This is a genomic window from Paraburkholderia sp. SIMBA_027, from assembly GCF_046535315.1.
In the GTDB taxonomy this organism is placed as follows: domain Bacteria; phylum Pseudomonadota; class Gammaproteobacteria; order Burkholderiales; family Burkholderiaceae; genus Paraburkholderia; species Paraburkholderia tropica.
In genome coordinates this window covers 343602-401272 of record NZ_JAWRWY010000004.1, presented here as the reverse complement: position 1 = coordinate 401272, position 57671 = coordinate 343602, and the positions used below count along the sequence as shown (strand labels likewise).

The 57671-nt window shown below is 62.4% G+C and carries 49 protein-coding genes (2 of these 49 cut by a window edge); 31 read left to right on the top strand and 18 right to left on the bottom strand.

Going from position 1 to position 57671, the window contains the following annotated elements:
* A protein-coding gene (locus SB764_RS09830) for a LysR family transcriptional regulator (RefSeq protein WP_065058635.1) crosses the window boundary here: on the bottom strand, positions 1-809 show its 5' portion. It extends 115 nt beyond the left edge of the window; only the first 809 of its 924 coding nucleotides appear in the window; the start codon lies at positions 807-809; the stop codon falls past the left edge of the window.
* A 242-nt stretch (positions 810-1051) separates the two neighbouring features.
* On the opposite strand from SB764_RS09830, the gene SB764_RS09825 reads away from it, so the two are divergent.
* From SB764_RS09825 to SB764_RS09795, 7 genes are all read left to right on the top strand, one after another.
* On the top strand, positions 1052-1723 hold the full coding sequence (locus SB764_RS09825) for a DUF1028 domain-containing protein (RefSeq protein ID WP_410863412.1): 672 nt from the start codon (positions 1052-1054) through the stop codon (positions 1721-1723).
* Positions 1724-1812: 89 nt separating this feature from the next.
* The gene (locus SB764_RS09820; protein WP_410863410.1) at positions 1813-3327 is read left to right on the top strand and encodes an aldehyde dehydrogenase; all 1515 of its coding nucleotides are present in this window, start codon (positions 1813-1815) and stop codon (positions 3325-3327) included.
* 52 nt (positions 3328-3379) lie between these two features.
* On the top strand, positions 3380-5053 hold the full coding sequence (locus SB764_RS09815) for a GMC family oxidoreductase (RefSeq protein WP_410863408.1): 1674 nt from the start codon (positions 3380-3382) through the stop codon (positions 5051-5053).
* Positions 5054-5243: 190 nt separating this feature from the next.
* Entirely contained in the window at positions 5244-5666 is a 423-nt protein-coding gene (locus tag SB764_RS09810; RefSeq protein WP_065058639.1) for a RidA family protein, read from the top strand.
* Between the two features lie 82 nt (positions 5667-5748).
* Positions 5749-6942, top strand: coding sequence for an acetylornithine deacetylase (argE, locus tag SB764_RS09805; protein WP_410863406.1), 1194 nt, complete (start codon positions 5749-5751; stop codon positions 6940-6942).
* 113 nt (positions 6943-7055) lie between these two features.
* Positions 7056-8459 (top strand): purine-cytosine permease family protein, encoded by a 1404-nt coding sequence (locus SB764_RS09800; protein WP_074986956.1) that lies wholly within the window; start codon positions 7056-7058, stop codon positions 8457-8459.
* A 29-nt stretch (positions 8460-8488) separates the two neighbouring features.
* Positions 8489-9823 carry an NAD(P)/FAD-dependent oxidoreductase gene (locus SB764_RS09795; protein WP_321944317.1) on the top strand — a complete coding sequence of 445 codons (1335 nt, stop codon included), beginning with the start codon at positions 8489-8491 and terminating at the stop codon, positions 9821-9823.
* A 73-nt stretch (positions 9824-9896) separates the two neighbouring features.
* On the opposite strand, the gene SB764_RS09790 is transcribed toward SB764_RS09795, so the two are convergent.
* The 5 genes from SB764_RS09790 to frmR all read right to left on the bottom strand — a co-directional run bounded on the left by SB764_RS09790 (position 9897) and on the right by frmR (position 12924).
* Positions 9897-10391: a lytic transglycosylase domain-containing protein gene (locus SB764_RS09790; protein ID WP_082991777.1), complete on the bottom strand. Its 495-nt coding sequence runs from the start codon at positions 10389-10391 to the stop codon at positions 9897-9899.
* 22 nt (positions 10392-10413) lie between these two features.
* Positions 10414-10755 (bottom strand): hypothetical protein, encoded by a 342-nt coding sequence (locus SB764_RS09785; RefSeq protein WP_410863404.1) that lies wholly within the window; start codon positions 10753-10755, stop codon positions 10414-10416.
* Positions 10756-10759: 4 nt separating this feature from the next.
* A complete protein-coding gene (locus tag SB764_RS09780; RefSeq protein ID WP_065058858.1) occupies positions 10760-11137 on the bottom strand; it encodes a hypothetical protein in 378 nt (125 codons plus the stop codon).
* Between the two features lie 295 nt (positions 11138-11432).
* Positions 11433-12545 carry an S-(hydroxymethyl)glutathione dehydrogenase/class III alcohol dehydrogenase gene (locus tag SB764_RS09775; RefSeq protein ID WP_065058647.1) on the bottom strand — a complete coding sequence of 371 codons (1113 nt, stop codon included), beginning with the start codon at positions 12543-12545 and terminating at the stop codon, positions 11433-11435.
* 103 nt (positions 12546-12648) lie between these two features.
* A complete protein-coding gene (gene frmR, locus SB764_RS09770) occupies positions 12649-12924 on the bottom strand; it encodes a formaldehyde-responsive transcriptional repressor FrmR (protein ID WP_065058649.1) in 276 nt (91 codons plus the stop codon).
* A 257-nt stretch (positions 12925-13181) separates the two neighbouring features.
* Here frmR and SB764_RS09765 point away from each other — a divergent pair, with 257 nt between their 5' ends.
* The 10 genes from SB764_RS09765 to SB764_RS09720 all read left to right on the top strand — a co-directional run bounded on the left by SB764_RS09765 (position 13182) and on the right by SB764_RS09720 (position 27227).
* Entirely contained in the window at positions 13182-16148 is a 2967-nt protein-coding gene (locus SB764_RS09765) for a type VI secretion system Vgr family protein (protein WP_410863401.1), read from the top strand.
* The gene (locus tag SB764_RS09760; RefSeq protein WP_410863399.1) at positions 16148-18607 is read left to right on the top strand and encodes a phospholipase D-like domain-containing protein; all 2460 of its coding nucleotides are present in this window, start codon (positions 16148-16150) and stop codon (positions 18605-18607) included. Before SB764_RS09765 ends, SB764_RS09760 begins: the two co-directional genes overlap by 1 nt.
* Before the next feature lie 7 nt (positions 18608-18614).
* Complete coding sequence (locus tag SB764_RS09755; protein ID WP_110328795.1) at positions 18615-19619, top strand: T6SS immunity protein Tli4 family protein; 1005 nt, start codon at positions 18615-18617, stop codon at positions 19617-19619.
* Between the two features lie 140 nt (positions 19620-19759).
* Positions 19760-20914 (top strand): T6SS immunity protein Tli4 family protein, encoded by a 1155-nt coding sequence (locus SB764_RS09750; protein ID WP_176081770.1) that lies wholly within the window; start codon positions 19760-19762, stop codon positions 20912-20914.
* Between the two features lie 2 nt (positions 20915-20916).
* Positions 20917-21960, top strand: a complete 1044-nt coding sequence (locus SB764_RS09745; RefSeq protein ID WP_410863397.1) for a T6SS immunity protein Tli4 family protein — start codon at positions 20917-20919, stop codon at positions 21958-21960.
* A gap of 185 nt (positions 21961-22145) precedes the next feature.
* Positions 22146-23009 carry a T6SS immunity protein Tli4 family protein gene (locus SB764_RS09740; protein WP_321893772.1) on the top strand — a complete coding sequence of 288 codons (864 nt, stop codon included), beginning with the start codon at positions 22146-22148 and terminating at the stop codon, positions 23007-23009.
* A gap of 155 nt (positions 23010-23164) precedes the next feature.
* Positions 23165-24070: a T6SS immunity protein Tli4 family protein gene (locus SB764_RS09735; protein WP_146230066.1), complete on the top strand. Its 906-nt coding sequence runs from the start codon at positions 23165-23167 to the stop codon at positions 24068-24070.
* A 185-nt stretch (positions 24071-24255) separates the two neighbouring features.
* Entirely contained in the window at positions 24256-25119 is an 864-nt protein-coding gene (locus tag SB764_RS09730) for a T6SS immunity protein Tli4 family protein (protein WP_110328791.1), read from the top strand.
* 179 nt (positions 25120-25298) lie between these two features.
* On the top strand, positions 25299-26177 hold the full coding sequence (locus SB764_RS09725; protein WP_183716866.1) for a T6SS immunity protein Tli4 family protein: 879 nt from the start codon (positions 25299-25301) through the stop codon (positions 26175-26177).
* 186 nt (positions 26178-26363) lie between these two features.
* Positions 26364-27227 (top strand): T6SS immunity protein Tli4 family protein, encoded by an 864-nt coding sequence (locus SB764_RS09720; protein WP_146230065.1) that lies wholly within the window; start codon positions 26364-26366, stop codon positions 27225-27227.
* Between the two features lie 37 nt (positions 27228-27264).
* Here SB764_RS09720 and SB764_RS09715 read toward each other — a convergent pair whose 3' ends face one another.
* Positions 27265-27858 (bottom strand): molybdopterin-dependent oxidoreductase, encoded by a 594-nt coding sequence (locus SB764_RS09715; protein WP_065058655.1) that lies wholly within the window; start codon positions 27856-27858, stop codon positions 27265-27267.
* 317 nt (positions 27859-28175) lie between these two features.
* On the opposite strand from SB764_RS09715, the gene SB764_RS09710 reads away from it, so the two are divergent.
* A complete protein-coding gene (locus SB764_RS09710) occupies positions 28176-28688 on the top strand; it encodes a cytochrome P460 family protein (RefSeq protein WP_176081775.1) in 513 nt (170 codons plus the stop codon).
* Positions 28689-28757: 69 nt separating this feature from the next.
* On the opposite strand, the gene SB764_RS09705 is transcribed toward SB764_RS09710, so the two are convergent.
* The 3 genes from SB764_RS09705 to SB764_RS09695 form a co-directional block, all read right to left on the bottom strand.
* Positions 28758-29963, bottom strand: a complete 1206-nt coding sequence (locus SB764_RS09705) for a cytochrome P450 (RefSeq protein ID WP_321857730.1) — start codon at positions 29961-29963, stop codon at positions 28758-28760.
* Positions 29964-30026: 63 nt separating this feature from the next.
* The gene (locus SB764_RS09700; protein ID WP_074986945.1) at positions 30027-30920 is read right to left on the bottom strand and encodes a ketopantoate reductase family protein; all 894 of its coding nucleotides are present in this window, start codon (positions 30918-30920) and stop codon (positions 30027-30029) included.
* An 88-nt stretch (positions 30921-31008) separates the two neighbouring features.
* Positions 31009-31926 (bottom strand): LysR family transcriptional regulator, encoded by a 918-nt coding sequence (locus SB764_RS09695; RefSeq protein WP_410863392.1) that lies wholly within the window; start codon positions 31924-31926, stop codon positions 31009-31011.
* 169 nt (positions 31927-32095) lie between these two features.
* On the opposite strand from SB764_RS09695, the gene SB764_RS09690 reads away from it, so the two are divergent.
* The gene (locus SB764_RS09690) at positions 32096-32878 is read left to right on the top strand and encodes a response regulator (protein ID WP_410863390.1); all 783 of its coding nucleotides are present in this window, start codon (positions 32096-32098) and stop codon (positions 32876-32878) included.
* 18 nt (positions 32879-32896) lie between these two features.
* Here the strand turns inward: SB764_RS09690 and SB764_RS09685 are convergent, their stop codons facing one another.
* The gene (locus SB764_RS09685) at positions 32897-33865 is read right to left on the bottom strand and encodes a quinone oxidoreductase family protein (RefSeq protein ID WP_183716871.1); all 969 of its coding nucleotides are present in this window, start codon (positions 33863-33865) and stop codon (positions 32897-32899) included.
* A 201-nt stretch (positions 33866-34066) separates the two neighbouring features.
* Entirely contained in the window at positions 34067-34882 is an 816-nt protein-coding gene (locus SB764_RS09680) for a response regulator (protein ID WP_080180902.1), read from the bottom strand.
* 420 nt (positions 34883-35302) lie between these two features.
* Here SB764_RS09680 and SB764_RS09675 point away from each other — a divergent pair, with 420 nt between their 5' ends.
* The 3 genes from SB764_RS09675 (at position 35303) to SB764_RS09665 (ending at position 38736) form a co-directional block, all read left to right on the top strand.
* The gene (locus tag SB764_RS09675) at positions 35303-36583 is read left to right on the top strand and encodes an epoxide hydrolase family protein (protein ID WP_410863388.1); all 1281 of its coding nucleotides are present in this window, start codon (positions 35303-35305) and stop codon (positions 36581-36583) included.
* 259 nt (positions 36584-36842) lie between these two features.
* Positions 36843-37502 carry a response regulator transcription factor gene (locus tag SB764_RS09670; protein ID WP_065058664.1) on the top strand — a complete coding sequence of 220 codons (660 nt, stop codon included), beginning with the start codon at positions 36843-36845 and terminating at the stop codon, positions 37500-37502.
* A 268-nt stretch (positions 37503-37770) separates the two neighbouring features.
* Positions 37771-38736: a sensor histidine kinase gene (locus SB764_RS09665; RefSeq protein WP_110328785.1), complete on the top strand. Its 966-nt coding sequence runs from the start codon at positions 37771-37773 to the stop codon at positions 38734-38736.
* A 36-nt stretch (positions 38737-38772) separates the two neighbouring features.
* On the opposite strand, the gene SB764_RS09660 is transcribed toward SB764_RS09665, so the two are convergent.
* Positions 38773-39222: a universal stress protein gene (locus SB764_RS09660; protein ID WP_234775300.1), complete on the bottom strand. Its 450-nt coding sequence runs from the start codon at positions 39220-39222 to the stop codon at positions 38773-38775.
* Between the two features lie 353 nt (positions 39223-39575).
* Here SB764_RS09660 and SB764_RS09655 point away from each other — a divergent pair, with 353 nt between their 5' ends.
* Both SB764_RS09655 and SB764_RS09650 read left to right on the top strand, forming a co-directional pair.
* Positions 39576-41045 carry an aldehyde dehydrogenase gene (locus SB764_RS09655; protein WP_410863385.1) on the top strand — a complete coding sequence of 490 codons (1470 nt, stop codon included), beginning with the start codon at positions 39576-39578 and terminating at the stop codon, positions 41043-41045.
* 36 nt (positions 41046-41081) lie between these two features.
* Positions 41082-42035, top strand: coding sequence for an AraC family transcriptional regulator (locus SB764_RS09650; protein ID WP_065058668.1), 954 nt, complete (start codon positions 41082-41084; stop codon positions 42033-42035).
* 8 nt (positions 42036-42043) lie between these two features.
* On the opposite strand, the gene SB764_RS09645 is transcribed toward SB764_RS09650, so the two are convergent.
* The 3 genes from SB764_RS09645 to SB764_RS09635 form a co-directional block, all read right to left on the bottom strand.
* Positions 42044-43042 carry an anti-sigma factor family protein gene (locus SB764_RS09645; protein WP_410863383.1) on the bottom strand — a complete coding sequence of 333 codons (999 nt, stop codon included), beginning with the start codon at positions 43040-43042 and terminating at the stop codon, positions 42044-42046.
* 31 nt (positions 43043-43073) lie between these two features.
* On the bottom strand, positions 43074-43589 hold the full coding sequence (locus SB764_RS09640) for an RNA polymerase sigma factor (RefSeq protein WP_074986938.1): 516 nt from the start codon (positions 43587-43589) through the stop codon (positions 43074-43076).
* A 250-nt stretch (positions 43590-43839) separates the two neighbouring features.
* Positions 43840-44256 carry an organic hydroperoxide resistance protein gene (locus tag SB764_RS09635; protein ID WP_410863381.1) on the bottom strand — a complete coding sequence of 139 codons (417 nt, stop codon included), beginning with the start codon at positions 44254-44256 and terminating at the stop codon, positions 43840-43842.
* Positions 44257-44454: 198 nt separating this feature from the next.
* Between SB764_RS09635 and SB764_RS09630 the strand changes: the two genes are divergently transcribed.
* The gene (locus SB764_RS09630; protein WP_074986937.1) at positions 44455-44655 is read left to right on the top strand and encodes a hypothetical protein; all 201 of its coding nucleotides are present in this window, start codon (positions 44455-44457) and stop codon (positions 44653-44655) included.
* Complete coding sequence (locus SB764_RS09625) at positions 44652-44855, top strand: hypothetical protein (protein WP_065058678.1); 204 nt, start codon at positions 44652-44654, stop codon at positions 44853-44855. Before SB764_RS09630 ends, SB764_RS09625 begins: the two co-directional genes overlap by 4 nt.
* Positions 44856-45025: 170 nt before the next feature.
* Here SB764_RS09625 and SB764_RS09620 read toward each other — a convergent pair whose 3' ends face one another.
* Both SB764_RS09620 and SB764_RS09615 read right to left on the bottom strand, forming a co-directional pair.
* Positions 45026-45388, bottom strand: coding sequence for a BON domain-containing protein (locus SB764_RS09620; protein WP_110328781.1), 363 nt, complete (start codon positions 45386-45388; stop codon positions 45026-45028).
* Between the two features lie 320 nt (positions 45389-45708).
* Positions 45709-46077, bottom strand: a complete 369-nt coding sequence (locus SB764_RS09615) for a response regulator (protein ID WP_231957468.1) — start codon at positions 46075-46077, stop codon at positions 45709-45711.
* A 357-nt stretch (positions 46078-46434) separates the two neighbouring features.
* Between SB764_RS09615 and SB764_RS09610 the strand changes: the two genes are divergently transcribed.
* From SB764_RS09610 to SB764_RS09590, 5 genes are all read left to right on the top strand, one after another.
* Positions 46435-47130 carry a helix-turn-helix domain-containing protein gene (locus tag SB764_RS09610; protein WP_183716878.1) on the top strand — a complete coding sequence of 232 codons (696 nt, stop codon included), beginning with the start codon at positions 46435-46437 and terminating at the stop codon, positions 47128-47130.
* Positions 47127-47780: a response regulator transcription factor gene (locus SB764_RS09605; RefSeq protein ID WP_321869870.1), complete on the top strand. Its 654-nt coding sequence runs from the start codon at positions 47127-47129 to the stop codon at positions 47778-47780. Before SB764_RS09610 ends, SB764_RS09605 begins: the two co-directional genes overlap by 4 nt.
* A 197-nt stretch (positions 47781-47977) precedes the next feature.
* Positions 47978-48634 (top strand): response regulator transcription factor, encoded by a 657-nt coding sequence (locus SB764_RS09600; RefSeq protein ID WP_065058684.1) that lies wholly within the window; start codon positions 47978-47980, stop codon positions 48632-48634.
* 11 nt (positions 48635-48645) lie between these two features.
* Positions 48646-54687, top strand: coding sequence for an AAA family ATPase (locus SB764_RS09595; protein ID WP_410863378.1), 6042 nt, complete (start codon positions 48646-48648; stop codon positions 54685-54687).
* Positions 54684-57671, top strand: partial view of an AAA family ATPase gene (locus SB764_RS09590; RefSeq protein ID WP_410863376.1) — the 5' portion only. Its footprint extends 2301 nt past the window's final position; the window shows 2988 of its 5289 coding nt (coding positions 1-2988); its start codon is at positions 54684-54686; its stop codon lies beyond the right edge, outside the window. Before SB764_RS09595 ends, SB764_RS09590 begins: the two co-directional genes overlap by 4 nt.

Genomic DNA, 57671 nt, shown 5'->3' with positions numbered 1-57671 from the left:
TTCTCCTTGATGGCGCGCGCGACGAAGCGGCCGCCGTCCACCGTCTGCGAATTGCGCAGCGGAAAATTATGAATGCTGTAGCCGAGTCCGTTGGCGACCATGCCGCGCACGACTTCCGGCTGCGAAGAACTGAACGCCGCCACCGGACGATTGCCATAGCGATCGAACAGCGACGCGAAATATTCCTTGCTGTGCGCGAGATCGAGCATCACGTAAGGCTCGTCGAGCAGATCCTTGAGGCTCACCTGTTCGCCGGCGGCGAGGCGATGCTTCGCGGGCAGCAGCACATAAGGTGGAAATTCGACGATGGGCGTGAAGTCGATCGTGTCGTCGATATCGATATCGTAAGTGAGCGCCACGTCGAGCGTGCCGTCGCGCAGGCCCACGAACAGCGTTTCCTGATCGCCTTCGCGCGTCTGGAATTCCACACCCGTGCGCGCATTCAGAAAGCGGCTCATGAGCCACGGCATCAGCGGCGGCGCGACCGACGTCAGGCAGCCGAGCGAGATTGTTCCTGCGATGCCGGTATCGGAATGGCGCGCGGCGATCTGCAATTCCTCCGCGCTTTTCAGCAGGTCGCGCGCGCGCCCGAGCAGATCGCGGCCCGCCTGTGTCAGCGAAAGTCCGTGTGCGTGATGGCGGATGAACAGCTGCAGCCCGAACGCGTTCTCCAGCTCCGACAAGGCCGACGAAATCGACGGCTGTGAAACGTGCAGACGCTTGGCCGCCGCGGTAAACGACAGTGCTTCCGCCGTGGCGACGAAGTATCTCAACTGGCGCAGCGAATAGTGAAGAGGCGTGTTTTCCATGGCCAACCGAAGGGTCAGAGGCAAGAGTCGAATGCGACCGGGCGGGGAGTGCAAGCGCCTGCGCGAGCAACGATGAACAGCGGCGAGGCGCGTCGCTTGCATAGTCTAAGCCTTTTCAATACATAGACAAACAATGTTTTTCGAATGAATTTTGGCTCGATAGATTTTAGGCTCGACGCGCTGGCGGCCCATTTTGGCGCGCCGCGCGAGCATGAAAGCATTGAATCTACAGGAGTCCGTTCATGACCTTTTCGATTGCAGGCCGTTGCGCGCGTACCGGTGCCGTGGGCGGCATCGTGACGAGTTCGAGCATCGCCGTGCCGAGCCGCTGCCTCTGGGCGAGCCGCGACGGCGTGGTGCTGAGCCAGAACGTGACCGATCCGCGCCTGGGCCAGATCGGTCTGGGCGAACTCGCGCAAGGCTATGGCGCGCAGGCGGTGCTCGAACGCATCGCGGGCGCGCGTCCGTATGCGGAGTGGCGTCAGCTGGCGGTGCTCGACGCGGCGGGTTTCTCCGCGTGGCGCACGGGCGAGCGCGGGCTCGGGCTGCATGCGGGCGCGAGCGGCACCGATTGCGTGGCGGTCGGCAATCTGCTCGCAAACGACAGCGTGCCCGCCGCGATGATCGAAGCCTTCGCGGAGCACGCCGCGCGCGCGTTGCCGGACCGCCTGTTGCGCGCGCTCGAAGCGGGACTCGCGGCGGGCGGCGAAGCCGGGCCGGTGCATTCGGCGGGGCTGTGCGTGTTCGACGGCGCGAGCTGGCCCGTGGCCGAATTGCGGGTGGACTGGAGCGATCGGCCGATTGCCGATCTGCGCGCGCTGTGGGAGCGCTACGAACCGCAAATGAAGGACTACGTGCTGCGCGCGACCGATCCCACGCGCGCGCCGTCGTACGGCGTGCCCGGCGACGAATAAGGCGGCGCGCCGCCATCGAGGCAAGACGAATCGCATTCACCCGAATCGACGCGAATTTATCCGAAACCACGCGAACCCAGGAGCCCACCTTGAGTGCCACCGACGCGAACCACGCGCAGCAACCCGATTACTCGCAATGGCGCGATCTGGCCGCGCGCGTGACGCCGCGCGCCCAGGCGTTCATCGACGGCCGCTTCGTGCCCGCGCGCAGCGGCAAGACGTTCACGGCGACCAATCCGGCGACGGAAGCCGCGATCGCTGAGGTCGCCGCCTGCGATGCGCAAGACGTCGACCTCGCCGTGCGTGCCGCGCGCGCCGCCTTCGAAGCCGGGACGTGGTCGCGCTGCGCGCCCGGCGAGCGCAAGAAAGTGCTGCAGCGTCTCGGCGCACTGATCGCCGCGCATCGCGAGGAATTCGCGCTGCTCGATTCGCTGAACATGGGCAAGCGCGTCGCCGACGCGTGGCAGTTCGACGTGCCCGCATCGGCGGAATTGTTCGCGTGGTACGGCGAGGCGATCGACAAGCTCTACGGCGAAGTCGCGCCCACGGGACCGGGCAATCTCTCGTTCGTGACGCGCGAAGCGCTGGGCGTGGTGGGCGCGGTCGTGCCGTGGAATTTCCCGCTCGACATGGTCGCGTGGAAAGTCGCGCCTGCGCTCGCGGCGGGCAACAGCGTCGTGCTCAAACCGGCCGAGCAGTCGCCGCTTTCGGCGCTGCGTCTCGCGGAACTCGCGCGCGAAGCGGGCGTGCCCGACGGCGTGTTCAACGTGGTGCCGGGTTATGGCGAAACGGCGGGCGCGGCGCTCGGCCTGCACGCTGACGTGGACGTGCTCGCGTTCACCGGATCGACGGCGATCGGCAAGCGCTTCATGGAATACGCCGCGCGCTCGAACATGAAGCAGGTGTGGCTCGAATGCGGCGGCAAGAGTCCGAACCTCGTGTTCGACGATGCCGACGATCTCGATCTGGCCGCGCAAAAAGCCTGCTTCGGCATCTTCTTCAACCAGGGCGAAGTGTGCTCGGCGAACTCGCGTCTGCTCGTGCAGCGCTCGATTTACGACACCTTCGTCGAAAAGCTCGCCGAACACGCGCGCGGCTGGTATCCGGGCGATCCGCTCGATCCCGCGAGCGGCATGGGCGCGATGGTCGATGTCACGCAGCACGCGCGCGTGATGGCGTTTATCGAACGCAGCCGCCGCAGCGCGTCGCTCGTCAGCGGCGGTCAAGCGGCGCGCGTGAACGGCAAAGGCTGGTTCATCGAGCCGACGATTTTCGCGGGCGTGCGTCCCGATGCGGAACTCGCGCGCGACGAAGTATTCGGCCCCGTGCTGGCGGTGATGCCGTTCGACACCGAAGACGAAGCCGTTCGCATCGCCAACGATTCGATCTATGGACTCGCGGCTTCGGTCTGGAGCGGCAGCCTCAAGCGCGCGCATCGCGTGGCAGCGAATCTGCGTGCGGGCACGGTCTCGGTGAACACGGTGGACGCGCTGAGTATGCAGACGCCGTTCGGCGGCTTCCGCCAATCGGGCTTTGGCCGTGATCTGTCGCTGCACGCGCTCGACAAATTCACGGGTCTGAAAACGACCTGGATTCAATACTGAGCGCCTTGAATCAGCGTTCCACAGTGTGCTTCAGAAGCACGGGGATACGAATATGCCGACTGCAACACAAGTGCTCGATTTCGATTATGTGATTGTCGGGGCGGGTTCGGCGGGCTGTGTGATGGCGAACCGCCTGAGCGCGGATCCGGCTGTGCGCGTCTGTCTCGTCGAAGGCGGCGGCGATGATCGCTCGGCGCGCATTCAGGTGCCGGCCGGCACGATCACGCTCTACAAAAGCCCTAAATACAGCTACAACTTCGAGTCGGCGCCGCAGACGCGCCTGAACGGCCGGCGGCTGCATTGTCCGCGCGGCAAGATGCTGGGCGGCTCCAGTTCGATGAACAGCATGATCTATATTCGCGGCATGCCCGCGGATTACGATCGCTGGGCCGAACTGGGCTGCGAGGGCTGGTCGTACGCGGACGTGCTGCCGTTCTTCCGCCGCTCCGAGCGCAATCTGCTCGGTCACGACACGCGCGTGCACGGCGAATCGGGCGAATTGTGCGTGGATCAGCCGCGCGACCCGAATCCGCTTTCGCATAGTTTCATCGACGCGGCGAAACGCATCGGTCTGCCGCACAACACCGACTTCAATAGCGGCGACGCCTTCGGCGCGGGCATTTACGACGTCACGCAGAAAGACGCGCATCGGCTTTCGAGTTATCGCGCATTCGTGCATCCGGTGTTGTCGCGGCCGAATCTCACCTTGTTTACGGACACGCGCGCACTGTCGCTCGATATCGCGGATCAAACGGCGAGCGGTGTGTTTGTCGAGCGCGAAGGTCAGGTCGTGCTGTTGCGCGCGCATCGCGAGGTGGTGCTCAGTGCGGGCGCGATCGGCTCGCCGCATCTGCTGATGGTGTCCGGTATCGGCGACGAAGCCCAATTGCGCGCGGCGGGGATCGCGCTGCGTCATCACTTGCCAGGCGTCGGGCGCAATTTGCAGGATCATCTGGACGGTCTCGTCACGGTCCGTTCTTCGAGCGCGCAAACGCTGGGCTTTTCGCTGCGTTCCTTGCCGAGCGTGCTCGGTGCACCCGGCGCGTACTGGCTGAAAAAGAAAGGCTGGCTGACGACGAACTACGTGGAAGCGGGCGGATTCGCGCGCACGCGTTACGCGGGCGACGGCGACCCCGACGTGCAGTTTCATTTCGTGCCCGGCTATCGCAGCCATCGCGGCCGCCTGTTCGAATTCGGTCACGGTTATGCGATTCACACCTGCGTGCTGCGGCCCAAAAGCATCGGCCGCATTCTGCTCACCGACGACGGCCAGCGTGCGCCGCTCATCGACTACAACTTTCTCGAACGCGAAGAAGATGCACGCGTGCTGATCGAAGGCATCAAGCTCGCGCGCGCGATTCTCGCCGGGCCGGAATTCGAAGCGATTCGCGGCAAGGAGATGCTGCCAGGCGCGCAGGTGCAATCGGACGACGCGCTGTTCGATTACGTGCGCGCCTACGCGGCAACCGTGTTCCATCCGTCCGGCACCTGCAAGATGGGCGTGGACGACGCCAGCGTGGTGGACCCGCGTTTGCGCGTGCGCGGCCTACGCGGATTGCGCGTGGCCGACGCTTCGATCATGCCTTTGCTCGTAAGCGGAAACACCAACGCGCCCTCAATCATGATCGGCGAAAAAGCGGCGCAGATGATGCTCGAAGACGCCGCGCAAACGCATTCGAATCGCGCAACGAAGCACGAAACGAATCGCGCAACACTGGCAGCCTGAAAGCGTAGCGAAGGCCGTGCTTCCTTGCCGCTCATGGCATAAGAAAAAACTATGCAATGAATATGAAAACGATGTTTCGCAAATAATTCGAGCGAAGGTAAATTCGATTTCAGGCGATGCGCTAACACCTTTTCGCATCGATTTTCGCCGACCCCATTCAGTCATCACGCACACGCAAGCAGAGGCAACCATGAGCCACAAACGCATCCGCAAATTCAATACTCGCGAAACCTATCCCGAGCAGAAACTCGATAACGATCTGTGCCAGGCCGTGGTCGCCAACGACACGGTGTACGTGCGCGGCCAGATCGGTCAGGACCTCGACACGCGCGAATCGGTCGGTATCGGCGACGTGACGGCGCAGGCCGAAAAGGCGATGTCGAACATCGCGATGCTGCTGGAAGAATCGGGCAGCCGTCTTGAAGACATCTGCAAGATCACGATTTTCCTCGTGGACGTGCGCTATCGCGAAGCGGTCTACAACGTGGTCGGCAAATGGCTCAAGGGCGTGTTTCCGGTTTCGACGGGCCTCGTGGTGTCCGCGCTCGCGCGTCCCGAATGGCTGGTGGAAATCGACGTGATCGCCGTGATTCCGCGCGATCGCCAGCAATAAGACGGGGCATCCGCCTCAGCCACAAGCCGCCATGCGCGGCGCGCAACAACGCATGCGCCGCGCCGCTTCACAAGGAGACGCCATGTCCCACACACGACTCGATTCGACACTGTCGCTGCTGCAAACGCTGGTCGAATTCGACACGCGCAGCGCGCGCTCGAATCTGGAATTGATCACGTTCGTGCGCGAGTATCTCGCGGGCTTCGGCGTCGAGGCTTCGTTGAATTACAACGCGAGCGGCGACAAGGCGAATCTCTACGCGACGATTGGGCCGCGCGATCGCGCGGGACTGTGTCTGTCCGGTCACACGGACGTCGTGCCGGCAGACGGCCAACCGTGGACCGTGCCGCCGTTCGCGCTCACGCGCGAAAACGCTCGCGTGCTCGGTCGCGGCACCGCCGACATGAAGGGATTTCTCGCCTGCGTGCTCGCGAGCGTGCCGTACTTCGTCGAACATTGCCGCACGCTGCCGATCCATCTCGCGTTCAGCTACGACGAGGAAGTGGGGTGCCGTGGCGTGCGCGGCTTGCTCGACGAACTGGCGCGCGCGCCGTTCAAACCGCTCGCGTGCATCATCGGCGAGCCGACCAGTATGCAGGTGGCGATCGCGCATAAGGGCAAGCGCGCGTATCGCTGCTGTTTCAAGGGCCTCGCGGGCCATTCGGCGCTCACACATCTCGGCGTGAACGCGGTGGATTTCGCGGCGGAATTCGCGGTGCATCTGCGCCGCGCGAGCCGCGCGCTGCGCGAATCGGGCCAGCACGATGCGCGTTTCGAGCCGCCTTATACGACCGTGCACACGGGCAAACTCAATGGCGGCATTGCACTGAATGTGATTCCCGATCGCGCGGAACTCGAATTCGAAGTGCGCAATCTGCCGGGCGATTCGATCGATGCGATCGTGCAGGCGGCGCGCCGTTTCGCCGAAGACGAACTCGAAGGCGAGATGCAGGCAACGCACGCGGACACCGGCATCGAATGGCAGGAACTCGTCGATTACCCGGCGCTCGCTGCCGATCCCGACGCGAACTGGCTGCGCGAAATGGCCTGTGAACTCACGGGCGACGAAACGCTGCGCACGCTGTCGTTCGGCACCGAAGGCGGTCTGTTTCAGCGCATCGGCATTCCGACCGTGGTGTGCGGGCCGGGTTCGATCGAGCAAGGTCACAAGGCGGATGAATACGTGGAAATCGCACAGCTCGAACGCTGCCTTGGCTTCCTCGAAAGGCTAGCGATGAATCTGCCCACGCGCGTGCCCGGTTACGCGAACGCATAACGCGATAAACGCCGCACGCACAACACACACGCTTTTTCACAACAGACGGACGCCGCGAATCGCGAGCGCCCACGCACGATACGCGCGCACGCGCGCGGGATGGGAGAGTTGTCATGTCAGCAGAGCGCGGGACCGTCCCGCTTATCGAAAAGCACACGATCGGCTATGTGCCGCCCGAGGACCGCCACGGCAAGGTGCGCGATCTGTTCACGCTGTGGTTCGGCGGCAATATCGCGCCGCTGCCCATCGTCACGGGCGCGTTGGGCGTGCAGATCTATCACCTCAATCTGTTCTGGGGCATCGTCGCCATCGTGATCGGCCAGGCGGTGGGCGGCGTGCTGATGGCGCTGCATTCCGCGCAAGGTCCGCAGATGGGCATTCCGCAAATGATTCAGAGCCGCGCCCAGTTCGGTTCGTGGGGCGCGCTGCTCGTGACCGTGATCGCGGGCGTCATGTACGTGGGCTTCTTCGCCTCGAACATCGTGCTCGCGGGCAAGTCGCTGCACGGTATCGCGCCGACCGTGCCGGTGCCGGTCGGCATCGTGATCGGCGCGGTGGGCTCGGGTTGTATCGGCATCATCGGATATCGCTTCATACACGTGCTCAATCGCATCGGCACGTGGGTGCTCGGCATCGGCATCGTGGTGGGTTTCTGGATGATCCTCTCGCACGTGCAGAGCGCAGACTTTCTCACGCGCGGCGGCTTCAATCTCGCGGGCTGGCTCGCAACGGTGTCGCTTTCGGCGTTGTGGCAAATCGCGTTCGCGCCGTACGTTTCCGACTATTCGCGCTATCTGCCCGAGGACGTGGGCGTGGCGTCGACATTCTGGGCCACGTATCTGGGTTGCGCGCTCGGTTCGACGCTCGCATTCGTGTTCGGCGCGGTCGCGGCGCTCGCCGTGCCGCCAGGCGTGGACACGATGGACGCCGTGAAGCAGGCCACCGGCGTGCTCGGCCCCGTGATGCTCGTGCTGTTCCTGCTGAGCGTGATCAGTCACAACGCGCTCAATCTCTACGGCGCGGTGCTCTCGGTGATCACCTCGCTGCAAACCTTCGCGTATCGCTGGATTCCCACCTCGAAAGCGCGCGCCGTGCTCTCCGTCGTGATTCTCGTGGCGTGCTGCTTCGCGGCGATTGGCGCGTCGAGCGATTTCGTCGGTCACTTCGTCGACCTGGTGCTCGCGCTGCTCGTGGTGCTGGTGCCGTGGACGGCCATCAACCTGATCGACTTCTATGTGATTCACGCAGGCCGTTACGACATCGATTCGATCTTTCGCGTGGATGGCGGCATTTACGGCCGCTTCAATCCGCAGGCGCTGATTGCGTACGCGGTGGGCATTGCGGTGCAGATTCCGTTCATGAATACGCCGATGTACGCGGGCCCGGTGGCGGCGCATATCGACGGTGCGGATCTGTCCTGGCTCGTCGGCCTCGTGGTGACGTCGCCGCTCTATTACTGGCTGGCTTCGCGCGACAGCGCGTACCGGCGTCGCCAGCACGCAGGCGTGCCGGTGTGAATGCAAACTTTTCGCAGAAGGAAACCGCAATGACTCTCGAAACGACAACCATCGATACGCTCGTGGTGGGCGCGGGCCAGGCCGGCGTGGCCATGAGCGAACATCTCGGCAAGCTCGGCGTGCCGCATCTCGTGCTGGAGCGCGACCGCATTGCCGAACGCTGGCGCACAGGCCGCTGGGACTCGCTGGTCGCGAACGGTCCCGTCTGGCACGACCGTTTTCCGGGCATGGCCTTCGACGATCTCGATCCCGATGCCTTCGCTTCGAAAGAACGCGTCGCCGACTATTTCGTCGATTACGCGAAGCAGATCAACGCGCCCATTCGCACCGGCGTGGAAGTGAAGAGCGTCGAGCGCAAAAGCGGCGAGGCGGGTTTCGTCATCGAAACGAGCGAAGGCACGATCGAAGCGCGCCGCGTGGTGGTGGCGACGGGACCGTTTCAGCGTCCGGTGATTCCGCCGATCGCGCCGCAAACAGAAGGGCTCCATCAAATCCATTCCGCCGATTACAAGAACCCGCAGCAGCTTCCCGCAGGCGCGGTGCTGGTGGTGGGCGCGGGCTCGTCGGGCGTGCAGATTGCCGACGAACTACAGCGCTCGGGCCGCCAGGTGTATCTCTCGGTGGGCGCACACGATCGTCCGCCGCGTGCGTACCGGAATCGCGATTTCTGCTGGTGGCTGGGCGTGCTGGGCGAGTGGGACGCGGAGGTCGCGCGCCCCGGCCGCGAACACGTGACGATCGCGGTGAGCGGCGCGCGCGGCGGCCAGACGGTGGACTTCCGTCTGCTCGCGCAACAGGGCGTGACGCTGGTCGGTCTGACGAAGGCCTTCGATAACGGCGTGGCGACGTTCCAGGCGGATCTCGTGGAAAACATCGCGCGCGGCGACGAAAACTATCTCTCGCTGCTCGATGCCGCCGATGCGTATATCGAACGCAACGGGCTCGATCTGCCGGAAGAGCCGGAAGCGCGCCGCGTGTATCCGGACCCGGTGTGCATGACGCAACCGATTCTCGAACTCGATCTTGCGCAGGCAGGCGTCACGTCGATTATCTGGGCAACGGGCTATGCGGTCGATTACAACTGGCTGCACGTGAATGCGTTCGACGAGAAAGGCAAGCCGAAGCATCAGCGCGGCGTGTCGAGCGAGCCGGGCATTTATTTCCTGGGTTTGCCGTGGCTGTCGCGACGTGGATCGAGTTTTATCTGGGGCGTGTGGCACGACGCGAAACACGTCGCGGATCACATCGTCACGCAGCGCAAGTATCTGGCGTATCAGGACGCCACGCAGCGCGAAGCGCAAGTTCTGCGCGATGAAGCGACGCAACGCGAAGCGCGCGCGCTCAGCGGCGTGGGCGTGAATTGATGAAGTGATTTGTCAATGCGCCGGTGTTCGCACTCAATTGATAACGCGAACACCGGCGCGTTGTATCGCGCATTCAATGCCCGCGCTGTAATTGACCCCAGCTGACCAGAATCGCCTGAATGCTGCGCGCGTAGGCATCGCGTTCGTGCGGCGATTCCGAGTGATAGGCGCCAATCGCGCGCCACGTATTGCCGTATCGCACCATCTTCTGTTTGAGCAGCCACGCGGCCACGAAGATATTCACGCACGGATCGATGAGCGCGCGATGCGGAATGCCCTGACGCGCCAGTTCCGAAAAATGTATGGAATTGATCTGCAATTGGCCGACGTCGATCGAGCCATTGGTGTTGTGATTGATGGCGGCGGCGTCGCCTTTCGATTCGCGCCATGCAACGGCGCGCAGCACCAGCGGATTGACGCCTTGATAGGCGCCGGCCTTTTCGAAACATTCATCGGCGGTTTCGGCCGCGCGCGCGACGCCCGGATTGCCGAGCGCGGTGCACAGCGCGAATGCGCACGCCAGCACGCATCGCACGCGACTGACCAATGAAGCGGGTGGCGTCTGCATTGTTTGTTCTCCGCTGACGCGCTTAATGCGCAAGGGCGACATCGAGTTGCCGCTCGACATCCTTCAAATACGCGCGCGATGCGTCCGAGACCACCAGCCGCGGCGGGGGCATCGTGCAATGACAATCGCGCACGCGCGATGCTTTTTTCTTGCGCGCGCTGTGCGTCGGCGCGGGCGAATCGTCGTCGTCATTGCTCGAAGGCGGCAGCATCGCGAGTGACGGCAACGGCGGATAAACGGCGGACGGCGAGGCCGAAGGCGCAGCCGATGCGAGCACGGTGGCGCCAGCCGATTCGGCACACGCCTCGGAGGCGAAGTGCGCGCAGAGCGCGAGCATGGCCGCCGCGAAAATCGTCGTACGCATGCGTTCAGCTCCCCGTCTTCGGCGGCTCGATCGCCACGCTGTACGTCTGGTTCGCGCCCGCGGTGAGATTCTCCAGCACCGGCTTTTGCGCCTGGCGTGCAGGCACGCCCTTCCAGATCGCTTCGTTGATATAGCGGAGATCCTGACCGAGCGCGGTCACGCGAATCACCGTGGGTTGCTTCTGCGCGGCGGCGAGTGCGCCCGCTTTCGCGAGCACGGCGCTCAATTGCGGATCGCGCGCGCCGAGTGCATCGGCGGGAATGTCAAAGCGCAGGACCGAAGCCGACGCCGGCGCGTTGCCGCTTTGAGCGGTATTGCCCTGGGGCAGTTGTGCGCAGCCAGTCACGGCAAGTACGGCGAGAAGGAAAGCGAAGCGCAACACGTCCAGCTCCAAAGTTTCGTGGCTATGTGCGCGTTGTCGGCCAATGGCGGACCGACTTGAGAGTCGGGCGGCAAACGTTTGGCAAAAAGAAAGAGTTCGCTCGCGAAAGGCGGCTTGCCGGAATGCGGCTGCGAAGTCGTGCGCGTTCGCGCACGGAATTGCTTCGGCGATTTCGCGCGTTTACATCTGAAGAATAGGGTAATTCGCGCGATTCGTATGATGGATGCGTTTAAATGAAAATGCCCGCGCGCCGTGTTCCGGCGCGCGGGCGTTCGCGTGATTACATCACCTCACATCATCCAAAGTGAACGACGGTGCGGATCGACTTGCCTTCGTGCATCAGATCGAAAGCCTCGTTGATGCCCGCGAGATCCTTCGTATGCGTGACAAACGGCGCGAGCTGGATCTTGCCTGCCATCGCGTCCTGCACCATGCCAGGCAGTTCCGAGCGGCCCTTCACGCCGCCGAACGCGGTGCCGAGCCAGCGGCGGCCCGTGACGAGCTGGAACGGACGCGTGGAGATTTCCTGACCCGCGCCCGCCACGCCGATGACCACCGACTGACCCCAGCCGCGATGCGCGCACTCGAGCGCCGCGCGCATGACGTTGACGTTGCCGATGCACTCGAAGCTGTGGTCCACGCCCCAGCCCGTCATCTCGACGATCACTTGCTGGATGGGCTTTTCATGATCCTTGGGATTCACGCAGTCGGTTGCGCCGAACGCCTTCGCGAGCTCGAACTTGCCCGGATTCGTGTCGATGGCGATGATGCGGCCCGCCTTCGCGAGCTTCGCGCCTTGAATGACCGCGAGGCCGATGCCGCCGAGACCGAACACGGCGACCGTATCGCCTTCCTGCACCTTGGCCGTGTTCTTCACCGCGCCGAGGCCGGTGGTCACGCCGCAACCGAGCAGGCAGACCTGTTCCGGATTGGCTTGCGGATCGATCTTCGCGAGCGAGACTTCGGCCACGACCGTGTATTCGCTGAACGTCGAGCAGCCCATGTAGTGATAGACCGGCTGGCCGTTGTAACTGAAGCGCGTGGTGCCGTCGGGCATCACGCCCTTGCCCTGGGTGGCGCGCACGGCCACGCACAAATTGGTCTTGCCGCTCTTGCAGAACAGACATTCGCCGCATTCGGCCGTGTAAAGCGGAATGACGTGATCGCCGGGCTTCACGCTCGTCACGCCTTCGCCCACTTCCACGACGATGCCCGCGCCTTCATGGCCCAGCACGGCGGGGAACAGGCCTTCCGGATCGTCGCCGGACAACGTGAAGGCGTCGGTGTGGCAGACGCCCGTGTGGGTGATCTTCACCAGCACTTCGCCCTTGCGAGGCGGTTCGACGTCGATCTCGACGATTTCCAGGGGCTTGCCCGGGCCGAATGCAACAGCAGCACGTGATTTCATAGCAATCTCGGTATCGGTTAGGAAAGGAGTCGACCAGTCGACCTTGGGGCCGCGCGGGCGGCCGGATGTTGAAACGGATTGAACGCAGCGCTATTGCGAGTGTTTAGCGCAAATACGAACGCACGAGAGAAACCACCTCTTCGATGGGTTTGTCGGGCGTGCCGTTCGCTGCCGCGAGATGGGAAAACTCCTCGCGCAGATGACTCTCCAGTACCCCGGCCATCAGCCCGTTGATCGCGCCGCGCACCGCCGCGATCTGCTGCAGGACCGGACCGCAATCCGCGCCTTCCTCGAGGGCGCGCTCGAGCGCGTCGATCTGCCCGCGCACGCGGCGTACGCGGGCGAGAACGCGCTTCTTCTCTTCGGGGCTATGGGGCATAACGAGTCCAGGTGGGATACTGCACGGGAGTATCCTAGCATACTCGGTGGGAGTATGTTGGAAAAACCCGTGCTTTAGCTGCCGACGCCTCGGCGCTAAGCCAAGCATAGTCAATGCGCATGGAGAACGCTTATTCGACACGTCTGCTTACATTTAAAGCGCCGGACTGCGCGTCGATTATTCATACAAAGCGTGACCGGAAATCGACATAACAGTAAGATTACGCATTCAAGAAATAACGAATAACAGAGGCGAAGATGGGGGTGGGGAATATAAGCAGTCTGATAAGCGGGGCCGCATTGCTGCAGGACGGCCGCCTGCTCAAACTCGATACACCGCTCGGCGATAATGTATTGCTGCCGCAGCGTGCCATCGGCCATACCCGTATTGGCCGCGATTACGGCTTTACGATTGACGCCGTCGCTACGGACGAAAACGTCGATCTGAGCAAGCTGATCGCGCAGCCCGTCACGCTATGGCTGCAGCAGGCCGACCAGACGTATCTGCCGTACCACGGCTACGTCCACACGGCCCGCCGGCTGGGCGCGGACGGCAGTTTGACGAGCTATCAGCTGGAATTCGCCTCGTGGCAGCACTTCCTCAAATTCCGCTCGGACGCCCGCATCTGGCAGGACAAAACCGCCGACGCCATTCTCACCGACGTCTTCAATGCGCATCCGCAGGCGCAGGGCGCATTCCGCTTTGTTATTCAAAATGCATTGCCTTCGCGTTCGTTTTGCGTGCAATACGAGAGTGACTGGAATTTCTGCCAGCGGATTATGGAATCCGAAGGCCTATTCAGCTATTTCGAACAAGCCACTGATGGGAAATCGCACGCGGTCGTAATTACCGACAATATCGGCGCATTGCCCGCTTTAAATCCACAATCGGTTAATTTTTACCGATCGGGCGTGAATAGCGAAACCAATGCGCTGGTGCAATGGAGCGGTACGCGCAGATTGCAAAGCGTGACGCTGGCCACGCGCACATTCGACTACAAGTCGCCTTCTACATCGGTGAATCCCAAAGGCACGTCGGTGCCGACGCTGGCCACGCAGGGCAATCTGCCCCAACAGGCCGAAGTCTACGAATACACGGGCGCGTACACCTACGGCGAGCAGTCGCGCGGCGACACGCTCAGCGAAATCCGCATGCAGGAGTGGGAGTCGCGCGCGAAGCGCTTCGAAGGCGCGGGCGCCGTGCGCAATCTCGACGCCGGGCGCTGGTTCGAACTCGACGGCCATCCGGTGCACGACGCGGACAGCCAGCAGGATCGCCAGTTTGCGGTGATCGACGCGCGCTGGTTCATCGAAAACAATCTGCCCGCAACGACCACGCCGACGCAATCGTTTCCGCACAGCCTGCAAGGCGAACTGGCGGCGATCAAGAGCGCAAATCAGGGCGACAGCGACGCGCTGGTGGTGAAAGCCTCGGACGGCAGCGAAGGCTTTCTTTTGGTGAAGATCGAAGCGCAGCGCAAGGCCGTGCCGTATCGCAGTCCGCTTGAACATCACAAGCCGGCAATGCGCATGCAGACGGCTATCGTGGTCGGCCCGTCGAACGAAGAGGTGCATACCGATTCGCTCAATCGCATCAAGGTGCATTTCCATTGGGACCGCCTCAATGCGGGCGATGAAAACGCGTCGTGCTGGATACGCGTGGCGATGTCCGATTCGGGCAGCAGTTATGGCGGCGTGCATGTGCCACGTGTGGGCGAGGAAGTGATCGTGAACTGGCTCGACGGCGATTGCGATCGACCGTTGGTGACGGCGCGCGTCTATAACGGCGCGACCACGCCAAACTGGCACTCGAACGGCATTCTCTCGGGCTACAAGTCGAAGGAATACGGTGGCAGCGGCTATAACCAGCTCGTGATGGATGACGCCACCGGCCAGAATCGCGCGCAACTGTACAGCACAAGCGCGAATTCGCAACTGCATCTGGGTTATCTGGTCGCGCAAAACGCGAATTCGCGCGGCGCGTATCTGGGCAGCGGCTTCGATCTGAAGTCGGATGCGTTCGGTGCGATCAACGCGGGCCAGGGCCTGTATGTGAGCACGTACGCGAAAAGCACGACGAGTCAGCAACTCGATGTTGCCGAAGCGCACTCGCAATTGACGAACGCGCAGGAGACGATCGACGCGCTTTCGCAGGCGAGCGAATCGCACCAGGCCGAGACCTTGCAGGACGGCACGAATGCGCTCAAGACCTTTGCGAGCGCCACGCAATCGACGAAACAAGGTGCGAGTGCGAGCGGCGGCAATACGGCTGGCGGCGGCACCGGTAGCGCGAACGCATTCACCGATCCGGTGATGCTGATGGCGAGCCCTTCGGGGATTGCGCTGTCTACGCAGCAGTCCGCGCATGTGACCGCCGCACAGCAAATATCGGTTATTAGCGGACAGAGCGTGCAAATCGCGAGCGGTAAATCGCTGATTGGCGGCGCGGTGGAAAAGATCAGTCTCTTCGCGCAGCGCTCCGGCATCAAACTGTTCGCGGGTAAAGGCAAAGTCGAAGTGCAGGCGCAATCGGATAACGTCGAACTCGTTTCGCAGAAGGCCACACGTCTGATTTCGGCGACTGAAAACGTCGAGATCGCGGCGAAGAAAGAAATCGTGTTGACGTCCGGCGGCGCGTATATCCGCATCAAGGACGGCAACATTGAAATTCACGCGCCCGGCGCGATCGACGTGAAAGGCACGCAACATAGTTTCGCCGGCCCGGCGCAGCAGAATTATCCGCTGCCGGTATTCGCTCAGGCCGAAACACAAGGACCGGTCGCCTTCAATATGGTGCTCGCGGATATGCCGGGACCGAACGGCCATCCGTACATCAATATGCCGTGGCGCATCGTCTCCGCGCGGAGCGCGAACGACGCGCACATGTCGTCCGATTTCATACTCAGCGGCAAAAGCGATTCGACGGGCAAAGTCGCGTTGTCCGCCGCCGATCAGAAGACGCTGCACGACGCCTGGAACGCCACGCCCGGACAGATCTGGCTCGCCTACGGTGGACAGGTGCATTCGCTCGCATTGAGCCGCCAGACCGTGGACTGGACGGAGAGCGACCGCTTCTACGAAGCACTCGACGCAATGGGCTATAGCCAGCGCATGTACGTCACGGAACAGGGCGATGTCGATCAGGGCTTTGCGAAACTCGCGCGCCAGGAATGGCAGACCGAAAGCGATGGCACGTTGTTGGACAAGTTGAAAGGAGAGGCTTGATGGAGGCCACATCGCTCGAGGGAAGCACGGGGTTGCTTTTCGACGCGTCGCCGATTAAAACGCTGCGCCAGATTATCGATGAAGCCGGGAACGCGTTGACGTCCAACGCAGCGGACAACCGTTGGGTACTCTCCGACCAGTCGTTCTCCTGGCCGCGCACGGGCAACACCGTCACGCCGTTTACGACCGGCAAGAGCTACTTCAAGAAACTGGCGGAGGAGCTCGAAGGCGCGCAGAAGTCGATTTATATCGGCGGCTGGCAGGTGAACTGGGACGCGCAATTCGCTCCTGGCGGCCTGCGCCTTTTCGACGTGTTGCTGAAAGCCGCGCGCGCCAATGCCGGGCTGAAAATCTACGTGATGCCGTGGAAGCATTCGCCGCCGATCCAGACGTACGACAAGCAGACCGTGCCGGTGCTCGAGGCGATCAACGAACTGGTTGGGCGCAAATGCGTGACGGTCACGCTCGCTGCCTCGTTAGCCGATGAGGATCCGGGTTTCTTCAGCCATCACCAGAAGTTCGTGGTGATTGACGAGCACAAGGCGTTTATCGGCGGCATGGATGTGTGTTACGGCCGTTTCGATGACGAAACTTACGATCTGCACGCGGATGCGGAAGGACGCGAGGGCCTGAATCGCTACAACGGCTGCATACCGCATTTGGGACATGTGAAGCCGGAGAAGCTTGTCGATCCGGATTTGCTCACCGGCGCCTATGACAATCACCCGACGTTTGGCGGACTCTGGACGTCGAATCGCACCGAGATTCTGAAGAAAATCGAAAATGGCGCGGTGCAGACGGACTATAGCGGCGAGACGCCCTACTGGTCGGCGATGTCGCGTCCCACCGGTCTTTCCCCCAGCGACGCCACGCTCGACGCCACGCGGCAGCCGCGCATGCCGTGGCAGGACGTGCACGTGCTCATTGAAGGACCGTCCGCTGCGGATATTGCGCGCAATTTCGTCTATCGCTGGAACAGCGAGGGCGGAGAAAAGACGCCGCTCGATTTGCCCGCGGAGCCTGAGGCCGTCTCGGGCGGCTGCACGGTGCAGGTGCTGCGCAGTGCGCCGTTCAAGATGCGCAAGGCTGAGTATGCGGCCTTGAAGGACGATGCGAAGAAAGACGTTACGCAGCCGACTGGAAAACAGTGCGAAATCGCGCTGGCCATGAAGAACCTCATCGAAGGTGCAACGTCGTTTATTTATATCGAGAATCAGTTTTTTGTTTCTGCGTTTGGGGTGGAGCATACCGACCCGAGCAAGACTGCGGCGGATTTGAAGTCGACGGATCCTTTGTCCGGTCCGGCCGCCAAGGTCAAAGCAAGTGGTTTCCAGGAATGGGCAACGCATCTTGTCTCGGACAAACCCAACGAAGCGCCGAAGAATTTCATCTGCGAGGCGCTGGGGCAGAGGATCGGCAAGGCGATCATGTCGGGCGCGAAGGAGAATTTCCACGTCATCATTACGCTGCCGGTTCACCCGGAAGGGAAACTGAGCGACGGCAATATCATGGCGCAGGTCCACTGGACCATGCAGACGCTGGTGTTCGGCCCGTTCAGCCTGCTGAATCGCGTGCGGCGCTATATCAAAGCCAGGGAGTTGCGCGACAAGAAGGTCGCCGACTGGAAGAAGGTGACGACGGATGCGAACGATCGTCGGTACGAAGACGTGGATATGGAGCGGTGCAATGACTATGTCACGCTGCTCAATTTGCGCAATTGGGCAAAGTTGGGTGATCGCTATGTGACGGAGCAGATCTACATCCACACCAAGATGATGATCGTCGATGACCTGTTTGCGCTTTTGGGTAGCGCGAATATCAATGACCGCAGTATGCTGGGATCGCGCGATTCGGAAATCGCCGTGCTCATCTCGGATTCGGCGAAAGAAAAGCACGATATCAGTGGGAATGGGGACGTCCGGATCACCCGCAATTTCGCGCGCGAATTGCGCAAAGGCGTGTGGAGCAAGATATTCGGTCTCACGGGGAAAGTGAGGCCGGCTGAAGCGCTGAGGAGCGCGGTGGATCAGCCCGCGAATCCGGAGAACTGGAAGAAGATTCAGCAGGTGGCGGACGCGAACCGGCTGATTTACGAGGCGGCGTTTGATTTTATTCCGCGGAATACGGTTGGGGTCAGTGTGTCGAATCAGCAAGTTCAATACGCGTCGATTTGGCCAACTTGGGACCCGGAATCAAAGTCGACGAATGGCAGGATGCCATTTGATGATGAGTTTTGGTCAAAAGTCAGACAATCCGATGGTACAAGCAAGCTTGATGAGGTGACTGGATTTATCGTGGCGTTGCCTATTTATTGGACTCAAGGTGAGAACAATAACCTTGGTTATGCTATTTCGCTTGTTGCTGAAAATAGCTTGCCTCCAAAATCGCATGAACTCAATGCAGATGCCCAAACAGAGCTGACGCAAGTGACCGGCCACGATAGTGAATCGATTGGATGACCAAACTATGGCAATGAAGTTCGGAACAATGCATCGATACCTGGCTATGATTTTCGCCGTGGTGTCGTCTGTGCCAACACTGGCGGCACAACAGGAAGAATGTGTCGGCCGTTATCGCCTGACGCTGCCTTCGGATGCCCAAGTGGCAATGACCACCGAAAAAGCCTTCAATGGTCGACAAAGCTCGCCTATTCGCTTCTCGGACGATTTGACCGCATCACTTTCATCATTTTTATACAACGGCACGTTTTTAATCAGCAGGAGCGTTTCTCAGGGCGAGTTTGACGCCCTTGTTACGCAAGCCAGGAGCAATGCTGCCGCGAGCGCGCAGAGCCCCTACGCAGACCAGCGGTTTAGCGTTGTGAAGGTAAGCGGTAAGCAGAGTTTGATTTGGAAAGCGGCCACGACGTCTGGCTTCTTCACTTATATCGACGGAACGGCAATTTCGTTTTTGGCAAGGTCTGGTTCTGAGCAACGCGCCGTCGATGTGCTCGATCATCTCAAGGTGAGGGCTGACGGTGAGGTGCCCACGATGCCTGGAGTGTGTTTGCCAGGCGTGTTCATATCGAGCAGCCAGCCTGACTATTCACGTGAAGTTGGGGTGACATTTAGACTGAAAGATCATCCGGATGTGTTGATCTACTTCCGTGACGCAAAAGCTTTGACGGGGCAGCCGAAATTAACCTCACGCCAGAAGAACGAATTTGTCTGGACCAGCGAGTTTGGCGTGGGCAAGGCGGTCAAACTACACGGCGCGTTTCCGTGGCGCACTGTCAAGCTCGATGGTCGCGAAGGCGTGGGCTCGTTCGCCACCATCACGCGTAGAGACGACTCGACAGACTACGGTTATCTCGTGACCGTGCAAGGCGATCCCGATGCTGCGACCGATACGCCCGACCTGCTGCTCTATGTCGAGCGTAACGACGCCGCCTCCCAAGGCAAAACCCCTGTTACTGCCGGCGAACTCGAAAAGATTGGCGAAGAAGTAGCCGCTTCGATCAGGCGTCGGTAACGCGATCTGCCTGCAATGAGGCCACGACACACGACTACCCGTCATTCACCCGCACCTGATAAACCACCCCCGGGGAGGTCCCAAACCGCTCCTTCAGTGGTTTGCTGGCCTGCTCGCAAACAAAGTCAACGAATGGCGCAATGCCATTCGATGACGAGTTTTGGTCTAAACCCCGTCAAAACGAAGACGCCGACAAACTCAAAAATCTGACTGGATTTACTGTGTCATTGCCAATCTATTCTGATGCAGACGACAAGTTCGCGAAGTGGGTCGATCGGGTGAAGAATATTCTGGTGAAGAACTTCAGGATGATGTGTCGATGTGCGGTTTTATTTATGGTCGCCCTGCAATTTTCGCAAGCGCAGGGCGCACAGCAGCAAGAGTGTGTAGGGCGTTATAGTTTGACTTTGCCCTCCGAAGCCGACGTTGCCATGACCACCAGGACAGCATTCATCGGCCAACAGATTTCGCCTACACGGTTCGGGGATGACAAGACTGCACGGCTGTCGTCCTTTATATACAACGGCACCTTTTCGATCAGTAGGAGCGTGTCTCGAAGCGAATTCGACCTATTTATCAAGGAGGCGAAAGCAAACGCGGCGGCAAGCGCCACCAAGCCTTACGCCAGCCAGAGGTTTAGTATCGTCGATAGAAGCGACCCAAATAGTCTGGTGTGGAAGGGGCCAAAGACGTCTGGTTTCTATACGTATATTGACGGGACGGCAATCGAATTTGTAGGAATGTCGTCTTCCGGGCAAAGCGCTGTCGAAACACTTGAGCACAGCAAGGCGCGCGCCGATGGCGAAGTGCCTCACGTTCCGGGAGTATGCTTGCCCGGTATCTTTGTGATGAGCGATCAACCCGATTATGTGCGCGATGTTGGCGTGACATTTCGCCTGAAGTCGCATCCTGATGTGTTGATCTTCGTTCGAGACTCGAAAGCCCTCCCGAATCAACCTAAGCTCACATCGCGTCAACAGAGTGAGTTGCTTTGGACGGGCGGCTTGGGCGTTGGCAAAAAAGTGAAACTACATGGCGTATTACCGTGGAGTGGCGTCAAGCTCGATGGACGAGAAGGCGTGGGTTCGTTTGGCACGATAACGAGAATTGACGATTCGATGGACTACGGCTATCTCGTTGCTGTACAGGGCGATCCCGATGCAACTACCGACACCCCCGACCTCGTGCTGTACGTCGAGCGCAACGCCTCCGCATCTCAGGGAAAACCGCCTGTCAGCGCCAACGAGATCGAAAAGATTGGCGAAGAAGTAGCCGCTTCGATCAGGCGTCGATGAGCATGCCGGCCCCTTTCTCACTTGCGAGCGCGGCAAGCACCACGACAGCAAAGTTCGGCGCGATGCGAGGATTATCAATCTTGCTTCTCTTCATGCTGAAGACAGCGCACGCGCTAGCCGTGCCGCAAGAAGAATGTGTAGGCCGGTATCGTCTGGAGTTACCCTCGGAGGCCGAGGCAGCGATGACCCCGGCAAAAGCATTCATCAGCGGGCAGGACGCGCCGATTCGGTTCTCGGATAATTTGATCGCACCACTGTCCTCGTTTGCGTATGACGGAGCGTTCAAGATCAGTAAAGACGTTTCGCAGAGTGATTTTGACGCGAAGCTAAAGCGCGCCAAAGAGAAGGTGCTGGCGAGTGAAAAGGATCCTGCTGCGGCTCAGCATTTCACCTTATTGCCTGTGAGCGATGAGCGAAGCATCGCATGGAGTAGCGAAAAGGGTGCAGGTTTCTATACCTACAAGAATGGAACCGCCGTTTCTTTCACGACCGATTCGATGTCGCCACAGCGAGCGCTCGATATTCTGGCAAATGTCAGCACGCGTAAAGATGGACAAATGCCTGCTTCACCCGGTGTATGCATGCCGGGCTTATTTGTCGCTAGCAGTCAACCTGACGACGTGCGCAACATAGGCGTCACCTTCAGATTGAAGGCACATCCGGACGTGCTGATTTTCTTCCACGATTTAAAGGTGCTGAAGGACCAGCCCAAGCTGACCTCACGCCAGAAAAACGAGTTTGTCTGGACCAGCGAGTTCGGCGTGGGTAAGGCCGTCAAATTGCACGGCGTGTTCCCGTGGCAAACCGTCAAGCTCGACGGCCGCGAAGGGGTAGGCACGTTCGCTACAATCACGCGCCGGAATGACGCGACAGACTACGGCTATCTCGTGACAGTGCAGGGCGATCTTAATGCTCCAACCGACACACCCGACTTACTCTTGTATGTCGAACGCAACGCCGCTGCGTCCCAAGGCAAAACCCCCGTCACCGCCGATGAGTTAGAGAAAATAGGCGAGGAAGTGGCGGCTTCGATAAGGCGTCGATGAACGTGCCGAACCCTTTCTCGTCACTTGCGAGCGCGACAAGCAAGACAACATCAAAGCCGGGATTGCCGTCTCGATCAGTGGCGTTGCTGGTCTTCATACTGAAGACAACACACGCGCTCGCCGCACCGCAAGAGGAGTGCGTAGGGCGATATCGTTTGACTTTGCCCTCAGGGGCCGAAGTCGCCATGACCACGGCGAAGGCATTTACCGATGGCCAGGTGGCACCTATCAGGTTCGCCGACGGAACGAGTGCACCTCTTTCTTCGTCCGCCTACGACGGCACATTTAAAATCACCGCAGGCCTTCCACCGAGCGACTTTGACGCGCGAGTGAAACGGGCCAAAGATCAGGTCGCAGCGAGCGCAAAGGAGCCTTACGCAGATCAGCGATTCATCGTGCTTCCAGTAAATGACGCCAGGAGCTTTGCGTGGCGAAGCACAAAGGCGGTGGGTTTCTATACCTATAAGGATGGGACGGCAGTCTCATTTCTCACGAGGTCCGTCTCCGAACAACGTGCACTTGAAGTTTTAGCGAACGTTAACACGCGAGCCGAGGGCGAGGTGCCTGCGAGGCCCGGCGTGTGTTTGCCGGGACTCTTCATCTCCAGTGACCAACCTGACGATGTGCGCAACATCGGCGTGACATTTCGGCTCAAGGAGCATCCTGATGTGCTGGTCTTCTTCCACGACTTGAAAGTGCTGAAAGATCAACCGAAGCTGACCTCCCGACAAAAGAACGAATTCGTTTGGACCAGCGAGTTCGGTGTGGGTAAAGCCGTGAAATTGCACGGCGCATTCCCGTGGAAAACCGCCAAACTTGATGGCCGTGAGGGCGTAGGTTCATTTGGCACGATCACACGCAATGACGATTCGACGGACTACGGTTATCTCGTGACCGTGCAGGGCGATCTAGACGCTGCGACCGATACGCCCGACCTGCTACTGTATGTCGAGCGAAATGCTTCTGCATCGCAAGGAAAATCCCCCGTCGCCGCCGAGGAGCTGGAAAGAATCGGCAAAGAAATCGCGGCTTCCATCAAACGACGATGACTTCATTAAGGAACCTCTCTTTCGGCAGTGGTGCGAGACATATAAAGGCAGCAAGGCCATCGAAGATATTTCGATCAACGGCGTTGCTTTTATTCACGCTGTGGGTATCGCACTCGTTCGCTGCTCCGCAAGAGGAGTGCGTAGGGCGATATCGCTTGACCCTTCCCAGCGAAGCAGATGTGGCGCTCACGACAGCCAAGGCTTTTCGCGAACCTCAGGAATCGAATATCCGTTTTCCCGACGGGCTTTTTGCGCCGCTTTCATCGTTTATCTACAACGGGACCTTCTACATCACGGAAGCCATCACGCATGACGGCTACGATGCGCTCGTCGATACGATGAAGAATCGCGTTGCGGCAAGTCAGAACAAACAGTTTCAGGATCAGCGACTCTCGGTTTTGCCGGTGCGGGATACGAGTTCGTTTGCCTGGTCGGGCCGTGGCGGAGCGGCTTTCTATGCGTTCAAGAACGGTAGAACCATCACGTTCCTCACAAAATCGCAAGACGTGCAGGAGGCGAGTGGCGACGCGCTTGACGTATTGGAACATCTGGAACCACGCAGCACGGGAGATATCCCCGTTGAGCCGGGCGTTTGTCTGCCCGGCTTGTTCGTCAAAACGAGTCAGGTGGACAAGAGCCGCATCGTTGGCTCAACGTACCGGCTGCAAAGCCACCTGGATGTGTTGATCTTCTTCCGTGATTCCAAAGCATTGAAGGATCAGCCGAAGCTAACTGCACGTCAGGAGAGTGAGTTCGTCTGGACCAACGAGTTCGGCGTGGGCAAGGCCGTCAAACTTCGCGGTGCGAGCCCGTGGCGCACAGTAAAACTCGACGGCAGGGAAGGCGTGGGATCCTTCGGTGCAATCACAAGGAACGACGATTCGACCGACTACGGTTATCTCGTGACGGTGCAAGGCAATCCCGATGCGTCGACTGACACGCCCGACTTATTGCTGTATGTCGAACGCAATGCCTCCGCAGCAGAGGGCAAAGCCCCCGTCACCGCCGACGAGCTGGAAAAAATCGGCGCAGAAATAGCGGCTTCCATCAAACGGCGATGACTTCACTAACGCTTCTCTCTTCAGGCAGTGGTGCGAGACATGTGACGGCAGCAAGGCCGTCGAAGACGCGTCGAGCGGCAGCTCTGCTTCTCTGCATGCTATGGGCAACGCACTCGTTCGCTGCTCCGCAAGAGGAGTGCGTAGGGCGATATCGTTTGACCTTGCCATCCGAGGCCGACGTCGCAATGAGCAGTGCGAAGTCGCTCACCGGACCCGATGACGAGCCGATTCGTTTCCCGGACAATCTGAATTCGCCACTATCTATCTTTGCCTTTGATGGTGCGTTCAAAATCAGTAGAAGCCTTTCTCCTGGTGCGGCGGATGCGCTGATGCAACACGCCAAAGATGCTGTTGTGAGGAGCGCCGGAAAGCCGTACGAGTATCAGCGATTCAAACTCCTCTCTGTCGAAGACGCCAATAGCGTCGCGTGGAAGAGCCCGGACAAGTCTGGGTTCTATACTTTCAAAGATGGGACGACTGTCTCGTTCATAGCGGACCTGATTCCTGAGCAGAAAACACTGGAAATACTCGGCAGTCTCCGGGTGCGAGGCGATGGCGAAGTGCCTTCAATGCCCGGCGTGTGCCTCCCGGGCCTGTTCATTGAACGTGACGGCCCTGACGCGTTACGCAATGTCGGCGTGACATTTCGGCTCAGAGAGCATCCCGATGTACTCATTTTCTTTCACGACTTGAAGGTCTTGAAGGACCAGCCACGGCTAACTTCGCGCCAGAAGAACGAGTTCGTCTGGACCAGCGAGTTCGGCGTGGGCAAGACCGTAAAATTGCACGGTGTATTTCCGTGGCGCACCGTCAAGCTCGATGGCCGCGAAGGTGTGGGTTCGTTCGCCACCATCACGCGCAGAGACAATTCGACGGACTACGGTTATCTCGTGACCGCGCAGGGCGATCTGGACGCTGCCGCCGATACGCCCGACTTGCTACTGTATGTCGAGCGAAATGCTTCTGCATCGCAAGGAAAATCCCCCGTCACAGCCGACGAGCTCGAAAAAATCGGCGAAGAAATAGCGGCTTCTATCAAACGGCGATGACTTCACTAACGCTTCTCTCTTTCGGCAGTGGTGCGAGACATATAAAGGCAGCAAGGCCATCGAAGATATTTCGATCAGCAGCGCTGCTTCTCTCCATACTATGGGCAACACACGCGTTAGCCGCGCCACAAGAGGAATGCGTAGGTCGCTATCGCCTGACTCTCCCCGACGAGGCAGATGTGGCGCTCACGATCGTCGAAGCCTTTCGCGGGCCGCAGGAATCGAATATCCGCTTCCCCGATGGGCTGATTGCGCCGCTTTCCTCGTTTGTCTACAACGGAACGTTTTATATCAGCGATGGCATTTCGCGTGATGGCTATGATGCGCTCGTCAACACGATGAAGGATCGCATCGCGAGGGAGCAGGACAAGTCACCGGACGAGCGGCCTGTGGTTTTGTCGGTGCAGGGCTCGGGCTCGTATGCGTGGACGGGTCGCGGCGGAGCGGCCTTCTACGCGTTCAAGGACGGAAAGACCGTGTCGTTCGTCACGAGATCCGACGACAGGAATTCGGCGAGCACCACCGCGCTTGAGGTTCTGACGAATCTACAACCACGCGCAGTTGGAGAGGTTCCAGCCGAGCCGGGAGTCTGTCTGCCAGGCGTTTTCGTCAGGACGAGTCAGGTGGACAAGACGCGCATAGTCGGTGTGAGCTATCGACTGAAGCGTCATCCGGATGTGCTGATCTTTTTCCGCGATACGAAAGTACAGAAATATGCGCCCAGGCTAACTTCACGTCAGGAGAATGAGTTTGTGTGGACGAGTGCGTTCGGCGTGGGTAAGTCCGTCAAATTGCACGGCGCATTTCCGTGGCGCACGGTGAAGCTTGATGGGCGCGAAGGCGTGGGATCATTGGCCACCATCACGCGACGGGACGATGCGACCGACTACGGATATCTCGTGACCGTGCAAGGGGATGCGGATGCGACCGTGGATACCCCGGACTTGCTTCTCTACGTCGTGCGTAACGCCGCAGCAGCCAATGGAAAAACCCCTGTATCCGAAGACGAAATCGAAGAAATTGGCAGAGAAGTAGCGGCTTCGATCAAACGGCGATGACTTCGTTACCACTTCTCTCTTTAGCCCGACGGTGCGAGACACATGAAAGTAGCAAGGCCATCGATGACGTTCCGATCAGCAGCACTGCTTCTCTCCATGTTGGGGGGAACACACGCGTTGGCGGCACCACAACAGGAATGTGTAGGTCGTTATCGGTTGACGTTACCGTCCCAGGCGGAAGTGGCCATGAGCACTGCCAAGGCATTTACCGATACGCAGATCAAACCGATTCGTTTCTCCGACAATTTGCCCGCGCCGCTCTCGTCCTTCATATACGACGGCAAGTTCGAGATCAGCAGAAGCGTTTCTCAGAGTGAATTCGACGCGCTGGTGGGCCGAGCGAAAGATGAGCTTGCCGCGAGTGCGAAAAAGCCTTATGCGGATCAGCGATACACCCCCTTGGCGGTGAGCGCCGCGCGGAGTTTCGCGTGGTTGGGCGCAAAGGATTCGGGGTTTTACACGTATAAAAACGGCACGGCAATTTCATTCATTGCTCAACCCGCCTCGGAAAAAAGCACAGCATTTGTCTTGGATAACGTCAGGGCGCGGGATGACGGTGAGGTTCCAACCGCTCCGGGCGTGTGCTTGCCGGGTGCCTTCGTCGAGAGCGAGCAACCGGATCGAGCCCGCGCCGTTGGCGTCACCTTCCGCTTGAAAGATCATCCCGATGTGCTGATTTTCTTTCACGATTTAAAGGTGCTGAAAGATCAACCCAAGTTGACCTCACGCCAGAAGAACGAGTTTGTCTGGACCAGCGAGTTCGGCGTGGGTAAGGCCGTCAAATTGCACGGCGTGTTCCCGTGGCAAACCGTCAAGCTCGACGGCCGCGAAGGGGTGGGATCATTTGGCACGATCACACGCAATGACGATTCGACGGATTACGGCTATCTCGTGACCGTGCAGGGCGACCTTAACGCCTCAACCGACACACCCGATTTGCTCTTGTATGTCGAACGCAACGCCGCCGCATCCCAAGGCAAAACCCCCGTCACCGCCGACGAACTCGAAAAAATTGGCGAAGAAGTCGCCGCATCGATCAAGCGTCGCTAACGCAATCCGCTAACAACTTAGCCGCCGCCGCGTCCGACTAACCCGCATTCACCTGCACGTGATAAACCGCCCACGGGCAGGTCACAAACCGCTCCTTCAGCGGCTTGCTGGCCTGCTCCGGAACGCGGTCGGCGTCGTACACGGCCCATAGCGGCCCCAGCCCACCCAGCGGCATGGGCTTGCCATCCAGATGCGTGGCGACGATATAACGCCACGCGCGCAGATTCTCCAGCGACACCATCACCGCATAACCATCGATCGCACGCAGCATGACCTGCGCCGTCCCCGCGCCGGTTACGCCCGCAACTTGCAGCACGTCGGCGAGCAGCGGACCTGCGAGCGTATGCGGCTGCTGATCGTATTCGAGCGTAGGGCGGATCGTGACTGCGGGCAAGCGCATCAGCGCGGGAAAGTCGAACGCATAGGCTTTGTCGAACTTCACGAGCTGTTTCTCGAACAAACGATCGAATACATCGACGCCGCCGCGATTATGCCGACCGATATCGCCGGAGATCGTCAGCACGGCGGGCGAGGTCGCATGCGCGGCGCCACTCGTTTCGTGCTTTGCGGCGAAGGCCGCGGGTGCGACGCTGAACGCGGCTGCGCCGCTCAAGAATTGCCGCTTGTTCATTTCGGATGGTCCTTTCTTTGACGCTAGCTGGCCGGGGTTGAGAAACTGGGTGTCGGTATCGACATAAGGCGGTTGCAGTATATATCGGCAAGCCGCAGCGTCCGGACTGTCTAAACGTCCACCGAGATCAAGCTATTATTTCGGTTGGCGAACGAAATTCATGGATGATAACGCGTAGCCTATATACGTCGGTATAACTCTAATAAACCGATTGCCGTATCGTCTGCGCGAAGCGCCGATGCTAGGCTACGGAGCAATATAGGCCGCTCTTTCTGCGCGGCGCAACATCAAGCAATCGAGTTATCGGAGCGTACCGAATGAAAATCCCTCGCATCAAGGCCTTGCTGAGTGGCGCGACGCTGGCGCTTGCCATATTGGGGAACCAGCCTGTCATGGCAGAGCAGACGTCGCCCGACGCATCGCCCATTTATGGCGTGACGATTCCGCCAGGCTATCGCGAGTGGCAGATGATCGCGCCCGCCGCCGAAGCCGCGCCGCTCGACGAATTGCGCGTCGTGCTCGGCAATCCCGCTGCGATCAAGGCGATCAAGAACGCCACGCTGCCGTTCCCGGACGGCGCGGTGCTCGTCAAGCTGGCCTACAAGAAAAAGCAATCCGATGATTTCGCGCCCGCCACGGTGCCGGGCCAACCCACCACGGTGCAGGTCATGGTGAAGGATTCGAAGCGCTATGCGTCGACGGGCGGTTGGGGTTTCGGTCGCTTCATCGACGGCAAGCCGGCCGATCTGAAACAGCACCAAACCTGCTTCGCGTGTCACGCCGAACGCGTGAAAGACCGCGACTATGTCTTCACGCGTTTCGCGCCTTGAGAAAAAAATTCGCCGCTCAAAGCAAAGCGCGCCGCTGCAACGAGCGGCGCGCACCGAAGCAACAACCAATCAAATCCCCGTTCGCACGGGCAATGCCGTCACCCCGCGCAGATTATTGCGGTGCTGCCAGACCAGCGCATCGAGATTCTCGGCCTGCAGCGCGGGAAAGCGATCGAGTAAATGTCCGATCGCGACTTCCATTTCGAGCATGGCGAGCCGCGCGCCAAGACAATAATGAATGCCCGCGCCGAAGGACAGCGATTTAGCCGTATCGTCGCGCGCGAAGTCGAGCTGGTCGGGCTGCGTGAACGCCTGCGGGTCGCGATTTGCCGCGCCAATCAGCATGAAAACGACGGACCCGCGCGCGAGCTTCGAATCGCCCACGTCGATATCGTCGAATGCCGTGCGCACGACCATTTGCACGGCGCCGTCGTAACGCAGGCATTCCGCAATCGCGCGCGGCAACAGCGTGCGGTCGTCTTGTAGCGCCTGATACCGATCGCGATGCCGAAACAGCGCGAGCATCGTATTGCCGATCATATTCGACGTCGTTTCGTGTCCGGCGATGAATAGCAGGACCGCGTTCGACACCACTTCTTCGTCGGTGAGCTTCGCGCCATCCACCTCCACGTGCAGCAGCGCGCTGATCAGATCGTCGGCATGCTGTGAGCGCCGTTGCTCGATTACGTTCTGGAAATAGCGTTCGAGCGTGAGCGCCGCTTCGTCAGCGGCGCTCAGCGCTTGCGCGTCGAGCGGCGCAAGGTCGAACGCGGCGACTAGTCGACCGGCGGCGCCTGCGAGTGCGTGGGCGTCTTCGAGCGGCACATCGAGCAACTGGCAGATGATGCGAACCGGCAACGGCAGTGCGAAGTCGCTCATCAAATCGAAGCCGGCATTCGTGCCGATTGCATCGAGCAGCGCGCGCGTAGTGGCTTCGACCGTGTCACGCAGTTTCTCCATTTGCCGCGCGTTGAAGGTCTTCATCAGCAGCGCGCGCAATCGCGTGTGCGTGGGGGGATTCATCATCAGCAAGGTACGGTTCAGCGACTGAAACACCGGCCGCGCCGTTGCCGCTTCGCCGTAGCGCGCGGCCACGCTTTGCAGATATGTTTTGCCCATACGCGGATCGCGCAGCAGCGCGTCGATCACATCGAAGCGGCCCGTGACGAAAACTTGCGGCGCGATGGGCAGCAGCGCACCCGCTGCGCGAATCTTTTCATACGCGGGATACGGATTCGCGAAGAACGCGGGTGAGGTGAAGTCGGAGAATTGCATGAGTTTGGGCGATGAATGTGGGCGGATCGTAGTGTAGCGAAGGGCGCGTTGTGAAGCGAACGTTCACGCGCGCGCTTCGAGCATCTTGACGAGCGTAAGCAGCGTGCGATTCGCAGGCGTGGCGATACCTGAATTCAATCCGCGGCGCACGATCGCGCCGTTGAGATAATCGATTTCGCTGGGCTTGCGGCGTGCAAGGTCTTGTGCGGTCGACGAATATTGACCGCCGGGAATGGCGGCTTCAATGCGCTCGACAATTTGCGCGGGTGTGTCGTCGAAGTGGACGCCTTCCGCGGCTGCAACGGCGAGGCATTCGGTCACCACGTCGCGCATGGTCTCGCGCAAGGCGTCGCGTTGCGGCATGGCGTCGAGCGGCAATTGAACGATGGCCGACACCGCGTTGTATGCGCAATTGAGCACGAGTTTTTGCCAGAGCGTGGCGCGCACGTCGCGGGCGATGCGCGTGGGAATGTCGGCGTCGAGCAGCGTGCGCGCGAGCGCTTCGCTCGAAGGCGTGTCTTCGATCTCCAGGTCGCCGCGTCCGTGATGCAGCAAATGGCCTGGCCCCGCCATTTCGCTTGCCACGTACACGGCGGCGCTGATCACGGGTTGTGTCAGTTCGGCGCGCAGCATCGCGGCATTGTCCACGCCATTTTGCAGACTCACGACCATGGCATGCGATGCCAGTGAATGTCGCAGCGCGCGTGCTGCGCCCTGCGTATCTGGCGATTTCACGCAGACAAACACGGCGTCGGCAGACGCTGCCGCCTCGATGGCGGTCGAGGCTTGCACGGGCAGGCGCAGGTCGACCGTTCGCGACTGAAAGCGTAATCCCCGCGCGCGAATCGCATCCACATGCGTCGATCGGCCGATCAACATCACCTCATGACCGTGCCGCGCGAGCATGCCGCCAAAATAGCAGCCGACCGCGCCGGCGCCCAGAACCGCAAACCGCATACTATCCTCCGTGAAGCGAAGCTGGCCGTATGCACTGGCCCGTCGGACATCGATAACACCTGGCGCGTCAGCTTTATTCCCGCCATCGTCAATGCACGGGTGCAAATACCGGTAAGCGCTCGCGAATCCAGTCGAGCAGCGCCGCCGGTCCGGGCGCGAGTGCGCGATTCGACTTCACGAGCAAGCGCGCGCGCGTACTTTGAAAAATGCTGTGCTCGATTGGCACGGTTGTTATCTCGCCGCGTGCGACTTCGGCTTGCGCGGCGAATTCACCAATCAGCGTGACGAAGTTATCGACGGTCACCATACGCTTGAGCGCCGCCACGGAATTGCTCGTTATCGCGGCGGGAATTTCGATGCCTTCCGCGAGTTCGACCATTCTCACCGCATGGCCAATACCGAACGATTCGGGCATCAGCGCGAGCGGATACGCACGCAGGTCGTGAACATGCGCGACCGTGCGCGCCTTCGCCAACGGGTGTTCGTTGCGCAATAACAGCACGACTGGCTGATTCGAACTCGCGAGGCTGTGAATCAGCGGATGCGGTGGCGGATTGTAGGCGAGGCCGATATGAGCGCGGCTCGACGCCACCTCCTCGATCACGCCGTCGCGGCCCAGCACGCTCAGCTCGATCGTCAGCGACGGATAGCGAGCGCAGAACGGCCGGAGCACGGCATCGGTGAGCGTATCGACGAAACCTTCGCTCACGGCAAGCCGGATACGCCCCTGTTGCAAACCGCGCAGCGCGCCGAGTTGTGCTTCGAGTTTTTCCTGCTGCGAGCGGCAGCTTTCCACAAAATCGAGCAGATGCGCCGCGGCGTCGGTTGGGCGCACGCCTTTCGCGGAGCGGTCGAACAGCGTCGCGCCCAGTTCGTCTTCCAGAATGCGGATTTGCCGCGTGATGACGGAGGGCGACGTATTGAGGTTGTCGGCGGCGCCGCGAATCGAGCCGTGGTCGAGGACCGCGTGAAAGTAGCGCAGGCGTTGATGATTGAGTTGACGCATGGTGATCACCGGATCGAATGTCGTGCGTTGCTTGTGAGGCAACAGGGGTGGGGCGCGATTGCTGTTATCCAGATCGCGCCTTCCTGACACCATCGCTAAACCGGATGCGCCACGAAGTTAATCAGCGATCCGAACTAATTGAAGAGTTGGAACGAAGAAGCGCTAAGTCATGTTTTCAGATACTCATCAAACGCCAGACCACATCCTGATCGTCGACGACGATGGGGCGCTACGCGAGCGTATCGCGACGTATTTGCAGACCCGCGGCATGCGTGTCTCGCAGCTTTCGCGAGCGCGTGATCTACGAGCACGGTTAAACCAGTCCGCGCCCGATCTCATCGTGCTGGACACCCGTCTTCCCGATGCGGATGGCCTCGCGCTGTGCGGCGAATTGCGTGCTAACCGCCGCTTTCATGCTTTGCCGATCGTGCTGCTGTCCACGCGTCACGGCGTGGAGGACCGCATTGTCGGCCTTGAAATGGGCGCCGACGATTACCTGGCGAAGCCGCTTGCGACTCGCGAACTGTTCATGCGCATTCGTGCGATCCTGCGCCGCGCGCGTCTGCCGCCGCCCGGACTCGCCGTCGCGCACATGGCGAGCGTGCTGCGTTTTGGCGAATGGCGGCTCGACACGCTGGCGCGTCATCTTGTGGACGAGAGCGGCGCAACCGTTGCACTGAGCAGCGCTGAATATCGTTTGCTGCGCGTGCTGCTCGATTATCCGAATCGCGTGCTCACGCGCGATCAACTTCTCGACCTCACACAAGGCCGCGAAGCCGATCTGCTCGACCGTTCGATCGACCTGCTCGTGAGCCGCGTGCGTCAGCGCTTGCGCGACGGCGTGCGGCAAGGCCGCTACATCAAGACGATACGCAACGAGGGCTATCTGTTTTCGGCGACGGTTGTCGAAGCCACCGGCCCGTGCGCATCGGCGTGTTGCGCGGCGGCCTGAGATCCCACATTGGGCGCATCACGGAATCAGCAGCAGCTTGCCGGTCGATCGACGGCTTTCCATGTCGTCATGCGCCTGCGCCGCCTGTTCGAGCGGATACACCCCGCCGATACGCACGTCGATTGCCCCGGCGACGATCCAGTCGAACAACTGCTTCGCGCGCGCCCGCAACAACGCGGGCGTGGCGATGTGATCGGCAAACACCGCGTAACCGATCTTGATGCTGCGCGGCAGGCTCATGATGTGCAGCGGTCCCGCGTCGCCGAGCACCGGGCCGTACCAGCAGAACGTGCCGCTGCGGCGCAGCGCGGCCATCGACGCGTGAAAGGTCGTGGGACCGGAGCCGTCGTAGACCACGTGTACGCCTTCGCCGCCCGAGAGCCGCACGGTTTCTTCGGCGAAGGCGCCGTCCGCGTCGACGATGACGTGATCCGCGCCCGCTTCGCGTGCGATCTCCGCCTTCGCCGCGCTCGACACGCGGCCGATCACCGTGCCGCCGCGCAACTTGATGATCTGCGTGAGCAACAGGCCCAGGCCGCCCGCGGCCGCATGCACGAGCGCGATATCGCCGCGCTGCACCGGATAAAAGTCTGTCGCGAAGTGGCTGGCCGTGAGGCCCTGCATCATCAGTGCGGCGGCGGTGCGATGGTCGATTTCGTCGGGCACCGGCACAAGCGCGGCGGTCGGAATGACGACGCGCTGCGCGTAGCTGCCCGGCGCATAGACCCACGCGACGCGCTGACCGGGGCGCACATCCGTGACGTTTTCGCCCACGGCGAGCACGCGGCCCGCGCCTTCGACGCCCAGCGGCTTCGGATCCGGCGTCGACTCCCAGAAACCACCGCGACGCACGCCGATATCCATGAAGTTGACGCCCGCAGCATCGACTTCGACGAGCGCTTCGCCCGGACCCGCGACGGGCTCGCTCGCATCGACGAGGCGCAGCTTGTCGATGCCCCCCGGGCCTTCCATGACGATCTGTTTCATGCTCGCGCGCTCCTTGTATGGCGTGGTTTGCGTGGTGTTGTCATCGTGCGTTCCTTGAATGAGGGCGTGACGCTATTGGAACGCCGCCACGTATCCCGGTTGTTTCCGCCGATGCGTGGAAATGTAAGCGCGTGTTGCGAAGCGGGCCGTCGATACAGTGGGCTACAAATGTGCGTCACTCGATCCCAACCCGCGACGCCGTCACGCGGCGCTCGGTTGCAGGCAACGAGCACGCGAGAGTGGCGCGGTCGTGCGGCGCATGTCGTCGCGTTCGGCGATGCGGTGCTCGTCGAGCGTGGTGACGGCCGCCGAAAACACGTAGCCTTCGTTGCGCAGCGTCTTGATGTAGCGGGCCATGCGCGCCGTGTCGTTGAGGCGCTGCCGCAATCGGCTCACGAGCAGATCGATCGAGCGGTCGAACGGATCGGCGCTGCGCCGCTGCGTGAGATTGAGCAACTGGTCGCGCGTGAGTACGCGCTGCGGATGATCGAGAAACACGCGCAGCAGACGATATTCTGCGCCGCTGAGCGCGACCGGCGTGTCGTGCGGATCGAGCAGACGGCGCGCGGTGGTGTCGAGTCGCCAGTTGCCGAAGCCGAGTGTAGCGGGGCCTTCTTCGGCATGCAGATCGGGCGGCAGCATCCGCGTGCGCCGCAGCACGGCGCGGATGCGCGCGAGCAGTTCACGCGGCGGGAAGGGCTTGGTCAGATAGTCGTCGGCGCCCATTTCGAGGCCGACGATGCGGTCCATCACATCGTTGCGAGCGGTGACCATCAGCACCGGCATGAGACGATGGCGGCTCTCGCGCAGCGCGCGATAAAGCGTGAGTCCGTCTTCGCCGGGCAGGATGAGGTCGAGCAGGATCAGGTCCGGCGGGCTGCGTTCGAGCGCATCGTGCATCTCGCGCCCGTTGGCGGCGCGCGTGGTCCGCATGCCGTTTTTCTCAAGATAGTTGCCGACCAGTTCGCGCAGGTCGCGGTCGTCGTCGACGATCAGCACATGGTCGATTTTGTCCATGATGGTCATAAGCGACGCGGTGCGCCGCGTCCGGTTTGCGTGGAGCGCCGGCCGCGCTTTCGTGCGCGTAGCCGCCTGACTCCGATTCAAACAGATTAGCCGCTGCGCGCTGTGTATTCCATCCGGATCTGGATTGAGTCTATAGACGAAAAAGGATAGGGGACCCTATACGTCCGTATAAGGGTGGGGGGTGGGGTGCAGTATTCAAATCCCGCTCAGACGCATTTTCAGTCAATTGATAATTCGATGACGTGATATTTGAAGGCGGCAGGGGAAATAAAAAAACTACACACCGGACATAATCGGGATACATGCGCTGACTTTAATGAGGGCCGGCGTTTCGGAATCGACCGCGCGTCAAAGCAGTCGCGCGGTCGCGTTTCCGAATCGATTCTTCTCTCATGAACAGGACGATCCAGCATGCCTTCGAATGAATTTTCCCCGATGCGGCGCAGCCTGCTGACCGCCACTGCGGCGGCCGGTGTGCTCTTGCTGTTTCCTGAAGCGATTTACGCCAGTGCCGCCACGCCCGATATCCGTCCGTTCAAGGCGAATATTCCCGACTCCGCACTCGACGATCTGCGCCGCCGCCTGGCGAATACCCGCTGGCCGGGAAAAGAAACCGTCGCCGACGAATCGCAGGGTGTGAAACTCGCGCGCATGCAGCAACTGGTTCAATACTGGGGAACGGGTTACGACTGGCGTAAAGGCGAAGCGAAGCTCAATGCTTTTCCGATGTTCATCACGGAAATCGACGGGCTCGATATTCAGTTCATTCACGTCCGCTCGCGCCATGCCAATGCGCTGCCGCTGATCATGACGCACGGCTGGCCCGGCTCGATTTTCGAATTGATCAAGGCAATTGGACCGCTGACCGATCCGACCGCTTATGGCGCGAGTGCCGACGACGCGTTCCACGTCGTGGTGCCTTCGCTGCCAGGCTTTGGCTTTTCGGGCAAACCTGCGCAGCCGGGCTGGGGCTCGGACCATATCGCGCGCGCGTGGGGCGTGTTGATGGCGCGGCTCGGTTACGAGCGCTTCGTTTCGCAGGGCGGCGACTGCGGCTCGGTGATCTCGCAACGCATGGCGATGCAGCACGTGAAGGGCTTGATCGGCATACACGTGAACATGCCGGCCACGGTACCGCCCGATATCGCGCGGCATCTCGCGCTGGACGATCCCGCGCCTGCCGGACTTTCGGCGGGCGAAAAGCGCGCATACGAGAAGCTGAGCGTGTTCTATCGCGACAATTGCGGCTATTCCGCCATGATGGTGACACGTCCGCAAACCGTGGGCTATGCGCTCGCCGATTCGCCGGTGGGACAGGCGGCGTGGATGTACGACAAGATTTCGCAATGGACCTATAGCGGCGGCATTCCCGAGCGTTCGCTGACGCGCGATGAAATACTCGACGATATCTCGCTCTACTGGCTGACCAATAGCGCGACGTCGTCGGCGCAAATCTATTGGGAAGATCATTCCAACAATTTCAATGCGGTCGATATCGGCTTGCCCACGGCAATTACGGTATTCCCCGGCGAGATTTATCAGGCGCCGCGCAGTTGGGCCGAGCGCGCCTATCACAACCTCGTCTACTTCAACGCGGTGGACAAGGGCGGCCATTTCGCCGCGTGGGAGGAGCCGCTGCTGTTCGCACAGGAAGTGCGCGCCGGCTTCCGGCCCATGCGCAAGCTGGCGTGATCGCCGGAGAAAAAATGCAGAGAAAAAGCAATGCGGCCGGTGAATGAAGTACCTAATGATCGCGAATGGCCACCGAATTGGTGCGGGAATGGAGGCAGCAAATGATGCGGTGATTGGCAATCAATCGCTGCCATAGGCATCGAATGGCGGTTATTGGCGGGTGATTGCGTGGACCGGCGAGAGGGCTTTTGTTACCATCGGTTATTCGCCCTTCATAACAATCGATGCGCTTTTCTCGCCAGCGGCCCATTTGCCCACGATGTCCAACTCCACGCCCGCACCGCTCTCGACGGACCCAGACGGCACTATCGTCTATATCGTCGACGACGACGCGTTGTTTCGCCGCGCGTTGACCGGGCTGTTGCGCTCCGCCGGGCTGGCGGTGCGGGCGTTCGATTCCACCGAGGCCTTTCTCGCCGCGCCGCGACCTGCCACGCCGTCGTGCCTGCTGCTCGACGTGCGTCTGCAAGGCCGCAGCGGTCTCGCGTTTCAGGCCGAGCTGAGCGAAGGCGGACGCGCGCATCTGCCGATCATCTTCATGACCGGCTACGGCGACATCGCCATGTCGGTGAAAGCGATGAAGGCGGGCGCGGTGGACTTTCTTGCGAAGCCGTTTCGCGATCAGGACATCATCGACGCCGTGCTCGCAGCGCTCGAGAAAGACGCCAACCGCCTCGCAGCCGATCGCGCGCTGCACACGTTGCGCGCGGGCTGGGACTCGCTCACGCCGCGCGAGCGCGAAGTGCTCCAGCATGTTGCGGCCGGCCTCATGAACAAGCAGATCGCCGCGAATATGGGCATTGCCGAAATCACCGCGAAGATTCATCGCGGCCAGGCCATGAAAAAAATGAACGCTCGTTCCGTGGCGGAGTTGATGCGAAAGATGGAAGCCCTTGGCATTGCGCATCTGCGTGCCTGAGTTCGCGCGACTACACGGTCGTGCAGGCCTGCTGCGCGATATCTATACCATCAGATGATGGCGGCGCGGCACGGCGTCCCGTATTCTGACGCTGCCGCGCGAATGCCTCGTTGCCCGCGCGTTAGTTAACGTCCGCGTGCCTTTGCGGCGCACGGTTGAGAACAACGACGGGAGAACGACTATGCGAGCGTATCCGGCAGCTTCGTGCGATACGCCCGCGCGTGCGTGCGAGTCTGCGCCGCGTCGCCCGGTCGCCGGATCCGCCGGAATGATGCCGCGCGTGCTTTCGGCGTTGTTGGCGGCACTACTGGCGGCGGCGTGCGGTTACGCCGCCTTTGCGATGTACGCCACGCCGTCGTCTGTCGCGCATGAGCCCTATCGTTTCGTCGCGCCGCTGGTGCTGCCCGCGCTTGCGGCGCTCGCTTTCATCACGTTCCAGTATGGCGCGTTGCGCGCGCAACTACGTCGCCATGCTCAGGCATTCGAAGCCGAAGCCGAAGCGGGCGAGGGCGTGGGCCTCGCCTTACCCGAATCCGGCCCCGCGCCGATGGCACGGCTCGCGCGTGCCGCCAATCGTTGCGCGCGTCAACGCGCGGGTCGCCAGGCTGAATTGCTGCATGTGCTGGCCGCTTACGCGCACGATCTGCGCACGCCGCTCACGCGCATGGGCATGCGTTGCGAACTGCTCGACGACGACGCGACGCGTGACGCGCTGCAACGCGATCTCGCCGAAATGGCGGAGCTGGTTGAAGGCAGTTTGTCGTGCGCGCGCATGCAGTGCAGCGCCGATGAGCCGATGCGTTCCGTCGATGCGGATAGCCTGCTCGACCTGCTGATCGCCGACTATCGCGACGCAGGCCGCATCGTCACGCTCGACGGTCGGGTGGGCCGCCCTCTCGTTACCTGCCCTCACGCGTTGCGCCGCGTGCTCGTGAACCTGATCGACAATGCACTGCGTTATGGCGACGACGTGTGCCTGAGCGTGCGTGTGGAAACGCGGCGGCTCGTGATTGCGGTGCTCGATACGGGTCCGGGCATCGTGCCCGCGCAACTCGAAGCGGTGTTTCTGCCGTGGTATCGCGCGCCCGGCACGGCGGCGGCGACGCCGGGTTCGGGATTGGGACTCGCCATCGCGCGGCGTCTGACGCACGCGATGCGCGGCGAACTACATCTGGAGAATCGCTGCACGGGCGGGCTGGAAGCGCGCCTGACGTTGCCGCTAAACGCGCCTTGACGGGTCGATTCACGCGTGTGATGCGCATGATGCGCTTCAGGTGCCGGGCAGCGTCACGGTCACGATTGTCGTGCCGCCCAAACGCTCGGTGAGTTCGTGATGCGCGCTACGTGACCCCCACCAGCGCGAACGGCGCGCCTGCGCACGATGCCCAACCACGACGAGATCGGGATTGAACGCCTGCGTATGGCGCAAGACGACATCGTTCAAGCGACCGAAGCTCACATAGCCGCTCGCGACAATGCCATCGCCGGTCAACTGGCGCACCGCATGATCGAGCGTGCTGCGCGCGAGTTCCTCCAGACGATGAAACGCGAGGTCGCTCAGCAGGCCAGCGCAATGCGCATTGGCGCTTTCGGCATCGACGACGGAAATGACATCCACCTGCGCCGATAACGCGAGCGAGAGTTGCGCGCAGCGTTCGAGCGCGGCCTGGGCTTCGGCGCTGCCGTCGTACACGAGCAGCAATTTCGCAAAGGGAGACATGACGTCGAAGACCGTGAATTTGGTCGTGATTTTGAATTTAAGTGGCACGAACAAAACAGCCCATGCGGGGTGTTTATTCCGCAAGCCTCTTTTACAACCCGATCTTTTCAGTGGCGCGAACGCGGACATATTCCGACATAAATTTCAGCCAGCGTTGCGCTATAACGATGCAAACCGAACACCGCGAAATGCGCGTCACAGACAACCACGCGCAATGTGCCGGACAAGCCTCACGCGAATGCGATCGATACACTCGTTTGCCATGAATCGACACACCGTACGCTCGATTCATCGCGAGGTTTCGCCGCCGTGCGAGGCCGCTACTCCTTTCGAAGTTCATCTGGCAAACGATCATGTCCGAGTCCTGCACCGCACTTTCGTCGAATGTCCGCCAACGATTCTTTATCGATGGCGATTGGGTATCGAGTCATTCCGATCAACGTCACACGATCATTTCTCCGGCGACCGAAACGCCGTTCATGTCCGTGCCGCTCGCAGATGCCGTCGACATCGGGCGCGCAGTATCGGCGGCGCGGCGCGCGTTCGATCACGGGCCGTGGCCGCGTCTGTCCGGACCGGAACGCGCCGGCTATCTGAAGCGGCTGACGCAGGCGTTGCGCGAGCGCCTGCCGTTGCTCGCGCAACTCTGGACCGATCAGGTCGGCGCGCCCGCGTCGTTCGCGCAGAAGCTCACGCCGTTTGGCGCGAGCCGCTTCGATTTTTTCGCCACGCTCGCCGAGCACTATGCGTTCGACGACTGGCGGCCGACGCAGCGCGGACGCGCCTGCGTGCGCCGCGTGCCGGTGGGCGTCGCGGCGCTGATTGCGCCGTGGAATGCGACCTTTCCCATCGTCTCGCAGAAGATCGCCGCGGCGCTGGCGGCCGGCTGCACGATGGTCGTGAAGTCGCCGCCCGAGTGTCCGTTCGACGCGCTCATCATCGCGGAATGCGCGGCGGCCGCGGGCATTCCGCCTGGGGTGCTCAACGTGGTCACGGCGGGACGCGAAGCGGGCGCGCAACTCGTGCAGTCGCGCGATATCGACAAGATCAGCTTTACCGGCAGCGTGGCGACGGGCCAATGGATTCAGCGCGCGGCGACCGATCGGCTCGCGCGCGTGACGCTCGAACTCGGCGGCAAGTCGGCAGCGATTCTGCTCGACGATGTCGATCTGCCCGCCGCGCTGGCGGCGCTCGTGCCGTTCACGATGCCGTTCTCGGGGCAGATCTGCTTCGCGCAGACGCGCGTGCTCGTGCCTCGTCATCGTCACGACGAAATCGCCGAGGCGTATGCAAGTGTCGTCGCGCGCATGAAGGTGGGTGATCCGCATGACGCCGATACGGCCATCGGTCCCGTGCTCAATGCTACGCAGCGCGAGCGTGTACGCGGCTATATCGAACGCGGCATCGCCGAAGGCGCGGCGCTCGTGACGGGCGGCTCCGGAAATGCGGGATTCGAGCGCGGCTTATACGTTGCGCCCACGGTGTTCAGCCGCGTGACGTCGACCATGGCGATCGCGCGCGAGGAAATCTTCGGCCCGGTCGTGTCGATCCTGCCGTACGACAGCGTCGATCAGGCAGTCGAGATCGCCAATGACTCGGACTACGGTTTGAGCGGTTCGGTGTTCGGCGCGGATGGCGAGCGCGCATTCGACGTGGCGTGCCGCTTACGTACGGGCAACGTCGGCATCAACGGCGTGGAGATTGCGCCCAACGTGCCGTTCGGCGGCATGAAGCGTTCGGGCATCGGTCGGGAAGGCGGACGCGAAGGGCTCGAAGCGTACCTCGAAACGCAGGCGATATTCGTTCCGGGCGCGGCGGCGTAACGCCGAACGCGGAATTCGACAACAAGGAAGCCAGCCATGAACTTCGAGAAGCACGAGATGACGCTCGACGGCGATCCGCACGCGAGCGAAATCTGGTCGGACGTCATGCTCAACGTTCACGGCTTGCATTGCGAGTTCGATGCACGCCGGCCGGCGATGTCGCGCGTGAAGGGCTGGCGGCTCGGCGCAGTCGGTTTCTCGCTGGCCGATCTCGCGGTGCTCACGCTCACGCCGGTCGGCACGGAACGCGCGTCGTGGCAAGGCGACTGGCTGTTCGTGAAGCTCGTGACGGCGGGTCATGTTCACGTGCGCAGCCGCGACGCGATCCGGCGTTTCGATGCGGGCAGCCTGTTCGTGATCGATCCCGCGTGGCCGTTCACCGAAATCTTCGACGAGCGCGCGCGCCTCACCGTGCTACGCATTCCGAAAGCGGCGCTGCGCGAGCGCGGCGTGCAGTATTCGAAGCCCGCGCCGCTGACGGTCGACGCGCGCTGCGCGGACGTACAGGCGACGCGCGACATTATCCAGTGCATGGCCGCGCAGACCGTCGCGCCCAGCCGCCATACGCAAACCATGATGGGCGAGCAATTGATCGAATTGATTCAACACGCCGTACTCGACCCCGATGCACGGGCGGCACGACGCAGTTCCGACGCGCTGATCTGGCAGGCGAAGCGCTTTATCGAGCAACACATCGGCGATACGGGACTCGACACGGCGGCGATTGCCGGCGCGGTTCACGTCTCGCCGCAGCATCTGCAACGCGTGTTTCGCGCGCAAGGCGGCACGCCGATGCGTTACGTCTGGCAAGCGCGGCTCGCACGCGCCGCGCACCTGCTGCGCAGCGATCCGGCGGCGGGCGTGTCGATTCAGGAGATTGCGTGGCAATGCGGCTTCGCCACGGCCGCGCACTTCAGCCGCTTGTTCAAGCAGCAATACGGCGAGCCGCCTTCGGACTTTCGTCACTCGGGCTCGCCGCTGGCGGTGTGACCGCCGGATTAACTCGCGGTGATTTCGGGCGGCGCGGATCGCTGGCCGAGTACTTCGTCGTCGCGGCCTTCGGCGATCTGCTTGCCGATGGCCGAGAGCGCGTTGTCGTCGAGCGCGGCGATCAGCGCGTAACTCAGATTGGCGCGCCGCCACGTGAGCACGTTGAGGCTGTCCACGTGCTGACGCTTCATCGCCGTATCGGGCCTGTCGTCCTTCATCACGCAGAGCGCAACCGGCAAGCCGGTTTTCGGCAGATAGACGATCTGCACGAGCGGCTTGGCGTTGAAGCGCAGGCGTTGAATGCGTTTGAACGTGAGGCCCGCCGCGCGCAGATCGGGCACGCGCAGCGGCACGCCGTCGTCGCTGTGAATCTGCTCGATCACGCGCGCCGCCACCGTCATGTCGGGCATGTCGCTGGAAACCGTGTCGCGCGTATAGAGGCGCTGATAGTTGACCGCTGCCGCGACCCACGGCATGACGCCGGGCGCGGACGTGGCCACGGCAACAGGATGCGCGCCGTCGCCCGGCAGCCATCCCGGCGCCAGGCTGAGCACGAGCGCGCCGCACGCGGCGCACGTGAACGCACCGGCGAGGAACGGCCAGGCAAAGCGCGGCCACGCGAAGCGCGTGCGTTGCGCGTTGCGTGCTCGCGTTGAAATTTGCATTGCAGCGTTCGCATGATGTTGCGCGTTGGCCGCCGGATTGCGCTTTAGCGCGCCGATGGGCGTGATGTCCGCCGTCGACGCGAGCGCGACGTCATCCGCGCCGTTCTGCGTGCCGCCATATGCGCGGCTCAGTTCCGCGACGCGTTGCGCGAGCCGCTCGGGCACGGGCGGCAGCCGCTGATGCGCGAACGCATGCCGATACCGCAGCGCCGACGCCTGGAAGCAGGCCACGCGCCGCGCGACGTCGGGCGACACGCTCATCGTCTTCTCCACGTTCTCGCGCTCGCGCGGCGTGAGTTCGCCGTCCACGTACGCCATGAGCAGGACGTCATCCATATTCATGCCCCAGGTTCCTCACTATTGGCCACGCCGGTTATGCGCTTTTCTTCTTCTGTCCTTCGATCAGGGCGCCGATCGCCTGGCGAGCCCGTGAAAGCCGGCTCATGATCGTGCCGATGGGCACGCCGAGCACCTCGGCCGCTTCGCTGTAACTGAGTCCTTCTACGGCAACGAGCAGCATCACCACGCGCTGCACTTCGGGCAACTGCTGCACGGCCGCGATGATCTGTCCGTTCATCGCCTGTTCCTCGGGCGTGCGCGCGGACGGGTCCGGCACCGTCTCCAGAAAGCCATCGTCCCAGTCCATGCCCGAACGGTTGCGCACGTTGCGCGCGCGCAGCTCGTTGATCCACGTGGATTGCACGATCGAGAACATCCAGCTCAGCGGCGCGGTGCCCGGCTGCAATTGATGTGCGCGTTCGAGCCCGCGTACGCAGGCGCGCTGCACGAGGTCTTCGGCGTCGTGCTGATCGCCGGAGATGCGCAGCGCGAACGACCATAAACGCGGCAGCATGGCGGGCAGAAGGGCGGACAGGTCGGCGACGGTCATCAGCGTGACGTCCCGTCCTGAACGGCGCGGCCACGGCTCGGTGTGCGCGCGGCGCGCACAAGACTCATGCGGCACACGCGCTCGTGCATCGGAGCCGATTCGAGATTCTCGCTGGATTCCATGGGGCGACGCTTGTGTTGGCTGAAATTCGCCTGAATAGAACACCGGCGGGGCGGCCGATATTCCCTCTTTGTTTCAAGTCGGCGAGCGCGCGCGTTTTTTCGTGTTTGCGCGCGGCTCGCCTGCTGCTTCAGACGACCGTGATCGTCGTTTCGATGTTGCCGCGCGTGGCCTTCGAGTACGGGCAGGTTTGATGCGCGGCGTGCGCGAGCGCTTGCGCGGTCTCGGCGTCGAGGCCGGGCAACGAGACATTCAGACGTGCCTGTAGCGAATACGAGCCGTCGTTCACGACGAGATCGATTTCCGTATCGACGGTCGCGTCTTTCGGCAGTGCCACTTTGAGCTTGCTCGCAGCGAGACCCATCGCGCCGATGAAGCAGGCCGACCAGCCCGCTGCCAGCAGTTGTTCCGGATTCGTGCCCGGCGCGGACGAGCCGGGTGCGGAGAGCTTGATGTCCAGTCGGCCGTCGCTGCTGCGCGCGGCGCCGTCGCGGCCGCCGGTGGTGTGAGTCTTGCCCGTGTAGAGCACTTTTGCGGTGTTTTCCATGATGGGTTCCCTGGTGGGTAATGATTCGGAATTGAGGACTGAATTGACGACAGGACGCATTAGACCGGGTCAACTTATCTGGCATGTGTCCCGTCATGCGCGAATTGCAAGGCTATGTATCTGCCACGCGGTTTCGACACACTGAGATACATAAGCGCGACGTGCGCGATCGAATCGACGCCTGAAAACAGGCGTGAAATGCGCGTCGAACTGAAATATGCGAGATACAAACGCGTGCTGAAATGCAAGGCCGTTTCTTTCAGGCGCGTTCGTCATCTGGCGATTCGCGTTCAGCTCATGACGCTCATGCAGAACGAACCTCATGAATTTGCCGACGAACCGGCTGTGTCGAACGTGTCCAACGTTTCGATCGTGCGCAAGCGCGCGAAAACGTCGTGAAGGAATTGAAGGGCCTCGATGCGGTGATGGCGACGCAACCCTCGGTCGAGCACGCGGCGGGCTTCCTCGGCCATGTGCTTGCATTCGACGTGCTGCTGTCGAATCTCGGCGATGCGCCGATTCCGTCGAGCTATGCGGGGCTGAAGCTCGAAGCGTTATGGGGACCGCTCGTGTCGTCGGGTTTCGCCGACGACAGGTGATCGGCGTTTGCGCGCTCGACGGCGTCCTGCGGATCACGCACGCGAGTTATGGCGCGCTGCCGGAACTGCTTGTGCAGATGGAGGCGGTATTGCGCGAGGCCGTCGCGCCATGAAGACAGCGACGGCCTCGTCACCACGATAAGGCGCGGCGCGCGCCGCTCGTCACGCGATCAGGGTGCTTCGTACGTCATCAGCTTGCTGGCGACCGTTTGCACGCCCGCGACCTTCGATGCGGTGTCCTGAGCAATCTGGTCCTGCGACTCGTCGAGGATCGTGCCGGCCAGCACGATCTTGCCGGTGCGCGCCTTCGCGAATACGGCGATGTCGGTGTCGTTGAGCGCCTTCGTGCTGTAGATCGCCTGACGCACCTTCTTGGCCAGCGCCACGTTGGCGGCGTGATCGGCCTTCATTTGGGCGCGGATCTGTTCCTTGGTGAGCGCCGGGGCATCGGCGTTGGCGGCGGTCTGGGCGAGCGCGGCGGAAGAAAGCAGCGCGGCGGCGGCTGCCGCAAGAAGTTTGGAGCGAAGCGTCATGGCATCACCTGTTGACGTTTGAAGGAAGAACTTGGTGCCAGGGCAGTGCGTGCAGCGTTGCCCGGGTTGCAAAAAGCATAGCCCGCGGCCTGACGCGCAGCCATCAGACCTTCGGTGTTCATCCCCTATACGAAAGGAAACTGCGGTGCATACCTCGGGTTATCCGGCATCGCGCTTTGTGATGCGCAAAGTGCGACGTACGCGAACATCGGCACGCGCGCAAACACCGCTGCGCGCGCGTCGTCCCACAGTGTGAGCCGCGTATGAAAATGGAAAGCACCCTGAAGTGCGAGAGGCACCGCGCGCGTCGCGCGCACGAGTCAATGCGAAAGCGCCGCGTGCAGTGCGGTGGTCAGATCGGCTACGCTGACCGGCTTGATGAGGAAGGCGTTCGCGCCCAGCGCCAGCGCGCGCTGGCGCAGTTCGGGCATCGGATACGCGGTGATGAAAAGCGTGGGGATGGGCTGTGTCGCGTCGATCAGGCGCGCGAACATGTCCACGCCGCTCATGCCCGGCATCTGCACGTCGGAGATAATGCAGGCGGGGCGCGCGCGCGCAACGGCGGCCAACAACTCCGCGCCGGATTCGAAAGTCACGACTTCGTAATCGAGCGACCTCAAGAGGCTCGACAAGCCCGAGCGGACCGACGCGTCGTCGTCGACCACCCAGATCACTGTTGGCGTACACAAAACTGTCTCTCCCATGGCGTGCCGGAGGGCGGAACGGCTGATCCGTCGCGTGTACGCGGTTCAAGCTTACCTGACGGCAAAAAGCCCCGAAACCATACGGACGTATATGTAGGGTTCACCTCGGTGAGCAGCTATCATTCCAGGCGGGTCACGAGCCGGGTCAAGAGCCGGGCTGGGCGCACATCGGCACGACAGTCGTTCGGGCCGCTCGCTCACGCCGGATCGGCGCGATCGGGCAACATCCGGTTGCGACTCAAACATTACAAAATCAATTCGAATCTATTTCATAGGCATTTCTCCGTGCCGTGCCGCGAGGGGTTTCATCGCGCGGGGCCAGGCATCGCGGTGGAGTGGGATATGGTCCAAATCGGTAGCGAACGTGACGAGCGCAGCCTCGCGACGGCGAGCAGCGCGACGACGCACGTTCGCGACATCGGCGCGTCTGACGATGCGATCGCTCAGGAAGAAGCCAAAATCTGCGCGCGCCTCAAGGCATTGCGGCTCGCGCGGCGTATCGATCTGAAAACGCTCGCGGCGTTGTCGGGCTTTACCGAAGAACAATTGCGCAGCATGGAAAGCGGCGTGCGCGCGCCGCCGTTCGCGTCGCTGGCGCGGCTCGGGCGCTGCCTTGGCGAAGACCTCAGCTATTTCTTCGTCGACCGTTCGCCCGCGCAGGCCGAGCAAGCCGACCGGCGCGTCTCGATCGTGCGCAACGGCGAGCGCAAGCCGGTGGCCAAAGACGATGCCGCGCTCGGTTTCGAATACGCGACGCTCGCGCATCATATGGCGCGCAAGCGCATGGAGCCGCTGTATTTCACGTTTTCCGCGCACGCGCAGCACGATTATTTTTTCGAGCATCCGGGCGAGGAATTCGTGTTCGTGCTCGAAGGACAACTCGATTTCGAAATCGTGATCGATAAAGAAGTCAGGATGATCCGTCTCGAACAGGGAGACAGCTTCTATTTCGATTCGGCGCTGCCGCATCGCTGCTTTGCGGCGGGCGCGGACGCGAGGGCGCTGATGGTGGTGGTGAATCAGGAGGACAAGTCGTGAGCGACACGCCGACCGGCGCGGCAACCGACGCGGCCACCGTCTACGTGATCGACGACGACGAGCGGCTGCGCGAAGCGCTCAAGAGCCTGCTGGCGTCGGTGGGTTTTCGCGTGGCGGCGTTTGCCTCGACGAGTGCGTTTCGCGCGTATGCAAGAGCCGAGGTGCCGAGCTGCCTGATTCTCGACGTGCGCCTCAAAGGCGAAAGCGGTCTGGAATTCCAGCAGTGGGCTGCGGCAAACGCGATTTTCATGCCGATCATTTTCATGACCGGTTATGGCGACGTGGAAATGTCGGTGCGCGCGATGAAGGGCGGTGCGGTGAATTTCCTCGCGAAGCCGTTTCGCGAGCAGGACATGATCGAGGCGGTAACCGAGGCACTGGCGCGCGACGCGGCGCGCCTGAAGGCGCAAACGTTGGCGAGCACGCTGCGCGAGCAGTTCTCGACGCTGACGCCGCGCGAACGCGACATCGCCGTGCTGGTGGCGGCGGGCAACATGAACAAGGCGACGGCGAGCCAGCTCGAACTCAGCGAAATGACCGTGAAGATTTATCGCGCGCGGGTGATGAAGAAGCTTGCGGCGCGCACGACCGCCGAACTGGTGCGCAAGGTCCGCGCGCTGCAGACTGATGGCGCGACATGGCCGCCTTAACGAGTTCGATAACGCGTTCGATAACGAGCACGACAGCGGGCATAACAGCGGGCCTAACAGCGGGCACGCTGTCAAACGCGCTTCGGCAAGCGGCATCGTCATAACAAGAACAGAACACCGGTAACAGAATTGGCCAACCTGCGCTGGCGTCGGGGCGTCGGGGTCAGGCATCGTGCAGAGCTGCATGGGGAACATCGATGGAGAACAATGCATATCACGCTGCGCCGAAGGTCGACGACGCGATGGTCTACGTGATCGACGACGACGAGTCGATCTGCGCGGCGCTTTCGAGTCTGCTGCGCTCGTCGGGCTTCAGCGTGCAGACTTTCACGCGGATCGAGGAATTTCTTTCGGCGCCGCGACCGGCCGCGCCGAGCTGCCTGCTGCTCGACGTGCGTCTGCGCGGCGAGAGCGGGCTCACGTTTCAGCAGAGCGCGCGCCAGCATCAGGTGGACATGCCGATCATCTTCATGACGGCGCACGGCGACATCGAAATGTCGGTGCGTGCGATGAAGGCCGGCGCGCTCGATTTCCTGACCAAGCCGGTGCGCGACCAGCGCGTGATCGACGCGGTCTCGAGCGCCATCGGCCGTCACGCGGCGTGGCTCGAACGCAACCGCTCCGAGGCGTCGCTGCGCGCGCGTTACGACCTGCTGACGGCGCGCGAGCGCGAAGTGGTGTCGTACGTCGTCGAAGGGCTGCTGAACAAGCAGATCGCCGGTGAGCTGAACCTTAGCGAAATCACCATCAAGATCCATCGCAGTTCGGCGATGCGCAAGCTCGAAGCGCAGTCGGTCGCCGATCTGGTGCGCAAGATGGAAGTCATCAGCGCGGCGGCGCAGGCACGCTTTTGACGGAGACTGTTATGGCCGTACTGGCGCAGCGGCTGGCCAGCAACGAGATTCCGGGCTGGGAAGCCACCGGCGCGGCGGATATCTATGGACGCGTGATCGGCGCGGAGCTGCTGCAGCGCGACGACGACCAGACGCTCTGGCGGGCCATTGCCGAAGGCTGCGAACAGCCGCTGTTCGTGAAGGTGCCGTCCGCGGCCGCCGACACGCGCGCCCTGCTCGCCTCGTTCGAAAAAGAATACAGCCTGCGCGAAGCGATCGATCCGGAATGGGGGCTGTGCCCGCGCGAGCTGTTTCGCAACGGCGGCCAGTTTCTGCTGACGCTTCAGCATTGCGAGGCCACGCCGCTGAGCCGCGAGATCGCGAACGCCCGCTCGCTGCGGCAGTTTCTATCGCTGGCCGTGTCGCTGTCCGCCGCGCTCAAGGGCATGCACGCGCAAGGTCTCGTGCACAACACGCTGTGTCCCGCCAATCTGTTCGCGGGCAGCGATTCGCGCGTGTGGATCACGGGTTTCGGCAACGCGTCGAGCGCCTTCGGCAACGGCGTGGCGTGCGGCGAGGGCGGCGTGATCGCCATGAGCCGGCTGCCCTATCTCGCGCCCGAACGCACCAGCACGGCGAGCCAGCATGGCGATCCGCGCAGCGATCTTTACGCGCTCGGCGTGCTGCTCTATCAACTGCTGTCCGGGCACATGCCCTACGAGGCGCGCGAGCGGGAGGAGTGGGTGTATTCGCACCTCGTCAGCACGCCGCGGCCGTTGCGCAACAGCGTGCCCGACCTGCGCCCGCAGATCGAATTCGTCATCAGCAAGCTGCTCGCGAAGGCCGCCGACGACCGCTATCAGACGGCGGCGGGCGTCGAAGCCGATCTGCAATTGTGCCTCGAAGAACTCACACAGGGCGTCGAGATTTCGCCGGCATCGCTTGGGCGCGGCGACCGCAAATCGCGCGCGGTGTTTCCGGTGCGCACCTATGGGCGCCAGCGCGAACTGGAGCAATTGCACGGGGCGCTCGAACGCGTGCGCAAAACCGGCGACGCGATGGCGGTGATCGTGGAAGGCGAGCCGGGCGTCGGCAAGACCTTTTTCATCGATGAATTCAAGCGCAATATCGGCGCGGCGGGCGTGCATTTCACGCTGGGCAAATTCGATCAATACAACGACAGCATTCCCTATGCGGCTTTCGTGCAGGTGCTGCGCGGTCTCGTGCGGCCGCTGCTGCGCAAGACGGGGCCGGAAATCGCGCTGTGGCGCGCGCGGTTCGAGGAGGCGGTCGGCAAGAGCGGACAACTGATCATCAATCTGGTGCCGGAGATCGGCGCGATTGTCGGGCCGCAGCCGGCGTGTGCGGCCTTGCCGCCGCAGGAAGCCACCAATCGTTTTCTGCTGGTGGTGAAGCGTTTTCTCATGCTGTTCTCGGACAAGCAGCGCCCGCTCGTGCTGTTTCTCGACGACGTGCAGTGGCTCGATTCCGGCACGCTCGAAATCATCGACGGTTTGTCGTCGGATGCGGAGTTGCGCAATCTGCTGCTGGTGCTCGCGCATCGAAGCATCGAACTGGGCCGTTCGCGCGTGGCGAGCGAGCGCCTGAACAGCATTCTGTTCGGCCGCAAGGTGACCGAGCGCATCGGCCTGCGCCCGCTCGCGCTGCCCGACATCGTGAGCCTGATTGCCGAAGCGCTCGACGAAGGGCCGGGCGTGGTTGCGCCGCTGGCTTCGGTGATCTTCGAGAAGAGCGGCGGCAATCCGTTCTTCACGATCGAGTTCCTGCGCGAGCTGATTCAGGAGCGCCTGATTGTCTCCGACGTGTTCCGCGTGGGCTGGACCTGGGACCTCGACCGCATTCGCGACAAGGGCTATACGGGCAACGTGGTCGATCTGCTGACGATCCGCCTCACGCGCCTGCACGAAGACACCAAGCGCGTGCTGTCGATCTTCGCCTGCCTCGGCGGCACGGCGCGCGTGGGCGCGCTCGCGCGGGTGCTCGGGCTGGAGAGCGGCCAGGTGCTCGCGACGATGCGCGAAGCGGAGTCGGCGGGACTCGTCTCGCGCAAGGGCGACGCGTATCGCTTCGTGCACGACCGCGTGCAGGAGGCGTCGTACGCCATGCTTGGCGAGGCCGAACGCGAAGCGGCGCATGCGCAGATCGGCACGCGTCTGCTCTCGGCCATGCCCGTGGCGCCAGCGACCGCCGAAGTGTTCGAGGCCGTGGGTCACTTGAACCGCTCGCAACGCCGGCTGTCGTGCGCCGACCGCGCGCGCCTCGCGGAACTCGATGTGATCGCGGGCAACGCCGCCAAGGCCGCCGCCGCGTGGAGTTCGGCGCGCGAGTATTTCGCTCAGGCCGAGAAGCTCATCGTGCAGTTCGGCGTGGGCGGCGCGAACCTCGACGTGTTCAAGCTGCATCTCGATCTCGCGGAGTGCGAGTATCTGACCGGCGATTTTCATCGCGCCATCGACACCGCGCGCACGGCGCGCGGCTATGCCGCGAATCTGCTCGAACGCGCGAGCGCGATGCGCATGGAGATCCGCATCCATCAGGCGGCGGGCGATTACCGGCTGGCGGTGGAAACGACTTTCCATGCGCTCGCGCTGCTCGACGTGGACGTGCGCAACGAAGCGTTCGACGACGCGACCGTGCAGCAGCAACTCGCTGCGTTGCGCGCGCAGTGCCGCGTGCGTCCGATGCGCGATCTGCTCACGCGCGGCTGCGTGCAGGACCCGATGCACGAAGCGGTGATCGGTCTCATCATCGATGCGATTCCGAGCGCGTATATCGGCGTCTCGAATCTGTTTCCGATGCTTGTGCTCAAGGCCACCGAGCTGAGTCTCGCGCACGGCAACACGCGTTTGTCCGGCTACGTGTACGCCATTTTTGCGCTGCTGCTGGTGGGCAGCGCGCGCGATTTCGATCTCGCGCTGCAGTTCTCCGAGCTCTCGCTGGAGGTCAACGAGCGCTATGGCGAGGCGCGTCTGAACGGCACGCTGCTGCATCTGCATGCGGATCACGTGCTGATCTGGCGGCGACCGTTTCGCACCGCGATTCCCGTGCTCAGCCGCGCGATGAGCCAGTGCGTGGAAGCCGGCGATTTCATCTACGCGGGCTATATCGCCTTCGAAGGCATCTGGCTCGCGTACGAGCGCGGCGAGCATTTGAGCGAAGTGATTGCGCTGGGCCGCGAAAACGCGCGCTTCGCGAACGAGCTGCGCAACAAGGCCATCTGCGTCACCATCGAACTCGAATTGATGTTCCTGCTGCGTTTGCAGGGCATCGAGCCGGGCGGCGCGGGCATTACGTCGACGCATCGCGAACTCGTCGAAAGCGTGCGCGAAGCGCAGTTCGGTTGCGGCATTGCGTTCGCCGCGATCATGGAGATGAAGGAAGACTTTCTGCACAACCGCTTCGCCACGGTGCTGGAGCGGGCCAAAGAAGTCGAGCCGCTGTTGGGCGCCGTCATGGCGATGCCGATTGAAGTCACGTATCACTTCATTCGCGCGCTGTCGATTCTGCGCGTGCTCGACGAGCGCGTGGAAGGCCTGACCGAAAGCGCGCAAGCCGATCTGGTTGGCTCGATGGATCGGCTCAAGGCATGGGCCGACAGTTCGCCGGAAAACTACGGCAGCCGCCATGCGCTGGTAATGGCCGAATACGCGCGTCTGGTCGGCGATGTCGAGCAGGCCGGTCAGGCGTACGAGCGCGCGATTGCGCTCGCGCGCGAGAACGGCCAGCCGCATTGCGAGGCGATCGCGCATGAGTTTTCCGCGCACTTCTACGCGCGGCGCGAATTGCGTTCGCTGGCGCAGGCGTGTCTGCGTTCGGCGCGCGACGCTTACGCGCGTTGGGGCGCCGACGCCAAGGTGCGCAATCTCGAACAGGCGTTCCAGCATCTGCGCGAACCGGCGGTGTCGGTGCGCGGCGCGGCGGCGCAAGTCGCGCCGCTCGGCACGGTCGACGTGGCGGCGATGGTGCAGCTTTCGCAGGCCGTATCGAGCGAGATCGATCTCGACAAACTCGTGCAGGCGTTCATGCGCATCGCCGTGCGTCATAGCGGCGCGCAGCGCGCATTGCTGATCCTCTGGTCGGGCGAGAGTTTTCGCATCGCGGCCGAAGCGGGTTTCGACAAAAGCGGCATTACGGTACGCGCGAATGATCTCGGCCTGTGCGAAAGCGTGCTGCCGCTCACGGTGGTGCGCCATGTGATGCGCGTGCGCGAGAACGTCGTGATCGAAGACGGCGCGGAGCCGAACGACTTCCGCGACGACCGTTATCTGATTGCAGGACGCTGCCGTTCGCTGTTGTGCCTGCCGCTGTTGCGGCACGGCGAACTCGTCGGCGTGCTGTATATGGAAAACGGCATCACGCCCTATGTGTTCGATGTCGCGCGCGTGAATCTGATGAACATGCTGGCTTCGCAGGCGGCTATTTCGATCGAGAACGCGCGCCTGTATTCGGCGCTCAAGCGCGAGAACATCGAGCGCCGTCACACCGAAGAACGGCTGCGGCGCAGCGAGGCGTTTCTGGAGGAAGGCCAGCGCATCAGCAAGACCGGCACGTGGATCTGGAACGCGACGACGGGCGAGATGCTGTGGTCGCGCGAGAACTATGAACTGTGGGGCGTGGAAGTGGCGTGCGCGAGCCCGACGCTCGAAATGTGTCTGGAGCGCGTACAGATCGAGGACCGGCTGCGTTTCAAGGAAGTGTTCGCGAATGCGATCTGCGAAGACGGCATGCACAGCTTCGAGTTTTCGACGGTGCAGGGCAATGGCGCGGTGCGTCGCTTGCAGGTGATTTTCCGGCCGTGGTCGAGCCGCGAAGGCGGCGAGGGTGCCGTCGCGAACGATACTGTCGCGGCGGCGCAAACGCAGGGCAACGGCGAAATCGCCGCGCGCGAATATATCGGCTCGACCACTGACGTGACCGAGCGGCGCGCCTCCGAAGACGCATTGCGGCGCAGCGAGATGTATCTCTCGGAAGCGCAGCGCCTGAGCAATATCGGCAGCGTGGGCTGGAACGTGGAGTCGCGCGACATGACGTGTTCCGCGCAGACGTGGCGCATTCTCGAAGTGAGCGAGCCACGCCAGCCGCATATGGACTTCATGCTGGAGCGCATTCATCCCGACGATGTCGAGCAGGTCCGGCGCGCGCTGCGCGAAGCCGAGGCGCGCGCGTCGATCGTCGAAGTCGAGTACCGCGTGTGCGTGGCGCGCGGCGCGATCAAGTATCTGCGCATGGTCGCGCGGCCGGTCGGCAACGCGCAGTCGAAGGCGGTCGAGTACGTGGGCGCGCTCGCCGACATGACCGAGATCCACCAGGCGCAGAACGCGTTGCTGCGCGCGCAGGCGGAACTCACGCACGTGACGCGCGTGTCCACGCTCGGCGAGCTGACCGCTTCGATCGCGCACGATCTCAAGCAGCCGCTGATGGCGATCATCACGCACGGCGAAGCGGGCATGCGCTGGCTGAACCGCGCGGTGCCGTCGCTCGACGAGGCGCGCACGAATCTCGCGCGCATCGTCAGCGATGCGGATCGCGCGAGCGAGGTCATCAACCGGCTGCGCGCGCTGGCGCGCAAGGAGCGCTCGAACCGCGCCGCCATCGACATGACGCAGACGGTGGCCGAAGTGGTCGCGCTGGTGCGTCAGGAACTGGAGAAGAACGACATTCGCCTGCGCGTGGTGACCGGCGGCGAACTGCCGAGGGTGGCCGCCGACAAGATCCAGATTCAGCAGGTCCTGATGAACCTCGTCTTCAACGGCATGCATTCGATCCTGCGTTCGGCGGGCGGCGCGCGCGTGCTGCGGATCTCGGCGGAATTGTCGGGCACGCACGCGGTGCGCGTGTCGGTGAGCGATTCCGGCACCGGCATTCCCGCCGATATCATCGACCGGCTGTTCGAGCCGTTCTTCACGACGAAGTCGGACGGCATGGGCCTCGGGCTCTCGATTTGCCGCTCGATCGTGGACGAGCATCGCGGCACGATCTGGGCCTTCAACAACGACGACGCCGGCGCGACCTTCTGCTTCGAACTCTCGGCGCTCGACGCCGCCGCCGTATGAGCCACCCCGACGCGAGCCTCCAGCAACTCGCCGACTATCAGGTCACGCTGCTGCGTGCGGGGCCGATTGCGCTGTATCGCGGCGTCGATCGCGAAGGCAGCCGCCTGCTGTTCGCGGTCGCGCAGGACGAGTTCGCGCAGCGCGCGCAGGTCGCGCAACTCGAGCACGAATATGCGTTGCGCGCGCGTCTGGCCGCGCCCTGGGCCGCGCGTCCGCTTGCGCAGTTGCGCGAGAACGGCCGCTTCGCGCTGGCGCTTGAGGATACGGGCGGCACGCCGCTGCGGCAGCGCTGGGGCGCGCCGCAGAAGACCGGGCGCTTCCTGCGCGTGTCGATGGCGATGGCTGCGGCGGTGGCGTCGCTGCATCGGGCCGGGCTGGTGCATGGCGATCTGAACCCCGACAACATTCTGCTCGACGCGGACGAACGCTCGGCCTGTCTCACGGGCTTCGGTTGCGCGCAGCGTGCCGATGCCGACGTCGCGCATGAGGCGCTGCCGGGCTGGCGCGGGGCGATGGAGTACATGTCGCCGGAGCGCTGCGCGCGCGCCGACCGCGCGCCGGATGGCCGCGCGGACCTCTATTCGCTCGGCTGCCTCTTCTACGAAATGCTGACCGGCGTGCTGCCGCTCACGGGCGCGGACCGTATCGCGCTCGCGCATGCGCATCTCGCGAAGCCGCCGATCCGGCCATCGGCGTATGCGCTCGGGCTGCCGCGTCAGGTCGAGGCGATCGTCATGAAGCTGCTCGCGAAGAATCCCGACGAGCGCTATCAATCCGCGACGGGCTTGCTCGCCGATCTCGCACGCTGCGCGCGAACCGCTGCGGGCGTTGAATCCGCTGAACCATCCGAACCCGTCGAACCATCCGAACCCGTCGAACCCGCCAATGCCGCCGCGAATCCGCCCGCAAATCGGCCCGCAAATCGGCCCGCAAACCGGCCCGCGAATCCCCCGGCTTTTCCGCTCGATCTGCACGCGACGGTGGCGGTCGGCCGCCGCGCGGGCGCGCTGTACGGACGACGCGCGCAACTCGACGCGCTCGACGCGACCTTGCGCCGCGTGAGCGACAGCGGCGGTGTGGAACTTGTGTTCGTGAGCGGCTATTCGGGCAGCGGCAAGTCGGCGCTGGTCGCGCAATGGGCCAACGCGACCGGCGCGGCGGCGATCGCCTTTGCGCGCGGCGTCTGCGAACAGCTCGATTCGACCTTGCCATACGGCGCGCTGGCCCGCGCGCTCGAACGCCTGATCCATCCGATTCTCGGTCAGGACGACGCCGGCTTCGCGGCCACGCGCGCGCGTCTCGCCGCACGCCTCGGCGCGCGCGCGAGCCTGCTCTATGCGCTGCTGCCCGACCTGAAGCTGATTCTGGGCGATCCGGCGCACGGCGACGATGCCACGTTCAACGTGGACCGCGCGCGTTATCTGCGCACGCTCGCCGATCTGCTCAAGGGACTCGCGCAGCCCGGGCGCAGCGTCGTACTGTTCCTCGACGACCTGCAATGGGCGGACGAAGGCACGCTCACGGTGCTCGACCATCTGACGCGCGACGACGAACTGGCGCACGTCATGCTGATCGCGGCGTATCGCAGCAACGAAGTCGGCGCCGAGCACGCGGTCGCGCGTCTGATCGGCGAGGCGCGCGGCCGCCATCAGGTGCTGGCGGTGGAGCCGCTCGACCGCGGCGACGTGGTGCAACTGATCGGCGACACGCTCGGCTGCGAACTGGATGCCGCGCATCCGGTGATCGATCTGATCCGCGAAAAGACCGGCGGCAATCCGTTTTTCACGCTGCAATTCGCGGCCGAACTGTCGAGCGAAGGACTGATCGAGTTCGAGCAGAAAGGCACGCTGCGGCTGCGCGATGTCGACGGTATCCGCGCGAAGCTCTATTCAGACAATGTCGCCGACCTCATGCTGCTGCGTTTCGCGCGGCTGGGCGCGGCGGCGCGGCGCGCGCTTCAGGTGATGGCGTGTCTGGGCGCGGCCGTGAAGCTCGACGATCTCGCCGCCGCCGCGGGCCTGAGCGCGGACGCGGCGCAGGCGAGTCTGCACGAAGCGCTGCACGCGTCGCTGATCGACCGCGACGCGCAGGTGCTGCGTTTCGCGCACGACCGCATTCGCGAGGCCGCCTATGCGTCGATGAGCGACGCCGCGCGCCTGAGCACGCATCTCGACGCGGGCCGCCGCCTCGCGATGCGTCTGCGCGAGGACGCGCCCACCGACGAGCTGTTCGTGGTCGCCAACCAGATCAATCGCGGCGCGGCGCACATCGAGGATGCCGACGAACGCGCCCGCTTCGCGCGCCTCAATCTGCTGGCGGGCGAACGGGCGAAGGCGGCGACCGCGTACACCTCGGCGCTCGTCTATTTCGAAACGGCCGCCGCGCTGATCGACGCCCACGCCGACGCCGAAATCGCGCAATGGACCGAGTTCTATCGCGCCGACGTCGAATGCCTGATCGGCACGCTCGCGCCCGCCGAGGCGCGTCTGAGCACGCTCGCGCGCAAGCCCATCGGCATGACGCTGCGCGCCGAACTCACGCGTTTGACGGCCAGTCTGCAAACGGCGCAGAGCCGCCAGACCCAGGCGCTCGCGACGGGGCTCGATTTTCTCGCGCGCCTCGGCGTGCGTATCGACGAACGGCCCGGCGACGAGGTGGTCCACGCACTGCATGCGCAATTGCGCGACGCGCTCGGCGAGCGGCCCGTGGCGCAGCTCGCAACGCTCGGCTGGGTGGACGATCCGCTCTGGCGCGCGGCGCTCGACGTGCTCGCGGACCTGATTCCGCCCGCGCTGTTCATCGACGTCAATCTGCTCGACGTGATCCTGCTGAACATGGCGCTGCTGAGCGTGCGGCACGGTTTGTCCGATTCGGCGGCTTATGGTTTCGTCTGCCTGAATCTGGTGTTCGCGGAGCGGTACGGCGATCACCAGACCGGCTATGAATTCGCGCAGCTGGCCGTCGATATCGTCGATCGCTGCGGG

Coding starts and splice junctions, on each gene's coding strand:
- SB764_RS09825 (WP_410863412.1), top strand. CDS start 1,052: ATGACCTTTTCGATTGCAGGCCGTTGCGCGCGTACCGGTGCCGTGGGC.
- SB764_RS09815 (WP_410863408.1), top strand. CDS start 3,380: ATGCCGACTGCAACACAAGTGCTCGATTTCGATTATGTGATTGTCGGG.
- SB764_RS09810 (WP_065058639.1), top strand. CDS start 5,244: ATGAGCCACAAACGCATCCGCAAATTCAATACTCGCGAAACCTATCCC.
- argE (WP_410863406.1), top strand. CDS start 5,749: ATGTCCCACACACGACTCGATTCGACACTGTCGCTGCTGCAAACGCTG.
- SB764_RS09800 (WP_074986956.1), top strand. CDS start 7,056: ATGTCAGCAGAGCGCGGGACCGTCCCGCTTATCGAAAAGCACACGATC.
- SB764_RS09795 (WP_321944317.1), top strand. CDS start 8,489: ATGACTCTCGAAACGACAACCATCGATACGCTCGTGGTGGGCGCGGGC.
- SB764_RS09790 (WP_082991777.1), bottom strand. CDS start 10,391: ATGCAGACGCCACCCGCTTCATTGGTCAGTCGCGTGCGATGCGTGCTG.
- SB764_RS09785 (WP_410863404.1), bottom strand. CDS start 10,755: ATGCGTACGACGATTTTCGCGGCGGCCATGCTCGCGCTCTGCGCGCAC.
- SB764_RS09775 (WP_065058647.1), bottom strand. CDS start 12,545: ATGAAATCACGTGCTGCTGTTGCATTCGGCCCGGGCAAGCCCCTGGAA.
- frmR (WP_065058649.1), bottom strand. CDS start 12,924: ATGCCCCATAGCCCCGAAGAGAAGAAGCGCGTTCTCGCCCGCGTACGC.
- SB764_RS09765 (WP_410863401.1), top strand. CDS start 13,182: ATGGGGGTGGGGAATATAAGCAGTCTGATAAGCGGGGCCGCATTGCTG.
- SB764_RS09760 (WP_410863399.1), top strand. CDS start 16,148: ATGGAGGCCACATCGCTCGAGGGAAGCACGGGGTTGCTTTTCGACGCG.
- SB764_RS09755 (WP_110328795.1), top strand. CDS start 18,615: ATGGCAATGAAGTTCGGAACAATGCATCGATACCTGGCTATGATTTTC.
- SB764_RS09750 (WP_176081770.1), top strand. CDS start 19,760: ATGCCATTCGATGACGAGTTTTGGTCTAAACCCCGTCAAAACGAAGAC.
- SB764_RS09745 (WP_410863397.1), top strand. CDS start 20,917: ATGCCGGCCCCTTTCTCACTTGCGAGCGCGGCAAGCACCACGACAGCA.
- SB764_RS09740 (WP_321893772.1), top strand. CDS start 22,146: ATGACCACGGCGAAGGCATTTACCGATGGCCAGGTGGCACCTATCAGG.
- SB764_RS09730 (WP_110328791.1), top strand. CDS start 24,256: ATGAGCAGTGCGAAGTCGCTCACCGGACCCGATGACGAGCCGATTCGT.
- SB764_RS09720 (WP_146230065.1), top strand. CDS start 26,364: ATGAGCACTGCCAAGGCATTTACCGATACGCAGATCAAACCGATTCGT.
- SB764_RS09715 (WP_065058655.1), bottom strand. CDS start 27,858: ATGAACAAGCGGCAATTCTTGAGCGGCGCAGCCGCGTTCAGCGTCGCA.
- SB764_RS09710 (WP_176081775.1), top strand. CDS start 28,176: ATGAAAATCCCTCGCATCAAGGCCTTGCTGAGTGGCGCGACGCTGGCG.
- SB764_RS09705 (WP_321857730.1), bottom strand. CDS start 29,963: ATGCAATTCTCCGACTTCACCTCACCCGCGTTCTTCGCGAATCCGTAT.
- SB764_RS09700 (WP_074986945.1), bottom strand. CDS start 30,920: ATGCGGTTTGCGGTTCTGGGCGCCGGCGCGGTCGGCTGCTATTTTGGC.
- SB764_RS09695 (WP_410863392.1), bottom strand. CDS start 31,926: ATGCGTCAACTCAATCATCAACGCCTGCGCTACTTTCACGCGGTCCTC.
- SB764_RS09690 (WP_410863390.1), top strand. CDS start 32,096: ATGTTTTCAGATACTCATCAAACGCCAGACCACATCCTGATCGTCGAC.
- SB764_RS09685 (WP_183716871.1), bottom strand. CDS start 33,865: ATGAAACAGATCGTCATGGAAGGCCCGGGGGGCATCGACAAGCTGCGC.
- SB764_RS09680 (WP_080180902.1), bottom strand. CDS start 34,882: ATGGACAAAATCGACCATGTGCTGATCGTCGACGACGACCGCGACCTG.
- SB764_RS09675 (WP_410863388.1), top strand. CDS start 35,303: ATGCCTTCGAATGAATTTTCCCCGATGCGGCGCAGCCTGCTGACCGCC.
- SB764_RS09670 (WP_065058664.1), top strand. CDS start 36,843: ATGTCCAACTCCACGCCCGCACCGCTCTCGACGGACCCAGACGGCACT.
- SB764_RS09665 (WP_110328785.1), top strand. CDS start 37,771: ATGATGCCGCGCGTGCTTTCGGCGTTGTTGGCGGCACTACTGGCGGCG.
- SB764_RS09660 (WP_234775300.1), bottom strand. CDS start 39,222: ATGTCTCCCTTTGCGAAATTGCTGCTCGTGTACGACGGCAGCGCCGAA.
- SB764_RS09655 (WP_410863385.1), top strand. CDS start 39,576: ATGTCCGAGTCCTGCACCGCACTTTCGTCGAATGTCCGCCAACGATTC.
- SB764_RS09650 (WP_065058668.1), top strand. CDS start 41,082: ATGAACTTCGAGAAGCACGAGATGACGCTCGACGGCGATCCGCACGCG.
- SB764_RS09645 (WP_410863383.1), bottom strand. CDS start 43,042: ATGAATATGGATGACGTCCTGCTCATGGCGTACGTGGACGGCGAACTC.
- SB764_RS09640 (WP_074986938.1), bottom strand. CDS start 43,589: ATGACCGTCGCCGACCTGTCCGCCCTTCTGCCCGCCATGCTGCCGCGT.
- SB764_RS09635 (WP_410863381.1), bottom strand. CDS start 44,256: ATGGAAAACACCGCAAAAGTGCTCTACACGGGCAAGACTCACACCACC.
- SB764_RS09630 (WP_074986937.1), top strand. CDS start 44,455: ATGCGCGTCGAACTGAAATATGCGAGATACAAACGCGTGCTGAAATGC.
- SB764_RS09620 (WP_110328781.1), bottom strand. CDS start 45,388: ATGACGCTTCGCTCCAAACTTCTTGCGGCAGCCGCCGCCGCGCTGCTT.
- SB764_RS09610 (WP_183716878.1), top strand. CDS start 46,435: ATGGTCCAAATCGGTAGCGAACGTGACGAGCGCAGCCTCGCGACGGCG.
- SB764_RS09600 (WP_065058684.1), top strand. CDS start 47,978: ATGGAGAACAATGCATATCACGCTGCGCCGAAGGTCGACGACGCGATG.
- SB764_RS09595 (WP_410863378.1), top strand. CDS start 48,646: ATGGCCGTACTGGCGCAGCGGCTGGCCAGCAACGAGATTCCGGGCTGG.